This is a genomic window from Sphingobium sp. B2, from assembly GCF_007693735.1.
Classification (GTDB): domain Bacteria; phylum Pseudomonadota; class Alphaproteobacteria; order Sphingomonadales; family Sphingomonadaceae; genus Sphingobium; species Sphingobium xenophagum.
In genome coordinates, this window is the sequence record NZ_VDBZ01000002.1 from 250,067 (window position 1) to 307,737 (window position 57,671).

Below are 57,671 nucleotides of genomic sequence, written 5' to 3' on the forward strand. Positions count from 1 at the left end.
CTGAAGCTTTTCGCGCTTGCCCACGCTTCGATCAACGTGCCGTCCACCGAGAAATGATCGTCCGAAAGAAGAGCTTGCACGCGTGGCTGGTTGATGATGGCCGACAGGAGCTTGGCGGCAACGTCCCCGGACAGCAGCCTCTCGCGGTTCTTGGTGAAGACCGTGACATCCCAGATCGGCGCATCCATCGCCAGGCCGACGAACCAGCGAAAGAGCAGGTTGTAGTCCATCTGCTCCATCAACTGGCGTTCCGAGCGGATCGAATAGAAGGCCTGCAGGAGCAAGGCCCGAAGAAGTTTCTCGGGTGGGATCGACGGCCTCCCGATACGAGAATACAGGCCGTCGAAGTCCGCGGACAGCACTTCGAGCGCTTCATCGACAATCGCCCGGATCGCGCGAAGAGCATGGTTCGCCGGCACCCGAGCCTCGCAACTCACGTACGAGAACAGCCCCTCGCTCCGTTCATCACCGCCGCGCATCCCGATCCCTTCAACATCCCTCTACGGGATCCTGGAATCAGCAATGCCACATCAAGGCAAGCGCCTTTTTCCGCAGCCTGTTAGGCGCGGTTTTCGGCATGGCGGGAGCCGTGCCTCAAAACGCGGCGATCCAGCGCGTTGCGCCTAACGCCATGCGCGGTCAGGTGACGGCCATCTATTTGTTCATGTTTACCTTTTTCGGCGCGATGGGCAGCTTCCTGGTGGGGCTGGTCCAGGACAATCTGGTCGGTGACCCGACCCAATTGTGGAAGGCGCTGGTGATGACCGCCAGCGTGCTTTTGCCGATTGCTACGCTCTGCATGGTGCGCGCCATCCGGCCCTATCGCGAAGAGGTAGAAAGGATCGCCGCGCAGACAATCTGAAGCCTTGGTTTCTGTAAGTATCACATACAAAATGGAGAGTCGAATGTCTGATGTGGATCGTATCGCAAAACTCGAACAAAGTGTCGCCAGCCTCTCCAGCCGCCTGCAACGGCGGGAAGATGAACTGGACGTGCGCAAGCTCCAATATCTGTACGGCTATCTGATCGATAAATGTCTGTATAACGAGACGGTCGACCTGTTCACCGACGACGGAGAAGTGCGCTTCTTCGGGGGCATCTGGCGCGGCAAGGAAGGGATACGCCGCCTTTATGTAGAGCGGTTCCAGAAGCGTTTTACGCATGGCACGAACGGACCGATCGACGGCTTCCTGCTCGATCATCCGCAACTGCAGGATATTGTCGACATAGCCGAGGATGGCGTCACCGCCCATGCCCGTGCCCGGTCGATGATGCAGGCCGGACGGCACAAGGATCATTGTGACCCAAGTAATCCGATGCTGGGGCCGCGCCAATGGTGGGAAGGCGGCATATATGAAAATACGTATCGCAAGGTGGATGGCATCTGGCGGATTGCGGTCCTGAATTATCTGCCCCAATGGCACGCCGATTTTGAGACGGGCTGGGCCAATACAAAGCCGGAATATGTCCCTTTCCCCAAGGAAATCTATCCTGCCGACCCGACCGGTCCCGATGCGCTGATTGAGGACGCCTGGTTGTGGCCGACGCACAAGGTCGTCCCTTTCCACATGAAGCATCCCGTGACCGGGCGGGAGATTGTGGCGGAACGCTGGCAAGGCGATATCGATCGCGAACGCGCCGCCCGTAGCGCTGTGAACGTCTAATCTCCATGACCTATCCAGAGCTATATTTGATGATCGATGGCCAGCGCGTCAGTGGCGAGGGTCGGCGTACGCACAGCGTCGTCAATCCCGCCACAGGCGATGTGCTGGCCGATTTGCCGCTGGCCAACGCGGAAGATCTGGACGCTGCCTTGGCAGCGGCTCAACGCGGCTTCCTGCGCTGGCGTGACTCCACGCCACAGGAGCGCTCCGCGGTGTTGCAGGGTGCGGCAAGGCTGATGGTCGAGCGGCAGGAACAGCTCGCTCGGACTGCAACACTGGAACAAGGTAAGACGCTGGCGGAAGCGCGCATTGAAGTGATGATGAACGTCGGCCTGTTCAATTTCTATGCGGGCGAAACATTTCGCCTTTACGGCCGCGCACTCGTGCGTCCGGCAGGTCAGCGATCGACCGTGACGAAGGAGCCGGTCGGCCCGGTCGCCGCTTTTGCCCCATGGAATTTCCCGATCGGCAATCCCGGACGCAAGCTGGGCGCGCCCATCGCGGCCGGATGCTCGGTGATATTGAAGGCAGCGGAGGAAACCCCGGCGTCCGCGCTGGGCATATTGCAATGTTTGCTTGACGCTGGCCTTCCCGGCGATGTCGCACAGGCCGTGTTTGGCGTGCCGGACGAAGTGTCGCGCCACTTGCTATCATCGCCGATCATTCGCAAGATGAGCTTCACCGGATCGACCAGCGTAGGCAAGCATCTGGCCAGGCTGGCGGCGGACGATTGCAAGCGCACGACGATGGAACTGGGCGGCCATGGCCCGGTATTGATCTTCAACGATGCCGATCTTGACCGCGCGCTTGATACGGTGGTTGCAGGCAAATATCGCAATGCCGGGCAGGTCTGCGTGTCACCGACCCGTTTCATCGTGGAATCAGCGGTTTACGATCGCTTCCTTACAGGCTTTGTCGAGCGGGCGGAGAAGATCGTCGTTGGTGATGGTCTGGCCGATGGCAGCATCATGGGGCCTATGGCCAACGCCCGGCGGCTTGACGCAATGGACCGGCTGATCGGTGACGCGGTGGAGAAGGGCGCGTGCCTTGAAACCGGCGGCGCACGGATCGGCAATACGGGCTATTTCTACGCGCCCACTGTCCTGTCTGGCACACCGATGACTGCGGCGATCCTGAACGAGGAGCCGTTCGGGCCAGTGGCTCTTATCAATAGCTTCCCAGACGAAGTTGCGATGATTGCTGAAGCGAACCGCCTGCCCTACGGCCTTGCCGCCTATGCCTGGACCAGCGACGCCGCCCGCCAACGTCGGGTCGCGCGCGCGATCGAAGCGGGCATGGTGGGGATCAACACTGCGATGATCGGCGGGTCTGACGCGCCATTTGGCGGCGTCAAATGGTCTGGTCATGGCGCGGAGGACGGGCCGGAGGGCATTGAAGCCTGTCTGGTTACCAAAGCCATCCATGAAGGATAATCTATGACGCACGACTTAAAAACCAGGGGCGATCGCGGCTATCTGCGCATCGCGACCGAGGAGGCTTTCGCGACACGAGAGCAGATCGACGCCTATCTGCGCATGGTGCGCGATGGCAGTGCGGACCGGGGCATGACCTCGCTCTGGGGCTTTTACGGGCAGTCGCCTTCACCACGCGCTACCGAGATTATCGACCGCTTGCTGGATTTGGGCGATCGGCGGCTGGCCGATATGGATGCGACCGGTATCGACGTCGCCATCCTGTCGCTCACATCGCCCGGCGTGCAACCGTTGCTGGACATGAGCGAGGCCAAGGCGATGGTCAGCCGCGCCAATGATCATCTGGCTGACCGCTGTGCCGCGCACCCGACACGCTTTGTCGGCATGACATCCATCGCGCCGCAAGACCCGGATTGGTCGGCTGCCGAGATCCGGCGCGGTGCCCGCGACCTTGGCTTCAAGGGCGTTATGGTCAACAGCCATACGCAGGGTGAATATCTGGACGATCCCAAATTCGATCCGATCTTCCGCGCACTCACGGAAACCGGCCAGCCGCTCTATATCCACCCTTCCACCCCGCCCGACGCGATGATCGGGCCGATGCTGGATGCCGGGCTGGACGGCGCGATCTTCGGCTTTGGGGTGGAAACGGGTATGCACCTGCTGCGCCTTATCACCATCGGCATTTTCGACCGCTATCCTGATCTTCAGATCATCGTCGGTCATATGGGGGAGGCGCTGCCCTATTGGCTGTATCGGCTGGATTATATGCATCAGGCGGGCGTGCGTTCGCAACGGTACGAACGGATGATGCCGCTCAAGAAGACAATCCACGACTATATGCGCAGTAATGTAAGCGTCACAACCAGTGGCATGGCGTGGGAACCCGCCATACAGTTCGCCCAAAAGGTGCTGGGGGAAGATAGGGTTCTGTACGCGATGGACTATCCCTACCAATATGTGCCCGATGAGGTGCGCGTCCACGATCTGCTGGACATATCCGACACGGCCAAGCGCAAGCTGATGCAGACGAACGCCCAGCGTCTGTTCGGCCTGTGAGTTTGGGCGTCCCGCCTCGCAGCACGGCCTATTATGCGCTGGCACTGGTGGCCGCGACCAACATGGTCAGCCTGCTCGACCGCAACATCCTTGCCATACTGGCCCCCTCCATCAAGGCGGATCTGGGCATTGGCGACGCGGAGATGGGACTGCTCTACGGCACGGTGTTCGCGCTCTTCTATGCGCTCTTCTCCTTGCCTTTGGGTCGTCTGGCCGATGGCTGGATCCGTACGCGGCTACTGGCAACGAGCATCAGTTTCTGGTCGATCGCGACCGCCGGGGCGGCTTTCGCAGGGGGCTTCTTCACCCTGATGCTGTCCCGTCTGTGCGTGGGCATCGGCGAAGCGGCCGCCCAACCGGCTGGCACGAGCCTGGCCTATGACTATTTTCCCCAGCAGCGCCGCGGTCTGGTCATGGCTGTCATCGCCGCTGCCATAGCCCTCGGCCTTGGCGGGTCGCTGATCATCGGCGGCGTTGCCGCGCAATGGTGGGACGCGCGCTATGTCGGTGGCGGCGCCCCGCTGGGGCTGGCGGGCTGGCAATTTGCCTTCGCCATCGCCGCCGCGCCCGGCTTCATCATCGCCATCCTGATGGCCAGGCTGAAGGAACCACGGCGCGGTGCCATTGACGGCATCGCGAGCCCACCCGATCTCCACCCCTTCCTTGCCAGCTGGGCGGTGTTGGCGGCTGTAACGCCCGGTGTTCATTGGCTCAGCCTCCGGCGCGCGCGCGCCAGTTGCCGGGAATGGGCGCTCAATATCGGGCTGCTCGCCATGATCATCCTCGCTTCACTTGGCGCCATGCACGCTGCGGAATTGGTATCGCCACGTCCGCCTTTGCTGCTCGGCGGCATTTCGATCAGCCCGCATGTCGTGCAATGGAGCGTCATTGGCTTTGGCGCCTTCGTCATTGCCAATCTGCTACAAAATCTCAAACGGCGCGATCCCGTTGCTTTCACCGTCATTACTGGAAAGCCCTCGCTGCTGCTCTGCATCGCCGCGGGCGCGCTGCAATGTGTGATCAACTATGGCGTGATGGGCTTTACCCCGTCGTTCCTGATGAAGACCTATGACCTTTCGCCTGCGATGACCGGCATGCAATTTGGCCTGCTTTCGGCAGGTTTAGGGGTCGTCGGCCCGCTAATCGCCGGTCCCCTGTCCGATCGCATCGGCGCACATCGCCTTTCACGCCGCGTTTGGGTCGCATTATTTGCCATGGGGGTATCGCCGTTCGTTGCGCTGTGGGTCTATCGCGCGCCCGATGCAGGCGATTTCTACCTGCGCTTCACCCTCTACAGCCTCATCCTGACGATGTGGATGCCGCCAATCTATGCGTTGATGTTCGAGCAAGTATTGCCCCGTATGCGGGGGCTGACGGTCAGCCTTTATGTCGTGGTCTCGACCATCTTTGGCCTGGGGACTGGCCCCTATGTCGTGGGCATGATCAGCGACGCGCGGGGCGGCGATCTGGGCGGCGCGATCCTGGCGATCAACTGGGTCGCACCGCTGATCGTCATCCTGCTGCTGATCATCCTGTTCCGGGTCGAGCGCGACCATGCCAGCCTGCTCCCCCGCGCCCGTGCGGCGGGGGAGCCGGTATAGTCCCTAAGCCGCCAGTCCGATCTGATCGGCATTTGCCCAGTTGCCGTGCAGTCCAAATCGCAGGCGTATGGGTACGCGGATCTGCGCTATCGGTCCCTTGGCGATGTCGGTCGCATCGAACAGCAACAGGTCGGAGCGATGTTCGGCCAGACGATTGCACACCATGACGATCCAGCCGTCCCCCTCCGGTGCGTCGACCGATCGCGGGATGAAGCATGGCTCCTGGAGCGACGACACGGGTCCGCACCACCATTTTTGTTCCTTGCCCGTCTTGTGATCGACCATGCCCAGCGTGTTCATGATCATGCCCCCGGCGCTGCCGCCTTTCAATTCGACCGGCTGGGTGGGATCAATCACCAGCATCCAGCCATAGCGATAGGGCAGCCCGGTGAAGCGGTCGTCAATACGCGGAAATTCACCGATCATGCCCGTCAGTCGCTGCGTTCCGGCAAAGGCATCACCATTGGACGCCATGTCCACGGTCCAGCGAGTCAGGAAACTTGCGGCCTCCTGTGGATTGAACGGCGCACCGTGAATGTCGGGGAAGAAGGGAAACATATTGTTCTTCGCCTCTGGCGTGTCGAAATGGATTTTCGTCCCCTCCTGAAATGCGTTCATGACATGGCTGGCGAAGCAGTTGTCGCGCCTGAACCAGCGTATGTCGGCGGCGGTTGCATCGGCGCGGCGAGGTAATACGCCAAGATAGACCGGCAGCGTCGTATCAAACCCGAAATGGGGCAGGCCCTGTTCCAGCCTTTCCCAACTGGACGTGCTGGGAACGACATGGAACAGAGCATAATTTGGCGTAATCGCGAAGTCATGCATCATCGCATAATAGGGAAGCTCGAACCAAAGCTCCTGTTTCAGCGTCCCGTCCGGCGAAACGACATAATAGGTCATATCGCGAGTCAGCACCCCCTTAGCCGCATAGCCAAACGCGATCATGTCGCCGGTTGCCGGGTCAATCTTGGGATGGGCGGTAAAGGTCTGGCCGGTCATCGCGCCGCCAAAGCGGGTATAGCCGTCCGTCTCCAGCGTTGCGGGGTTCATCGCCAGCGCGGGGCTGTCCTCCTTCAGCGCATAGAGTTTGCCGCCATGGATGAAGGCGGTGGTGTTGGCCGTGCCGCGTATTTTTCCGCTGACGGACTCATCATCGGTCAGCGGGTTGCGATAGGCGCCGAACAACGCCCTCCCCGCTTCATGTTCCAGTCGCCATTTGTCGGTTTTGGCCCAGCGCTGGCGGAAATCGACCCGGCCATCCTGGAACCGGAACATGGTGATCATGCCATCGCCGTTGAAAGCAATATCATCGCCCAGCCGAGGCGGAAATTGCGGGTCGGGTTGGACCCGATAAAAGGCTCCGTCCAGTTCGGGCGGCACCGTCCCGATCATGTCCAGGTCCGCAATGTCTGCCTCGATCCGCGATGGCGTATTGAAGCCGGTGAAGGAAGGCGTTTCCGGGAAATGCGCCACAACTGATCCTCCGCTTATGATTCTTCACCTTATTGTATGTGACACACACATATATTCAAGTTCCAGGATTGACGTAAAAGCCTTTAGTCTGCACACTGTTACTATGAATACCATGAATAAGGATCTTGATCCGCTCGCGCTGTTCCCTGACCCCCGCCTCAGCGGCATCGACGGTCTGGTTGGATTCCATATCCGGTTGGCGAGCGCGGCGGTCTATCAGCATTTTACCGAAACATTCAGCGATCTGGGGCTGACCCAGAAGCAGGTCGCGGTGCTCTGGCTGATCCAGGATCAACCCGCCATAGCGCAGGCAGATATTGGTCGGCGGCTGAAAATGGACCGGGCCAGCGTGATGGCGATCGTCAACCGGATGCAGGATCGCGGCTTCCTAAAACGCGGAGAATCCAAGCAGGATCGCCGTCGCCAGACGCTCAGCCTCACTGATGCTGGGCGCGAGTCGCTGGCGGCGGCCCGCAATTGCATTGCCGAACATGAAAACTGGCTAAAAGCCCGGTTCAGTCCAGCGGAAACCGCGATGCTCGTGGAATTGCTTCGCCGCGTCTATGTCTGACGGGTCAAAACCAGAGGCCAAGTTTATCAAAGAGTTGCCAACAGGCCCAACTCCAGCCTGTTACTGCTAATAACACCAACATAGATACCAGCATTATTTGCGATCTCCCAATATTATCAAATATTGGGTCAATAGTCGTTGCGAGGCCAAAGAGGCTCTTGCAACGTCGAAATTTGTATGCCTTACTAACAATCGACGCACAGCAGCGTCACAGGCGGGTCACGTCCGGGCAGGACGGATCTCAAGCCAGTTTTGGAGAGGGGGTTCCCCATGCAGTACGTGCTTCGTACCACGATGACGCATGCCTTGTTGGCATCGGCATCAATCCTTGCAATCACGACGCCGGCATCCGCGCAGTCTTCGGCTCTTCCGCCATCGGCGCCGCAGGCCGCTGAACAGGATGCACTGTCGTCCGCCATGGTTGCCGACATTGTCGTTACCGCCCAGTTCCGCGAACAGCGGCTTCAGGATACGCCGATTTCCATCACCGCCGTCAGCGCGGCAGAATTGGAGGCGAAGAGTCAGGTTAATCTGGCCCAGGTCGCGGATGCGTCGCCGAACGTTTCGCTCAAGCCCCAAGGCGCGTCTTTTGGTCCGTCCATTTCCGCTTCGATCCGCGGTGTGGGGCAGAATGACTTTAACCCTGCCTATGAACCAGGCGTCGGCATCTACATTGATGATGTCTATTATCCTCAACTGACGGGTGCAGTGTTCGAGCTACTCGATCTCGATCGGGTTGAGATATTGCGCGGGCCGCAGGGTACCCTTGCCGGGCGCAATGCCGAAGGTGGCGCAATCAAGCTCTACTCAAAACGCCCGTCGGGAGACGGTGGAGGCTTTGTCGAGGTCAATTACGGTATCCGTAACCGCATCGGCATCCGCGCAGCGGCGGACTTTGGCATTACCAGCACCCTGTCGGCGCGAATTTCCGGTGTGGCGCGGCAGCAGGAGGGGTTTGTCGATCGTATAGACTATGGTTGCGCCAATCCGGGCAGCGGTATCGCATCGACCCAACCTGCGGGCGACTGCGTTATCAGCAAGCTGGGCGGCGTTGGCTATCAGGCGATCCGTGGCATCCTGTTCTGGGAACCGAGCGACAGGTTCGATGTGACGATCATCGGTGACTATACCCGCGACGAACATACGATTGCTGGCGAAGTGCTGCTGGAAACCAGCACGGTCAATTCACCCAACACCAATCCGGCGCCAGGCATCCCCTATGACAATCGGTTCATATGCGGCCGCTATTGCAATTACATCGGCACTGGTCAGCCCGCAGGCGTTTGGACGCCGCCGATCCCGGTCGATCCTTTCGGTGCGGCTGGCACGCCGCTGGCCGCGACGCAAGGGACAGACCGCAGCCTCTACCAAGGTTGGGGTGTGTCGGGCCAGATCAATTACAAGCTGAGTGACGCTTTCGCGCTGACGTCCATCACTGGCTATCGGGCGTTTGATACGCAATTCGATTCCGATGATGACATCTCCCCTGCCAATATCGGCTTTGGCCGCAATTATCTGGAAAACTGGAGTTTCAGTCAGGAAGTCCGACTGAATGCCGAGTTGGGCGATACGTTGAACGGAACTGTGGGCGGCTATTATTTCAAGCAGAAGTCGACCTATGATTCCCTTCAGGACATTCGCTATGTCCCGGTCTATCCGCTCCAGTTCCGCCAGCCCGATCCGACCAAGGCCGACGCCAAGGCCGTGTTTGCACATTTGTCGTGGAAACCGATGGAGCGGATGACGATCAGTGGCGGGGTAAGATATACCAGCGAGTCAAAAGATCAGACCTATTTCCGCCTGAACTATGACGGCACCGTCAATGCCTTTCTCGACCCGGTCGGCGCTGTATATGGGCTGAGTTATTCAGGCGCGGACACACTGGATTATAATCGCAACGGCAATGTCACTGAAATCGTGAGGGCATTGTCCGGATTGACCGCCCACTATAGCGCAAAGCGTTGGGACTATCGGATCGCTGCCGATTATCGCTTATCGGATCATGTCATGGTTTATGGGTCGGTTTCCACCGGCTTCAAGGGTGGTGGGAGCAACCCGCGTCCGTTCAATACCGATCAGGTTATTGCCTTCCAGCCAGAAAAGCTCATCGCTTATGAAATCGGCTTCAAGAGCGATATGTTCAACCGTCGTCTGCGCTTCAATGCCGCCGCGTTCATCAACGACTATACGGACATTCAAATCCCGGTGCTGACCTGCCCCGGCGCTCCTTGCGCTGCCCGCCTCAATGCCGGCGACGCGCAGGTCAAGGGGTTCGAGGCGGAGCTGACAGCCTATCCGGTCGATGGCCTCGCGATCGACGCATCGATCAGCTATCTCGACTTTAAATATAAGGCGGGCAGCCTTAGCCCGGCGGCGGCCTATCCGACCAATCCGGGCGGCGTTTCGGCTGACGATCCGCCAGTATCGCCACCCTGGAAATTCAGCCTGGGCGCGCAATATAAGATCGACCTCGATAGCGCAGGCAGCCTGACACCTCGTTTCGACGTCACTTATGAGGACAAGAAATATGCCGGTTCCTCGGTAATCGGCACCACCCGCAACCTCAATTTCGTGCCAGCCTACACGCTCGCCAATGCGCGCTTGACCTGGGCAAACGCCGACAATGACCTCGACATATCGCTCGAAGTCACCAACCTGTTCGATAAATATTATTTCCTGTCAGTGTTCGACCTGCGCGGCGCAGGCGCGGGCGTGCGCAAGGGGCGCCCTGGCAACCCACGCGAATGGGCGATTTCGGTCAAAAAGAAATTCTGATCCCCGCCTGACCGGGCGGTCTCGCGCCGCCCGGTCTTCTGGACCATGGAGACATTATCGGCATGACCGACGTTACCCTTTACCATTGGGAACCCAACGCCAATTCGGGCAAGCCGATGCTGGCGCTGTTTGAGAAAGGCGTGGCGTTCGACAGCCATTATCTCGACCTGTTGAATTTCGACCAGCACAAGCCGGATTATCTGGCGGTCAACCCGCTCGGCACCATTCCTGCGATGACCCATGGGCAGCATGTGCTGACCGAATCCACCGCGATCATGGAATATGTCGATGAGGCGTTCGACGGTCCCCGCCTGATGCCGGTCGACCCGGTCGATCAATGGCGCACGCGGTGGTGGATGAAATTTCTCGACCAATGGCTTGCCCCCAGCTTCTCGATGATCGGGTGGAGTGTGTTCGTTGGTCCTTCCGTGCGGCAGAAGGATCCCGCCGAACTGGAAGCGGCGATTGATCGCATTCCGATGCCGGAACGACGCATTGCCTGGCGCAAGGCGATCAACGGCGCCTTTTCGGCGGAAGAGATGGCCGAATCCCAGCGTCGCGTCGCTCTTGGCATCACCTATTTGGAAGAGGCATTGGGCCAGCGCGATTGGCTGGCCTCCAACAGCTATGGCCTGGCCGACATTAACGGCTTCAATCTCGCTTACGCCATGCCGCTGTCGCAGCCGCAATTATGCAATGACGATTCGACCCCCAATATCATGCGTTGGCTGCGCGCCATCTACGCGCGCCCCGCGACGCGAGCATGCTGGGCGCTGGGGCGCACAGACCTCGCCCGCCGTATCTCCCTGCTTGAAAGCGAACCAGCATGACGAGGATCCTCTACCACGGCCAGCCCAATGGCCCGTCCTTCACCGTTCTGGCAGCCGCATTCGAGAAGGATGTGACGCTGGACATGCGGGAGTTCGACCTGGTCGCGGGCGATCGTCACGCGCCCGCCCTGCCCCATCCAATCGAAGTCGACCAGTCCATCGAAGGCGAAGGGCCAGTCTTCATTGTCGATGGCGTCGCGATGACAGACAGCGTGTTCCTGGCTTGCTATCTCGACGAGATTGGCAGTGGTCCGGCGCTGCGCCCGGCCGATCCCTATGCCCGCTGGCAAATGATGGCATGGTGCCGCTATGTCATAGAGCGCGTTGCCCCTGCCGCAGCCTGCCTGGGTGTCGCCGCACACCCGCCTGCCGCTGTTCCCGCCGGGATCACCAGCGCGGATCTGGAGCAACGTTGGCGCGATGCGGTGGAAGGTCGCGCTGACGAAGCCCGACTGGCCGACAGCCGCGTAAAAATTGCCCAGGCGGTCGAGAAACTGGAAACGCAACTGGCCGATGGTCGCGACTGGCTGATGGGTGATTTTTCCATCGCCGATCTGGAAACCCATGCCTGGTTGGCTGGCATGCGAAGCATCGTTCCGGAAGCCTTTGCCGCGTCACCATTGACTAACGCCTGGGAAATCCGATTGCGTGCCCGCCCGGCGGTAGCGCGTGCGCTAGGCCTTGCCAATGTTGCGCATCCCGAAGCGATCTGGGCGCCTGGCCCGGAGATTAACCGCTGGGGCTGAAACAATGCGTGCGATCGACTATTTCGACCGGGGCCATGACATCGACCCCGATCATGCCTGCCTGATCGACGCGGCGAGCGGCGAAACTCTCAGCTTCGCGCAGGTCAGCAGGCTGACCCGGCAGATCGCGGTAGCCCTCTACGCTGGGGGTTTCCGCAATCAGGAACCGATCGCACTCTACGGTCCCAACAGCGCTGGGATGATGGTCGCCTTACTGGCGATTTGGCGCGCCAATGGGCAGTGGGTGCCGGTCAACACCCGCAACGCGATCGACGCAAACGCCGCTTATCTCGACTATGTCGGCTGTAGCTGGCTATTCTATCACAGCAACCAATCCGCCGACGTGAGGCAGCTCAAGGCGCGCGTGGCGGGACTTCGGCATTTCATCTGCCTGGATCGCGCGCAGGACGGCGACCTATCGCTCGACCAGTTCATCGCCAAAGCCGATGGTGACGCCCTGCCCGACCTGTCCGATCCGTTCGGGCGTCCCGACGATGTCGTCGGTCTGTTCCCTACCGGCGGCACGACTGGCCCGTCCAAGGGCGTGGTCGTCACCAACAGCGGCTGGGGCACGATGATCGAAACGGTCGCCCAAGCGGTCGATGGACGCACCCCCGCCCCTGTGTCGCTGGTGGTTGCCCCCATTTCGCACGCTGCTGGCCCGGTCGCGCTGGCGACCCTGTCGCTCGGCGCAACGCAGATCATACTTCCCGCTTTCGATCCCGCCGCCGTGCTGAACGCGATCGCTGCGTACCGTGTGACCCATGTCTATATGCCGCCAACCGCGCTATATGGTCTGCTCGACGCGCCCCAACTGGCGGACGCCGACACCTCGTCGCTCAAGATTTTCCTGCTGGTCGGCTCGCCCGTTTCCCCGGAAAAACTGCGCCGCGCGGTCGAGATTTTCGGACCATGCCTGTGTCAGGCCTATGGTCAGGTGGAAGCACCGATGATCGTCACCTGGCTCTCACCTGAAGTCGTGGCGGCGGCGGCCGCAGGGGATCGGCCGGAACGACTTTCCAGCTGTGGTTCGCCTACCCGTTCAGTCATGGTCGGCATCATGGACGATGACGGGCATTTGCTGCCCAATGGAGAGGCAGGCGAACTGGTGGTGCGCGGCGCGCTTGTGTCGCGCGAATATTATGCGATGGCACAGGAAACTGCCGACATTCGCACCTTTGGCTGGCATCATACGGGCGACATCGCGCGCCGCGATGACGACGGCTTTTATTATATTGTCGATCGCAAGAAAGACATGATCGTGTCCGGTGGCTTTAATGTTTTCACCGCGGAAGTGGAGGCCGCGATCACCGAACTGTCCTTAGTGCGCGAATGCGCCGTCATCGGCATCCCCGACGCAAAATGGGGAGAAGCCGTTCATGCCGTTGTTGTTGCCGATGATATTGAGGAAGCTGTCATCATTGCCCACGCCAAGGCCCGGTTGGGCGGCGTAAAGGCACCTAAAAGCGTGGCCTTTGTCGCCGCCATTCCACGGACGGCGGCGGGGAAAATGGACAAGAAAGCTTTGCGCGCAGCCCATTGGTCGGGCGAGCGCATGGTGAACTGAACGACGGGTGAAAACATCCGCGAGAATGAAGGACGGGATGAGCATGCGGGTTGCAGTCTGGGCAATGACGATCGGCAGTCTGGCGCTGGCCGCCTGTAGCCAGGGTAATGGCGCGACCGGCGTCGGTGGCGTTGACGCGGCGCGGATCATTGCCGCTGCGCCCGCGCAATGGCTCTCGACCGGGCGCACCTATGACGAGCAGCGTTTCAGCCCGCTGACTACGATCAATCAGGATACGATCGGCAGGCTGGGCCTGGACTGGTTCGCTGATCTCGATACCAATCGCGGGCAGGAGGCGACGCCTTTGTTCATCGACGGCGTGCTCTATGTCTCGACCGCATGGAGCATGGTGAAGGCCTATGATGCGCGTACTGGCAAGCTGCTCTGGTCGTTCGATCCGGCTGTGCCGCGCGAAACATTGGTGAAGGCCTGTTGCGACGCGGTCAATCGCGGCGTGGCGGCTTGGGGCAACAAGATTTTCGTCGGCACGCTCGACGGGCGCCTGATCGCCATCGACCGCGCAACCGGCAAAGCGGTCTGGAGCGTCGTCACGCTAGACCAGAGCAAGAATTACACCATCACCGGCGCGCCGCGTGTCGTGAACGGCATGGTCATCATCGGCAATGGCGGCGCGGAATTCGGGGCGCGTGGTTATGTCGCGGCCTATGATGCGGACACAGGCAAGGAGCGCTGGCGATTTTACACTGTCCCCGCACAGCCCGGCACTGAAAAGGAACCGGATTATCTGAAGAAGGCAGCCGCCACATGGCATGGCGAATGGTGGAAGCAGGGCGGCGGCGGCACGGTATGGGACGCAATGGCCTATGATCCGGAGCTGGACCTTCTCTATATCGGTGTCGGCAACGGATCGCCCTGGAACCAGGCCTATCGGTCGGATGGGAAGGGCGACAACCTCTATCTTTCGTCCATCGTCGCAGTCCATGCCAGGACAGGGCAATATGCCTGGCATTATCAGACGACGCCGGGCGATAGCTGGGACTTTACCGCCACCCAGCATATCATGCTCGCCGATCTCGACATCGGTGGTGCGAAGCGCAAAGTGTTGATGCAGGCGCCCAAGAACGGATTTTTCTACATGCTTGACCGTACCAACGGGAAGCTGCTGTCGGCGAAGAATTTCGTGCCGGTCAACTGGGCAAGCGGCATCGACATGACGACCGGGCGGCCGATCGAAAATCCGCAAGCGCGCTATTACAGGACTGGGCAGCCCTTCATCGGCTCCCCCGGCCCAACCGGCGCGCATAGCTGGCACCCGATGGCGTTCGATCCGAAATCCTCGCTGGTGTTCATCCCGGCCAACCTGGCCGCTTTCCCCTATATTCCCGAAAAAGGCTGGAAGGCGAACAAGTTGGGGTTCAATGTCGGCATCGATTTCGCTGCCGCCGCCATGCCCGCGGACAAGGCAACACGCGAGGCTGCGATGAAGGCGACAACTGGCGCGCTGATCGCTTGGGACCCCGTTGCGCAGAAGGAACGCTGGCGCGTGTCCTATAAAGGGCCGTGGAATGGCGGCCTGCTCGCGACTGGCGGCGATTTGGTGTTTCAGGGCACGGCTACCGGAGAGTTCAACGCCTATGCCACCAGGGACGGACGCAAGCTCTGGTCCTTTCCGGCGCAAACCGGCATCGTAGCAGCTCCGATCAGCTATGAACTGGACGGGCAGCAATATGTCGCAGTGATGGCCGGCTGGGGCGGTGTCTGGGCTTTGGCGCCGGGCATTCTGTCGGACAAGAGCGGACCGAGCCGCAATATCTCGCGCCTGCTGGTGTTCAAACTGGATGGCAAGGCGGCTCTGCCCCCTGCCCCGCCACTGGCCAAAATGCCGCTTGATCCGCCGCCATCGACAGCAAACGCTGCGAAGATCGCGGCAGGCGGCGCGCTATTTGGCCGCTATTGCAGTGTTTGCCATGGCGACGCGGCGATTGGCGGCAGCATCGTCCCTGACCTGCGCCATAGCGGCATGCTGAACGACGCTGACATATGGGGGCAAGTCGTGCATGACGGCGCGCTCAAGGATAATGGCATGGTCAGCTTTGCATCGATCCTGTCAGCAGCGGAAATTGAAGACATCCGCGCCTATGTCATCCACCGCGCCAACGAAGACAAGATATTGGAATCCGCCCATGCCGATTGATCCATCCAAAATCCTGGCCATCGACGTGCATGTCCATGCCGAGGTGTCCTGCCATGACCCGGAGGACCCGGTGATGGCCAAATTTTTCGATGCGGCGTCGACCTATTTCAAGGCGGATCGCAAGCGTCCGACCATTCCCGAAACCATCGCTTATTATCGCGCGCAGAATATCGCCTTCTGCCTGTTCACGGTCGATTGCGAGAGTGGCATCGGCGCCAAGCGGATCAGCAATTATGAGATTGCCGACATTGCCGCGGAACATGACGATATCGTCATTCCCTTTGCATCGATCGACCCGCGCAAGGGCAAACTCGGCGCGCGGGAGGCGCGCGATCTGGTCGAACATCATGGCGTCAGGGGATTCAAATTTCATGGCATCATGCAGGATTGCCACCCCGCAGACCGGGTGGCCTATCCCATCTATGAAGTGATCGCGGAACATGGATTGCCCGCCATCTTCCATACCGGCCATTCGGGCATGGGCACGGGAATGAAGGGCGGCGGCGGTGTGCGCCTGAAATATGGTCAGCCGATTCTGGTCGACGATGTCGCGGTCGATTTTCCCGACATGAAGATCATACTTGCCCATCCCAGCTGGCCATGGACCGACGAAAGCCTGTCGATGGCATTGCACAAGGACAATGTGTTCATGGACCTGTCGGGATGGTCGCCAAAATATTTCCCCAAGCAGGTGATCCAATACGCGAATACGCAACTAAAGCATAAGATGCTGTTCGGGTCGGACTGGCCGCTTATCCGTCCGGAGAAATGGATCGATGCCGCGCGGGCGGCGGGCTTTCGCGAAGACGTGCTGCCGCTGATCATGAAGGACAATGCGGCCAAGCTATTGGGACTGGGCTGAAGCGTAGATCTCGATCGCTATATTGTTACAGAATTAAGTCAATCAGTGTCATATAGCTGTCATTCAATCGACATAAACGCCCCCCGGACAGACGAGGGGCGAGCGAATGATCGGATCGAAACATTTCCAGATGGGCTTGGCGGTCAGCCTGCTGGCGTTGATGCCGCAAGCCGCGCAAGCCCAGACGGTAGAGCAGTTGCAAGCGCAGATCGACGAGCTCAAAGCCCAGGTTCAATCGCTGATGACGGCCCTTGCTGCGAACAAGAACCAAGCAACGCCGGTCGTCGCGCCGGTACCTCCGCAGTCTGCCGCGCCCACCACAACACCGGCCCCGGCTGCCACGGTGCTGGCATCGGCCCCCGCACCGACCCCTGCTGCCAAAGCGGGCAAGTCCAAGGCCTGGTATGACCGGTTGACCCTGCGCGGCTATACCCAGATGCGCTACAATGCCTTTCTGTCCGGCGATGACAGTGCGCCTGCCGGCCTGTCCCGGCTGCGTTCCGTGCATGATAGCGGGATTTCGGATCGGGGCGGTTTCTCGCTGCGTCGTGTCCGTCTGGTCATCCAGGGGGACGTTTCGGATCGCGTCTCGCTCTATCTCCAGCCCGACTTCGCTACCGCCGTCAATAATCAGGCGGGCAGCGAAAGGCGCGAGGGCTTTGCCCAGTTGCGCGACGCCTATGCCGACATTTTCCTCGACAAGGCCAAGACATTCCGCCTGCGCTTTGGCCAGTCGAAAGTGCCCTATGGCTGGGAAAATATGCAGTCATCGTCCAACCGGCTGACACTGGACCGCAGCGACGCGATCAACAGCGCGGTTCCGGGTGAACGGGATCTGGGTGTGATCGCCTATTACACCCCGCCTTCGGTTCAGAAAATCTGGGATGATCTGGCTGATGACGGGCAAAAACTGTTCGGCAATTACGGCGCGTTCGGCATCGGTGTGTTCAACGGTCAAGGCATCAACAAGACGGAACAGAATCGCGGCCTGATGAAGGTAGCGCTGGCGACATGGCCGTTCGAGATTGGCGACCAGGTCGTCGAATTTGGTGGATCGGCCATGATGAACGACGTCCAGCCCGAACTGCGCAGCGGCGGCGTCAGTCCTGTCACCTACAAGGACAACCGCGTTGGCCTGCACGCCATGCTCTATCCCAAGCCTTTTGGCATCCAGGCCGAATGGAATTGGGGCAAGGGGCCGCAATATGATGTCGCCACCCAATCGATCCAGACGAAAAACCTGCAAGGCGGCTATGTTCAGGCGATGATGCGTCTGCCCACGGAAGGTCTGGGATCGTTGATGCCCTATGGCCGCTGGCAGCATTATCGTGGCGGATGGAAGGCCGGGACCAATGCCCCGCGTCTGGAAACCGACGAATTTGAACTGGGGCTGGAATGGCAACCATGGAAGGCGCTGGAAATCACCATGGCTTATGCCCGGATGAAGCGCGCTGAAGCTGACGAACGCCGCACCGGCCGCGCCGAAGGCAATCTGATCCGCACCCAGGTTCAGTGGAATTACTGATCAGTCGCTGATCCAAAAAGCTGACCGGGCTAGCCCCTTCTCGCCCGGCCAGAGGCACATGATGTTCAATTGGCGACAGTTTCCCTCGCTGTGCGCCGCGCGAGTTGTGCGTTGAATGCAGGATTGGACAGCAGGAAACCAATTTCCCTGGCGCGTGCCTGATTGATCGTTTCCTGTGGCATCGATGCCATGATCGCATCGAAGCGCGACTGCATACCCGGCGCAAATTCCGGGTGGGTCAGTATATAGAGGTCATTTGCGCGGATGCCCGCCAGCACCCGCTCACCCACTTCGTCCGCGCTCATCCAGAGCGGTGAGACGGGGCGCTTTTCCAGTTCTTCCTCGCGCTCCCGATAGCCGCTATCTTCACGATATTCCGCGGGCCGCAATTCGCCGCTATGGGCGATATTGCTCTGCACCGGCCCCGGCATGAATGCCGATACGCCTATATTCTCTGCCGCGAGTTCCCCACATATGGCTTCGGATATGCCCAGCACAGCTGCCTTGGCCGCGGTGTAAATGGCCGAATAATTGATGGGAAGAAGGGCCGACTGGGACGATGTCGTGACGATCTGACCACCCTCGCCATGCGCCATGATCCGGGGAAGGATGGTGACGAGACCGTTGATTACTCCGCCTAGATTGACGCCCATGCCCCAATCCCAATCGTCAAAGCGTGCTTCCAGTACCGGCCCCATCACGCCGACTCCGGCATTGCCGACCAATATATGGATTTTCCCGAATCGCGCCTCCGCAGCATCGGCCGCCCGCGCGAAAGCAGCCCGATCCGTAACGTCCAACTCCACGGTTTCGACCTGCTGGTCTGCCGCCAGATCGGCTTTGGCTGCGGCCAAGGCACTCTGCCTAATATCGGCGATCACCACATTGGCCCCGGCGCGCACCAGCGCCCGCGCTATGCCAAGGCCGATGCCGTTCGCGCCGCCGGTAATGAAAGCCGTCCGCCCCCGCACTTCGGCCATCGGTGCTGTGATTGCCTGCGTCATTTCCCTCTCCTCATTGTTTCAGGCCAAGCATTGCGCGAGTCTCTCCGGCGCTGGCGATATCGCCGCCCATGCGCTCGACCATTTCCACACCCCAGCGCACCAGATCGGCATTGTCAGCCGCCAAACGTCCACGCCGCAGATAGATGGTGTCTTCAAAGCCGACCCTGACATTGCCGCCCAGCAGCACCGATTGCGCCGCCATCGGGAAGCTGTGGCGGCTGACCCCGAAGCCCGTGAACGGCGTCTCGCGCGGTATCTGGTTCCTGGCGTAGAGCATCGCTTCAGTCGTGGCGGGCAGACCATATTTGGTCCCCAGCACGAAGGTGAAGGGCGCGTTTTTCGGAATCGCGCCCTTGGCCATCAGATCGTCGGCAAAGACGAAGTCCCCAGCCTCGAAACATTCAATTTCCGGCAAGACGCCGGCATCCTGGATCATATGACCCATGGTCGTGATCATCGGGTCGAGGTTGATCGCGACGCCGCCCCAAAGCTGCATGGTGCAAATGTCGAGCGTGCACATGTCCGGTTTCAGGTCCAGAATATGCTCCAACCGTCGTTGCGCCGTGAACATCAGGGTGCCGGGACCACAGACCGCGGGATCATCATCGCTCTGCATCCAGGTGCAGCCAGGACCGGTCGTGACGTTCAGGATCACCTCGTCATTCTTCGCGCGAATGAGGCCTACCACCTCGCGATAATCGTCCAGCGCCTGTGATGGATCGCCGGTTTCGCGGTCTCGCACATGCAAATGGATGATCGCCGCGCCAGCCTGCGCCGCGGCCAGCGCTTCGGCCGCGACATGATCGGGCCGGAACGGGAAATTGGGATGATCGGGCATGGGTGAGCTTCCCGTCACCGCGCAGGTCAGAAATAGCTTGCCAGCCAACCGCACTCTCCTGTCTTGTGTCGGGCATGTCGCCGACCCTTGAACAGGGGTCTTGCAGAGGAAACGGCACGCAAGAAGGCCGTTGAGTGTCCCATTATAGAGAGTAACTGGATAAGGCATGGCACAGCGGGAAGAATTGTCGCGTTTCCTGAAAGCCGCCCGCGCCAAGCTGGCACCGGCCGACGTTGGCCTGCCTGCGGGCGAACGCCGCCGGACGCGCGGCCTGCGGCGCGAGGAGGTGGCGACGCTCGCCGGGATGAGCGTGACTTGGTACACATGGTTCGAACAGGGTCGCGAGGTGCAATTATCCGCGCCGATGCTGGAACGACTTAGCCGCACTCTGCGCCTTAGTCCCAATGAGCGCGAATTTCTCTTCGCCCTGGCTCAGCACCGCCCGCCCCCACTGGCAACCCGCCGCGACGAGACGATCCATGCAGGCACGCAGCATCTCATGGAATCGCTGTCTATTCCGGCGCTTGTGATCGTGGAGGATTGGACGGTCATTGGCTGGAACCGACTGGTCTCCCGCGCCTTCCGCGATTACAGCCAGATGCCGCGTGATCAGCGCAACCTGTTCCGTATCCTGATGCTCAATCCGCGCTATCGGGCCGATCCCGACAAGTTTCGCGACATGTGCCGCCGCCTGATTGCCCGCTTCAAATGGGATTATAGCCGCACCAGCCAGCCCGACGTCTTTGAAGGCATCATTGCCGACATGATGGAACAGTCCGAATTTTTCCGTCAATATTGGCAGGAATCGGAAATCATGGCGCATTTCGAAGATACGAACATAGCCGATATGCCCGGTGTCGGCGAAATCATGTTCCGCCATACCAGCTATGCGATCGAGGAAGCGCCGGGGCAAAGGCTATTGCTGTTCGCGCCACTGGATGATGTCAGCGCAGCGCGTCTGGCGCAGCTGGTCGCAGAGGCTGATGCGGTCTGCGCCTGATTGGATCGGCCACCAACAAGCCTCTTCTCCCGCCGTGCAATTATGCTATAGTGCTCGGCATAAGATAATTGAGAGGAAACCATGCTTCTATTGGCACGGTGTCTGGACTGGCTTTGCCTGGCGTTTGCTTCGGGCGTTCAGGATGAAATGCGCCTGAACGAGTTGATTTTGCGTGCGAAGCAGCGATCGACCGCTGCGCATGACGCGAGCGCACAATCTTTGCCACGCCGCTGAAACCAGTCTTACCGACCCGCATCCTTTGCGTCGCTGATCGCCAGACGCTTTGCCGTGACCAGCGTCTGGATGACGAACAGCAGGATCAGGACGACGGAAACGATGCCGACGAACAGGTCGAACCCTGAAATCGCGCCGAACCAACCCGGCGTATAGCCCAGCGCCATCATCGCCAGCGTCATGCCGATCAGCATCAGTCGCAATTCCGTCGGTCCGGCGGACAGGTAGGACAGTTTGAACTCCCCCACCACGCGCGCGGCCAGATAGGCATGGATCGACAACAGCAAATACCCCGCCAGCGCCACCAGCGCCACGTCCATGCGGATATAGGGGCTGGCCCCCATCCCGGCCAAAATCAGCAAGGTTGCCAGCCCGTCGCAACTATGGTCGATAAAATAGCCATAGGAGGGCCGCTCGATCTTACGAAACCGGGCCAGGCTGCCATCCATCGAATCGCCGAACCACTGCAGGACATAGCCCCCAATGGCGAGCCACAGCCAATGGACTTCCAGGCTGCTGGCGGCATAGCCGGCGAAAATGGCGAAGGCTCCGATCATGCCGAGCACGGTCAAAAGATCTGGCGTCACCCATAACGGCATCCGGGCGCAAAGCCAGTTGAGGAGGCGGCGTTCGGATGCTGCCAGCACATTTTGCTGGATACGATCGATCGGTGGAGAAGATGGGCCGGAGGGCAATGTCATGGTGCCTTATGACGAACGCATGACGGTGTGACAATCACTCCGCCATCTCCAGTCGTCGAAAATGACGATTATATTACGCATTGCCGCCCGGCTCATGCCCAATCGAGCGCTGAAATGCACAAAAAAAGGGCCGATCCGAAGACCAGCCCGTAAAAGTTTAGGAGAGGATGCCTGAAAGGCACCCCCTATGTCCGGCAAATCACGCTTTGCTGCAAGTGCGAAAACCTTGTTCGCGGTTGCAAAATATGCATCTGCCGTATCGGCACAGCTTTCCGTAGCGGAAGCTTCGCGCACCTTCGTTCACTGTGGATGGCAGACGAAGGCGAATCGGTCGCCGGTGCGGATTCGCCCGATACACGACTCGCGCCAAGCGGGGCTTCACCTGTCATATCCCGTGTGTAGATTGGCGTGGTTGCGGCGGTGCCGATTTGCCGCCCGTCCTGATCGGAGCGAAACAATAATGCCCAATTCCGCCGATAATGCTGACCAACCATGGTGGAAGGGTGCGGTCCTCTACCAGATCTATCCGCGCAGCTTTCAGGATAGCAATGATGATGGCATTGGCGATCTGAACGGGATTACGCAGCGGCTTGATCATATCGCCCGGCTGGGGGCGGACGCGATCTGGATTTCCCCCTTCTTCCCTTCGCCGATGCGTGATTTTGGTTATGACATTGCCGATTATTGCGATGTCGATCCGATATTTGGAACCCTCGCGGATTTCGATGCGCTGGTTGCCCGCGCCCACGCTTTGGGGCTCAAGGTCACGATCGATCAGGTTTTCGCTCATAGCTCCGACCTGCATCACTGGTTCACGCAAAGCCGTGCCAGTCGCAGCGGCGACAAGGCTGACTGGTATGTCTGGGCCGATCCTAAGGCAGACGGCACCCCGCCCAACAACTGGCAGTCGGTGTTCGGTGGCCCGGCCTGGACATGGGATGCGCGGCGCGGACAATATTATATGCACCAGTTCCTGACGAGCCAGCCGCAACTCAACGTCCACAATCCGCAAGTGCAGGATGCGCTGCTGGATGTCATGCGTTTCTGGCTGGATCGCGGCGTGGACGGCTTTCGTCTCGACGCCCTCAATCATGCGATGCACGACCCCGAATTCCGTGACAATCCTCCCGCCCCGGACGATGGTAGCCCGCGCACACGGCCATTCGACTTTCAAATCAAGCGCTATAGCCAGTCGCACCCCGCCATCATTCCCTTTGTCGAGCGCATCCGGACATTGTGCAACGAATATGGCGCGATCTTCACGGTGGCCGAGGTGGGCGGGGCGCTCGCCGAGGAGGAGATGAAAGCCTATACCGCCGGGGAGAAGCGCCTCAACAGCGCCTATGGCTTTACCTTCCTTTACGCGCCCGTTCTCACGCCGGCGCTGGTCGCGGAAACGGTCGATAGCTGGCCCGACGAACCGGATATGGGCTGGCCAAGCTGGGCCTTCGAAAATCATGACGCGCCCCGCGCCCTGTCGCGATGGTGCGCCCCTGAAGATCGCCCGGCCTTTGCACGGATGAAGATGACGCTGCTGATGGCGCTGCGCGGCAATGCCATCCTCTATCAGGGGGAGGAGTTGGGCATCACGCAGGTCGATATTCCGTTCGAGCGATTGCAGGATCCAGAAGCCATCGCGAACTGGCCGTTGACCCTGTCGCGTGACGGCGCGCGCACGCCCCTGCCATGGGCGGCCGACGCCGCGCAGGCTGGTTTTTCGGGCGTCGAACCCTGGCTGCCCCATGGCGAGGATCATCTGGCGCTTGCCGTGGATCAGCAGGAAGCCGACCCTGGATCGCTACTGAACTTCACCCGCGCCATGCTGGCGCTGCGCAAAGCAAATCCAGCTCTGCGCTATGGCGCGCTTGACATACTCGTGGCCGACGACGCCTGCCTGGCGTTTCGGCGGACGTGCGCCGATCAGTCTTTGCTCTGCTTGTTCAATCTGTCGCGCGAAGCGATAGCGTGGCCGGTCGATCTTGACGGGTCGGGGCGCATCCTGATGGCCGTCAACGGGGCAGCGCCGGGCGATTTGCCACCCTATGCCGCCCTGCTGATCGAACAATGAGGCTCAGGCCGCGACCAACTGTGTGCGCAGCATGCCGTTCAACCGGCCACGTATGATCGCTTCGGCATCACTCACGATCCGTTTGATCAGCGCGTCGCACGTCGGAATGTCGTGGATCAGCCCCTGGACCTGCCCGGCCCAGATCAGCCCTGCGTCCAGATCGCCCGTTTCCAGCGCGATCCGCCCCTTTGCCCCGGATACCAGGGGTTGGATGTCCTGAAACACTGCGTCCTCGCGCAGTGAAATCTCGACGACCTGATCGGACACGCTGTTCTTGGCTACGCGCCCTGTGTTGTGGAACTTGCGGAAGATGAGGTTCGTCCCCCGCTCGTCATTATCGACCAGAAACTGCTTCACATTGTCATGGATCGGCGCTTCGACGGTGGCGCAGAAGCGTGTTCCCATATTGATGCCGTCCGCGCCCAGCGCCAGCGCCGCGGCAAGCCCGCGCCCGTCGCCAAAACCACCGCTGGCGATCATGGGAATCGTCAGCTTGTCGGCAGCGGCGGGGATCAGGATCAGGCCTGGAATATCATCCTCGCCCGGATGCCCGGCACACTCAAATCCGTCGATCGAAATCGCGTCCACACCCATCCGCTGCGCCGACAAGGCGTGACGCACCGCCGTGCATTTATGGACGACGATGACGCCATGCGCCTTGAAATGGTCGACATGCTCCTGCGGCTTGTCCCCCGCGGTCTCCACGATCTTCACGCCGCTATCGATGATCGCCTTGCGATATTCGGCATAGGGCGGCGGGTTGACCGACGGCAGGATGGTGAGGTTCACGCCGAACGGCTTGTCGGTCATCGTGCGGCAACGGTCGATTTCGCGGCGCAGATCGTCGGGCGTTGGCTGGGTCAGCGCGGTCAATATACCAAGGCCGCCCGCATTGGAGACCGCGGCGGCCAGTTCTGCCCGGCCAACCCACATCATCCCGCCCTGAACGATCGGATGCTCGATCCCGCACAGATCGGTAAAGCGCGTCCTGATCCCCATTACAGCGCCTCTACGATCGTCACATTGGCGACGCCGCCGCCTTCGCACATCGTCTGCAGGCCATAGCGCTTGCCACGGGCCTTGAGCGCGTGGATCAGCGTGCTCATCAGCTTGGTGCCGCTGGCGCCCAGCGGATGCCCCAGCGCAATCGCGCCGCCATTGACGTTGAGCTTGGCCGGGTCCGCGCCGATCGCCTTCAGCCATGCCATCGGGATCGCCGCGAACGCCTCGTTCACCTCGAACAGGTCTATGTCGTTCAGGCTGAGGCCCGACCGCTCGAACGCGCGCCGCGTCGCCGGGATCGGTTCTTCCAGCATGATGACCGGATCGCCTGCCGTCACGGTCAGATTGACGATGCGCGCAAGGGGTTTCAGGTTGAACCGCTTGATCGCCGCTTCGCTGGCGACCAGCACGCCCGACGCGCCATCGGTCATCTGGCTGGCATTGGCAGCGGTAATCGTCCCGCCTTCCTCCAGCGTCTTGACGCTGGCCATCGCCTCCATCGTGCCACCGCGCCGGACGCCATCATCGATGTCGAAAAGGCCTTCGGGAGTCTCGACCCCGACGATTTCGGCCTTGAACGCGCCATTGTCGATCGCCGCTGCCGCCTTGGCATGGCTGGCGAGCGCATAGGCGTCCATTTCCTCTCGGGTGAAGCCATATTTGTTGGCGACCGCCTGTGCGCCGTGAAACTGGCTGAATTCAGCAACGCCATAACGGTTCTGGATGCTCTTTGGCCAGGGGCCGATACCCATGCCAGCGGCGGCGTGGAGCTTGTAATTGGACCCCATCGGCACCCGCGTCATGCTTTCCGCACCCGCCGCGATCACCAGATCCTGCGTGCCGGACATGATCGCCTGCGCGGCGAAATGCAGCGCCTGCTGCGAAGACCCGCATTGCCGGTCGATGGTCACGGCGGGGACGCTGTCGGGCAGCTTCGATGCGAGCACGAGATTGCGGCCTAAGGCAAAGGCTTGTTCGCCCGCCTGGCTGACGCAGCCGACGATCACATCGTCAATGGCCGCCGGATCGACGCCGGTGCGATCGATCAGCGCGTTGAGAATGGTCGCGCCCATATCGGCGGGATGTATGTCGATCAACCCGCCCTTGCGCGCCCTGCCCCCGGCAGTACGGACGGCTTCAACAATATAGGCTTCTGCCATGCTATCAAACTCCCCTGAAATTGGCGTTGCGCTTTGCGAGTAATGCGCTCAGCCCCTCTTCGCTTTCCGGCCCCGCCCCTGCCCTCGCCATGCTGCGCAGTTCGCGGTCCAGTTGCGTCTCCAGCCCGGTCTCGAAACTGTCGGCCAGCAACGCGCGACTGGCGGCCAGCGCTGCCATCGGAGCGTCGGCAAGCGCAGCCGCTACCTTCAATCCCTCGACGGCCAGCGCCTCGTCGTCCACAATGCGCGTCACCAGCCCGATCGCCTCGGCCTCGTCAGCCTTGATCCGGCGGTTGGTCAGGATGATGTCCTGCGCCTTGCGCAGTCCCACCAGACGGGGCAACAGCCAACTGAGGCCGCCGTCCGGCGTCAGTCCGATCGCGCCATAAGCAGCGGTGAAATGGGCCGACCGCGCGCCGATCACGACATCGCCCAGCATGGCCAGGCTGAACCCCGCGCCCGCCGCCGGGCCGTTGACCAATGTGACCAGCGGCTTGGGCGCGCGCGCCAGTCGGGCAACGGCGGCGTGGAAAGTGGCGATCAGCTCGCTCAGCACGTCCGATCGTCTGTCGCCGGCGCCGGCCAGCAACTGCACGTCGCCACCCGCACAGAATAACCGCCCATTTCCGGTCAGCACGATACAACGGATCATATCGTCGGTCTGGCACCGGATCGCCGCCGCCAGCAGCGCGCGCGCCAGTGGCAGGTCGATGGCATTGCCTGCCGCTGGCCGGTCGAGCGTGATCCGCCCGATCCCGTCCTCGACCGTAAAGGCGATCCCGTCCATTAACGCGGCGTCATGCGAATGGCGCCATCCAGCCGGATAACCTCACCATTCAGCATTGGATTGCGGACGATCGATTCGACCAGTTGAGCATATTCCGCCGGTTTGCCAAGGCGACTGGGATGGGGCACCTGCGCGCCCAGCGCATCTCGCACATGCTGTGGGAAGGTCTCCAGCATGGGGGTCAGGAAAATGCCGGGCGCGATGGTCATCACGCGGATCTTGTGCTGCGCCAGATCGCGCGCGATCGGCAGGGTCATGCCGACCACACCGCCCTTGGACGCGCTATAGGCCGCCTGCCCGATCTGCCCGTCATAGGCCGCGACGGAGGCTGTGTTGACGATCACGCCGCGCTCGCCGTCAATCTCCTCCGCCGCGGCGAGCCGGGCGGAAAATTTGGAAATGACGTTGAACGTGCCGATCAGGTTGACGGTCACGGTCTTGGCGAACGTGTCGAGCGGATGGGGCGCATTCTCTTTCCCCACCGTCTTGACCGCAGGCGCGATCCCCGCACAATTGACCAGGATGCGGGCGACGCCATGCGCTGCTTCTGCGGTATCCAGTCCTGCCGCGACGCTGGCGTCATCGGCGACATTGACCCCGACATAGATGCCGCCCAATTCAGCGGCGACTGCCTTGCCCGCTTCTTCATTCAGGTCGAAGATCGCAACCTTGGCCCCCTGCGCTGCCAGCATCGTCGCCGTCGCCTTGCCCAGGCCCGAAGCGCCGCCCGTAACGATGGCTGGCAAACCATTGATATTCATAACTATACCCCTGCTATCAGGCCAGTTCGATCGCCATCGCGGTTGCTTCGCCGCCGCCGATGCACAGGCTGGCAACGCCGCGCTTCAGCCCGCGCGTTTCCAGCGCGCCGATCAGCGTCGCGACGATGCGCGCGCCCGACGCGCCAATCGGATGACCGAGCGCCGTCGCGCCGCCATTGACGTTAAGCTTATCCGCCGGGATGCCCAGTTCCTTGGCGGCGATCATCGCGACGACGGCAAAGGCTTCGTTGACCTCGAACAGGTCGACATCGTCGACCGACCAGCCCGCCTTTTCCAGCAGCTTGCGCATAGCCGGGACCGGGGCGGTGGTGAATTTGGATGGTTCATGAGCGTGTGCGGCAGTGGCCACGACGCGGGCAACGATCTTCATCCCCTGCCTGGTCGCGACGCTCTGCCGCGTCATTACCAGCGCGGCCGCACCGTCCGAAATGGACGACGCATTGGCGGCGGTGATCGTGCCATCCTTGACGAAGGCTGGCTTGAGGCCCGGTATCTTGTCCGGCCGCGCCTTGCCCGGCTGTTCGTCGGTATCGACGATCGTGTCGCCACCCCGGCCCTTGACTGTCACCGGCGTAATTTCGCGGACGAACGCCCCGCTGCCGATCGCCGCATTGGCGCGCTCGAGCGAACGGATGGCATAGTCATCCTGATCGGCGCGGGTGAACTGATAGTCGCGCACCGCTTCTTCGGCGAACACGCCCATCGCCTTGCCGGGTTCATAGGCATCTTCCAGCCCGTCCATCATCATCGTGTCGATGATCCGGTCATGGCCGATCCGCGCGCCGCCGCGATGCTTGGGCAGGGCATAGGGGGCGTTGGTCATGCTCTCCATCCCGCCGGCGATCACGACATCGACCGCGCCCGACGCTAGCGCCTCATGCGCCATGATCGCGGCCTGCATGCCCGAACCGCACATCTTGTTGACGGTCGTGGCCTCCGTGTTCAGGCCAAGGCCCGCGCCCAGCGCCGCCTGGCGCGCAGGGGCCTGCCCCAGACCCGCAGGCAGGACGCAGCCCATATAGATGCGATCGACCGCGTCGACCGACACGCCCGCGCGCTCGACCGCTGCCTTGACCGCCGCTGCGCCCAGTTCCGTGGCCTTGAGGGGCGACAAGACGCCCTGAAAACCGCCCATTGGCGTGCGGGCATAGCTGGCGATGACGACCGGATCGTCCTGCATATCCATTCCTTTCAAAGACTGCGCGCAATGACCATGCGCTGTATGTCCGACGTGCCTTCGTAAATCTGGCATACCCGCACATCGCGATAGATTTTGGCGACGCCATATTCTTCCAGATAGCCATAGCCACCCAGCGTCTGGAGCGCGCCCGACACGATCTGTTCGGCCGCTTCCGATGCAAACAGCTTGGCCATGGAGGCTTCGGTCAGGCAGGGCTGGCCCGCATCCTTGACCCGCGCAGCGTTCAGCACCAGTTGCCGCGCGGCTTCCAGTCGGGTGGCCAGGTCTGCGAGGCGGAAGCCGACCGCCTGATGTTCCATGATCGGCTTGCCAAAGCTTTTGCGATCCTTGGCATAGGCGACCGCGATGTCGAGCGCGGCCTGCGCCATGCCGACGCATTGCGCGGCGATGCCGATGCGGCCGGTCTCTAGATTCGCGAGCGCTATGCGGTAACCTTGCCCTGGCTGGCCGATTAGCAACTCATCCTCGACGAACATATCGTCGAAGCGCAGCGCGCAGGTGTCCGACGCGCCCTGCCCCATCTTATGTTCGACCTTGTCGACGCTATAGCCGGGCCGGTCGGTCGGCACGATGAATACCGACAGGCCCTTCTTGCCTGCGTCCGGGTCCGTCACCGCGACCAGCATGACCACGCCTGCTATCTTGCCCGACGTGATGAACTGCTTGGCGCCGGAGATGCGCCAACCGCCATCCACCTTGATAGCGCGGGTGCGGACGGCCGAAGCGTCCGATCCGGCGTCTGCCTCGGTCAGGGCGAAGGCGCCGATTGTCCGGCCGCCGATCAGATCGGGCAGGAAGCGGGCTTTCTGCGTCTCGCTGCCATCCTTGAGCAGGCCGGAAACCAGGATGCTGTTCTGGATCGACACGATGGTGGACAATGCCCCATCCGCCGCCGCCAGTTCGATCAGCGCCAGCGCGTAGGATACGGCGTCCGCTTCCGCACCGCCAAAACATTCCGGTGCGGTCATGCCCCACAGGCCCAGTCCTGCCATCTCTTCGAACAGAGCAGACGGATAGCCGCCCTCCGCCTCAAAACGCGCGCTATGCGGGCGGATCGCGTCCTGCGCGAAGCTGCGCACCGTGTCGCGGATGGCTGTCTGGATTTCCGTCAGCATAAAACCCGATCGTCTCTTATATACTCACGGGTATATTGATTATCGACCGGTTTCTTGTCAAGAGAAACGGGTAAGGAGACCAGCTTGCCCCGACCGAACGCCGCACCATCCCCCTTCCGATCGCGCGAGGAACGTGAACGCGATCGTGAGGAGAAGCGCGAAGCCGTGCTGCGGGCCGCGGTACGCATGTTCAACGCGCGCGGTTTTCACGCCACCTCGCTCGACGACGTGGCCGCGAGCCTGGGGATCAGCAAGCCGACCATCTACCATTATCTGGGCAATAAGGAGCAGGTGCTGATCGAGTGCGTGACGCGCGGTCTGCAATTGCTGAGCGCTGCCGCGGATACGGCGCGCGCGCAGCCCGGCGACGGCCTTGCCAGGTTGCGCAGCGTCCTGCGCCGCTATGCACTGGTGATGATGGACGATTTTGGTCGCTGCGTCGTGCGCACTGGCGACGAATTTCTTTCCGCTGAGGGGGCGGCGCTGTTCCGCGCGCGCAAGCGGGCGATCGATCTGTCGATGCGCGCGCTGATCGAAGATGGCATCGCCGATGGTTCGATTGCGCCGCTCGACGTGCGCATGACCGCCTTCACCCTGGCGGGGGCGCTCAATTGGCCGGGGCGCTGGCATGATCCGGATGGGCCGCTCAGCGCCGAGCAGGTCGCCGATTCGCTGGTCGATATATTAATCAGCGGCCTCGCCCCGCGCGCCTGATCAGTCAGGGGCGAACAGGGCGCGCACCGCATCTGGCACCCGCTGCGCGCGCAAACCGCCGGGGCGGGTCGTATCCGATATGGTCCACACGCGCTTTTCGGTGCATTCCACGCACAGCCTGCCATCGAGTGACAGGCGGTGCGCGACGGTGAAGCTGCTATTGCCGAATATGGGCGCGTCCGCTTCCACCAGCACATCGTCGCCATAGGCGGTCGGCACGAAAAAGCGTGCCGACACGTCCACCATCGGGAAGCCCGCAAAGGGCATGGTCGCCAGCATCTCACGCTTTTTGGGCAACCCGGCCTGTTCGAACAGCAGCATGGTGCTTTGGCCGAAAATGTCGAAATAGCGCGGGGCGTGAACGATGCCGGCGGGGTCGCAATGGCCCCATTCGATGCGGACGGTCCGCTGGAGAAATGCTGTCACGCGATGATGGTCTTTCCTTGCAAAATGGTCTTTTCCGCCATGTCCTGCGCCGATGGCGGTTCTGGCACCAGCAGTCCGCGCTGCACCGCAGGACGTTCGGCGATCCGGTCATACCAGCGCAAAAGATGGGGAAATCCGTCTATCTCCACCCCGGCCCAATCATGGCCGCGTACCCAGGGGAAACAGGCAATGTCGGCAATGGAATAATCGCCGACCAGAAAATCGCGGGTCGCCAGTCGCGCGTCGAGAACGCCCAGCAATCGTTGGCTTTCGCGGGTGTAGCGATCGATCACGGACGGCAGCTTTTCTTCGAAATAGCGGTTGAATACCGTTGCCTGACCCATCATCGGGCCAAGCCCCGACATCTGCCACATCACCCACTGGATCACCTGACTGCGCGCCTGTGCATCGGCGGGAATGAAGCGGTCATATTTTTCCGCCAGATACAACAGGATCGCACCCGACTCAAAAACCGCGAAATCGCCCGCCTCATGATCGATCAGCGTCGGGATGCGACCATTGGGGTTGAGCGCGATATACCAGTCCTGCTTCTGCACCCGGTCGGTGAGCGCAATCGGCGTTACCGTATAGGGAACGCCCAGTTCCTCCAGCAGGATCGAGACCTTCCAGCCATTGGGTGTTTCTGACGTCAGCAATTCGAGCATCCGCTTCTCTCCCCGGCGGGATCTTTGCCCGCTCGTGCATCACCCAAGCAAAGCGCGGCCGTCCCGGCAAGGCGAGTGGCGGCGCTATCATTGGCAGTGACAGGTTGCGGCCACCGCCAGCCCGCCGGGTAGCGCCACTGATAGTATAGACAGACGACTTGCGGGCGCTGGCCCGCCCCTGCACCACGGGCAGCGAAAGCGCACAGACGCTGCACATCACAAGGTGAGGAAGTCTGCCATGTTGACGCTCTACAGCTTCGGTCCGGCTGCCAATTCGATGAAACCGCTGCTAACGCTTTATGAAAAGGGGCTGGAGTTCACGCCCCGCTTCGTCGATCCGACGCGGTTCGAGCATCATGAGGATTGGTTCAAGGCCATCAATCCGCGCGGTCAGGTGCCCGCGCTCGACCATGACGGGTATATCATCACCGAATCGACAGTGATCTGCGAATATCTGGAGGACGCATTCCCCGATGCCCCCCGACTGCGCCCGGTCGACCCGGTCGGGATCGCGGAGATGCGCGTCTGGACCAAATGGGTGGACGAATATTTCTGCTGGTGCGTGTCCACCATTGGCTGGGAACGGATGATCGGCCCGATGGCGCGTAAGTTGAGCGATGAGGAATTTGAGGAGAAGCTGAAGCATATCCCGATACCGGAGCAGCAGGCCAAATGGCGCAATGCCCGCGCAGGATTCCCGCAAGCGGTGCTGGACGAGGAGATGCGCAAGATTCGCGTCTCGATCGACCGGCTGGAGAAACGCCTGGCGCAAAGCCCCTGGCTGGCGGGCGACGAATATACGCTGGCCGATATCTGCAATTTCGCGATCGCGAACGGGATGCAATTTGGTCATGCCGATATCGTTAACGGGCAAGCCACGCCGCATCTGCTTGCCTGGATCGAGCGGATCAACGCCCGCCCGGCCACGCAGGCGATGTTTGCCAAATCGCAAACGGAAATGCCGCCGCGCCCGGCCATGTCGGCGGCGTGACGGCCATGGCATGGTGTGACGAACCGCCCGGCGGCCAACTACGCATGTATCATATCCCCGGCTGCCCCTTTTCCGAGCGGATCGAGTTGTTGCTCGACCTGAAAGGGCTGCACGACATCATGGCCGACCATGAGATCGACATATCGCTGGCCCGCCCCGACTGGCTGCTCGCCAAGACGCGCGGCACGACGTCGCTGCCCGCGCTGGAACTGGAAAATGGCGAAACGCTGAAGGAAAGCATGGTCATCATGCGCTATTTCGAAGATCGCTTTCCCGATCCTGCGGTGGCGCGGCGCGACCCGTATGAACATGCCGTCGAGGCGATGCTGTGCGCGACTGACGGGCAGTTTACGGGGGCAGGATACCGCATGATCCTGAACCGCGATCGGGAAAAGCGCGACGCACATCAGGCCGAAGTCGATGCGCAATATGCGCGGCTGGACGATTTTCTGCGCCATTATGCGCCCGACCGCGACTATCTGTTCGACAGGTTCGGCTGGGCGGAGGTCGCCTTCACGCCCATGTTCAAACGGTTATGGTTTCTCGACTATTATGAAGCCTATGAGATCCCGCAGCACCTGACCCGATTGCTGCGCTGGCGCGAAGCCTGCCTGTCGCACCCCGTTGCGCAACGCCATCATGGCCATGCTGAGTTGATGACGCTCTATTACGACTATGCACAGGGTGGCGGCAACGGGCGCCTGCCGGAAGGCCGCCGCATCTCCAGCTTCACGCTCGACCCGCCCTGGACCAACCGCCCCATGCCGCCGCGCGACAAATGGGGAAAGCCCGCCACTGATGCCGACCTTGGCCTTCTTCACGCATAAGGACCTGCCCCATGCCCAATACATGCAAACATTATATCGATGGCCAATGGGTCGACAGCCAGGGGGGGCGCACGATTGCGGTGATGAACCCCGCAACCGATGCCAGCGCGACAGACATGATCCTTGGCACCGCGGCCGATGTTGATGCCGCCGTGATCGCCGCGCGCCGCGCATTTGAAACCTTCTCGCTCACCAGCAAGGAGGAAAGGATCGCGCTGCTGGAGCGGATCATGGCGGAATATCAAAAGCGCATCCCCGACATAGCTCGCGCCATTGCGACCGAAATGGGCTGCCCCATCTCGATCGCGCAGACGGCGCAGGCTGGGTCGGGTCTTGGTCATCTGGCGCAGTCGCTCGCGGCGCTGAAAGACTATGAATTCAGCGAGAAAATCGGCGATAACAGGGTGGTGCGCGAAGCGATCGGCGTGGTTGCGCTGATCACGCCGTGGAATTGGCCGATGAACCAGATCGTCGCCAAAGTTGGCCCCGCCCTGGCGGCAGGCTGCACGATGATCCTCAAACCCTCCGAGGAAGCGCCCAGTTGCGCCGCGATCTTTGCCGAGATCATGCACGCCGCGGCTGTCCCGGCCGGTGTGTTCAATCTGGTGCAAGGCGATGGCGACGGGGTCGGTACGGCACTGGCGAGGCATCCTGACATCGATATGGTGAGCTTCACCGGGTCGACGCGCGCGGGAATCATGGTCGCCAAGAACGCAGCCGACACCGTCAAGCGCGTCGCGCAGGAACTGGGCGGCAAGTCACCCAACATCATTTTGCAAGGTACGCCGCTGGACATCGCTCTGCCCGGTGGGGTGGGCGGCGTGCTGCTTAACAGCGGCCAGAGTTGCGTCGCACCGACGCGTATGCTGGTGCATCGTTCCCAACATGACGAAGCGGCACAAAAGGTCGGCGCCATGTTCGCGGCCAAGAAGGTCGGCGATCCGCAAAGCGAGGGCGACCATATCGGCCCAGTCGTCAGCCAGCGCCAGTGGGACCGCATCCAGTCACTGATCCAGACCGGGATTGACGAGGGCGCAACGCTGGTAACAGGTGGCCTTGGTCGTCCTGACGGGATGGATCATGGCAGCTATGTACGCCCGACGGTGTTCGCCAATGTGACGCCGGACATGACGATCGCGCGTGAGGAGATTTTCGGCCCTGTGCTGGTGCTGATGCCCTATGACGATGATGAGGCAGCGATCCGCATCGCCAATGATACGCCCTATGGCCTTGGCGCCTATGTTGCGGGTGATCCGGCCCATGCGCGCAAGTTCGTCAGCCGCCTGCGGGCAGGCGCGGTGTTCGTCAACGCGGGCGGCCTGGCCTTCGACATGCCCTTTGGCGGCTACAAGCAATCGGGCAATGGCCGCGAATTCGGCCGCTTCGGGCTGGAGGAGTTTCTGGAAGTCAAGTCCGTCATCGGCGCTCTGCCGGAGGCGGTGGATTGATGGTGGCCGGGGCGTCCTGCCGCTGTCCACGCACTGCATGAAGATTGAGGACTGACGGCCGCTTCCTGCGAGCGGCCGTCAGTCCTGTGGCATCAACACTACCGGCTTGATCACCGCCCCGCTTTCCGACGCGGCAAAGCCAGCTTCCAGATCGGCAAAGGCATAGCGCTTGATCAGCTTTTCCAGCGGCAGCCGGCCTTCGCGATAATAAGTGATCAGGCGCGGGATGAATAGCTGCGGGTCGATGCCCCCTTCCACCACGCCGACAATCCGTCGTCCCATGCTCATGATGGATGAAGGGTCGATCGTGAAGCCGTCCGGCGGATAAGCACCGACCAGCGCCAGCGTGCCGCGCTGTGCCAGCCGATCGACCGCAAGGCCGAGCAGCGCCGGGACGCCGGTGGTATCGGCGATATGATCGAACTGTCCGTCAAGCGCGGCCAGATCATCGCCTGTCTCGCTTGCGCCCAGTTCGCGCGCGAGCGCAAGGCGGCTGGCATGGCGATCGATCACCGCAATCCGTCCCGCGCCCGCAATGACCGCCGCCATCAGGGCCGACAGGCCGACCGCGCCGGCACCCAGTATCGCAATCGACTGGCCGGGTTGCACCTGCAATGTTTCCAGCACCGTCCCTGCGCCGGTCTGCACTCCGCACCCCAGAGGCGCCAGAATGTCGAGCGGCAGGTCGCGATCGATCCGCACGACATTGTTGCTATGGGCAAGAGCATGGGTGGCAAAGGATGACTGGCCGAATATATTGCCGCCGATCCGCTCGTCCCCACGCCAGATGCCGCCCTGCCCCGGCTGCGTTACCCCCAGAAAGTTGCGCGGCACAAATTCCGCGCAATAGCCGGGCTGATGATCGTGGCAGGCGCTGCACGCGCCGCAACTATGAAAGCTGAGCAACACATGATCGCCCGGTGCGACACCATCCACGCCTGGCCCCACGGCATCGACGACGCCAGCACCTTCATGGCCCAATATGACGGGGAACGGGATAGGCAGCGCGCCGTCGCGCATCACCATGTCGGTATGGCAGATGCCGCAGGCATGGAGCCTTACCCTGATCTGGCCGGGCCCAGGCGCATCCATGGCCAGTTTTTCGAAACGGAAGGGGTTGCCAGCCCCCTCCACCACCGCCGCGTCGATCGCGATGCTGCCCATGATCAGAATTCGAACCCGAAGCGAACATACCATTCGCGGGGGCGGTTATAGCTGCCAAAGATAGCCCCCGCCGCGATGTTCGACCCGCCGGATGTCAGGAAGCGCTTGTCCGTGAGGTTGGTGCCGCCCGCCGTCAGCGACCAGTGGCCGTCGGGTTCGCGATAGCTGATCGAGGCGTTTACGATGTCGGTCGATACACGCTTGAGCAGCAAGGTCCGCTGCGTATCGTTCCACGCGCTGGACGTATAGGTCCAGTCCGCCAGCAGCACGACCGATCCGCCATTGCCCAGCGTCGCTTCATAACGCGGGCTGAGATTGACCTTCCATTTGGGCGTTTTGGGGAGAGCCTCGCCCACCAAAGTGCCCGCCTGGAAGGGGTTGGCCCCGCCGACCGCGGCAGCCCCTGCCGACACCGACGTATATTGGGCGTCGATATAGCCGATCGCGCCGTTGATCGTCAGGCCATCGACAGGCGCCGCAACCATTTCCAGTTCGAACCCGCGAATACGCGCGTCGCCCGCATTGGCAATGGTTGGCGACGTGCCGATCTGAATATTGAGCTGAATGTCGCGATATTTGGTGGAGAACAACGCCGCATTGAGTTGCAGATGGCGGTCGAGCAGCGTCGACTTGATGCCCGCTTCCCAGGTCGTCGCCTTTTCCTCGTTAAAGTCGGGTGCGACATTGCCCTGCGGGTTGGTGAGGCGCGTGGTCCAGCCACCCGTCTTATACCCCTTCGACCAGCTGCCATAGAGCATGACATCTTCCGACGGGTGAAGCTGCACCCCAACCTTGGGCGAAAAATCGCTGAATTTCTTGCGATTGACGCCCGGCGTATAGACGCGCACCGGGTTGGTCGGATCAGGATAGCTCAATCCCACCTGGCATGGGATCGGCGCCAGCGGAAACGGGCCGCCGGGGAAGATATTGCCATTGGCGTCGGCGCAGCCAAACAGCTTGTAGTTAAACCCGTTCAGTTCCTGCTGCCCGCCTTCGAACCGCTTGCGTTCATTGGTGTAGCGCCCGCCGATGGTGATGCCGATCAGGTCGATGGGCCGATAGTCGATCTGGCCGAAGAAGGCGTAATTTTTGGTGCTTAACTGGTTGGGGCCATCGACCTGCACCAGACCTTCGCCAAAGGTCACATAGTCATGCAGGTCGCCCGCTTCCTTGAAATAATAGGCCCCCAACACATAGCGCAGCTTTTCATCGAACGCATTGCCGAGCAGCTGGAATTCCTGGCTGAATTGCCACTGATTCATGGTGAAGCTGAGTTGCAGGAAGTTGAGCGGCGATCCGTCGGCATCCAGCCCTGCGTTCCAGTGCAATTCACGATAGGCCGTGATCGATTTGAGCGCGATATTGTCGGCCAGATCGAAGTCGACAATGCCGCTCAACCCCCAGCTTTCCAGATTGGAATAGCTGTTGCCGCTGGCGTAGCTGCGGTCCTTGTTGGCAATCAGGTAGCGGCTATCCCAGGGTAGCCGGTCATTCGCCGGGTTGCCATCGACATTCGCGCTGGCAACGCTGGCCAGCTGGAATTGCGGATTGAACTGGGTGCCTGATACGCCGCACAGCGCCTGGGCGTTGCGCGCCGCAATTTCCGCGCCCGTGCTGCCGATGCAGAAATTATACAGGCCGGCAAACAGGAAGCCGGTAGTCCCGGTCGGGTCGAAGGCCGTACCGGGCAGGTTGGTCGTGCCAGCGAAATTGCCGGGTACGAATTCAGCCGTGCCGATCAGCTTGTTGGCGGACGTCCCCTTGTCCTTGCTATAGTCGCCGGAGAAGGTCGCCCGCACAGCGCCGCCATTGTCCCAGCGCAGCTTTCCGCGCAGGTTCCAATTGTCGTTGGCCCCTTCCTTGTTGGCGCTGTCATAGCCAGCGGCGGAAAAAGCGGTGAAGGGGGGCGCATTATTGGCGCGCTGGTCCGGATAGCGCAGGCGCTTAAGGAACCCGTCGCGCGACTTGATGCCAAAGGTCAAGGCAGAGCTGAGGCCATCGGTGACGGGGACGGTTACCGATCCGCGCGCCTGGAACAGATTGTAGCTGCCCACCGTCACATCGCCCTTCGCCTTGAACGCGTTGCCCGGATCGGCAGTCACGATGGAGATCGCGCCGCCGATCGTGTTGCGACCAAACAGCGTCCCTTGCGGCCCCTTGAGGATTTCAACCCGCTCGACGTCCAGCAAATCCTGGTTCGCGCCGACGGTACGGGCGAGATAGACGCCGTCCAGATAGATGCCGACGCCGGGATCGATGTTGAAGGCGAAATCGTCCGAGCCGATGCCGCGAATATAGGCGGACAGCACGGCGGTGGAGCCGGAGAAGGGCGTGCCTGCGTCCAGATTGACGTTGGGGGTGATAGCCGAGAGCTGCGCCACGCTGCCGACGGCCCGTTCCTGCAAGGATTCAGAGGTGAAGGCCGAAATGGCGATCGGCACGTCCTGCACATTTTCCGCGCGTTTCTGCGCGGTTACGACGATTTCGGCGATGCCGCCGCTTTGTTCGGCATCCTGCGCCATTGCTGGTGTTACGACCAGTGCGCTGGACGCCATCAGCATCGCAATCATGGACTTGCCCATCTTCATCTCCCCTGGAACATCGCGCCTGTATCGGCGGCTTGATGTCCTGATAGGCGCTATGGAGGCAAAGGTCTTGGATTCAGACGAACCTGGGATCAGGACGCAAGCGAACGCCCGTTGCTGCTGCGCCATTGGCTCGGCGCGACGCCGAAATGCTTGCGAAAACAGCGGGTGAAGAAGGCGGAATCGTTAAAACCGACTTCGAACGCTACGTCGGTAATCGTGCGCCCGTCGTCGCAAGCCAGCAACGCGGCCGCGCGTTCGAGGCGTCGCACGGTGATGAAGGCGGTCGGCGTCAGCCCGACCTGACGGACGAAATTTTTCTGCACGGCGCGCGGCGACAGGTTCAGCGCCTGGCCGATCAGTGCCGTGCCGAGATCGGGATTGCCCAGATGCTCCAGCGCATATTCAATCGGCGAGCGCAGCTGATGGATGGATGGCCTTTCCAATGTGCTGCGACGGCACATCATCTGCGCCGCATCGGCCAGCAATATCCCGGCATCGTCATCCAGATGATCAAACTGGTCGCGCTGCGACCACAGGCCGTGGAGCATATGGGCCATGAACAGGACATGGGGGTTGGTGGACGGCAACAGGCAACCATGCCAGTCGCGCCCCGCAATATCATCGCCCATCATCGCAACCGGTATTTGCAGGATCAGGCAGTCGTTATACTGCGAAATGTCGATGGAATAGGGGTGGCGGTCATCGGCGATCACGATGTCGCCCACGCGGGCAATACTGCTGCGATCGCCGTGCAGCATGGTCACCGACCCGCGATGGAGCAGATGGAGCAGCAGATGCCGTTCCTCTCCATCGGTCGCGATCCGGCTGACCTGCGCCCGTTCGCTGCGTGCCCGCGCCAGCCCCACGCCGCCCAGCGACCAGCGCGCCAGATCCGCCTTGATGCCTTCGGGCGCGTGCGCGGTCATGCCAGGGAAGGCTTCGGCAACGACCTCTCGCCAGAAACGCTGGCGACGCGGTGGCGGCACCAGCCGGGTGGAAAAACGCTCGACCGCGCTCAGCGGACGCACTCCACACGATCTAGAACATCATGAGCCATGCCCTGCATCCCTCTCTTTGCCCACCGCGACGCTATTGCTGGTCGTCAGCGAGTCATCCCACAGGGTGAAAAGTATCCCAAGCATACGAAACTGGCAATATGGCCGATATATCACAGGCTACCAACGCAGCAGGCCGATCAATTCCCTGCGCCATGGCCAGAGCAGGAAGGCGTTGAGCAATAGCGTGACAATGCCGAACGCATATTCGACTACGCCCGGATCCAGCACGAAATTCCAGTAACCGATCACGACATTGAGCGGCACGCTGGCCAGCGCGGCAGGCAATACCGCGCGGTTCGCCAGCACCAGCAGCGCCACGATTACCTCCATGATCTTGATCCAGGCGAACAAGCCGCTGTGGATCAGCGCCAGGGTGAATTCCTGCGCCAGCGGCGTGTTGCCCAGCGGCTGAAGATCGAAGGGGGTGAAATATTCTATCCCCGAAAACAGGAACCACCCCCCATAAATGATACGTGCGGCGGTATAGGCGGCCCCCTGCCCCCGCCCCTGCGCATCCAGCACGATTATGCTCAAAAGCCGCTGGGCGTGGCGTCGAGCAACATGGTCTTGGTTTCCAGATAGGCGTGCAGGCCTTCCACCCCGCCCTCGCGCCCTATCCCCGATTGCTTGAAGCCGCCAAAAGGCAGGCCGAACTCCATCTTCATACCATTCTGCCCGAATCCGCCTGCGCGGATGCGACGGCCGATGCGATAGGCGGCATCGGCGTCATTGGTCAGCACCGATCCGTTCAGGCCAAAGGCGCTGTCATTGGCGATGCGGATTGCATCCTCCTCATCATCGGCGGGAATGAGGCACAGCACGGGACCGAAAATTTCCTCCTGCGCGATGCGACTCTTGTTATCCACATTCGCGAACAGGGTGGGTTCAATGAAATAGCCGCTGTTCATATGGGCAGGCCGGTTGCCGCCGGTCACGAGATCGGCACTTGCGCGACCCAGCGCGACATATTCCTCCACCCGTTCCAACTGGCGCTTCATCGCCACCGGCCCAAGCTGTGTATCGGGCGCATCGCTATGGCCGATGCGGATGCCCTGCATCACCTTTGCAATGGCGTCGGCCAGTTCGTCATGACGATGGCGCGGCACGATCGCACGCGACAGCATGGCGCAAACCTGTCCGCTCATGATCGTGATGGTGTTGCCCAGAATTGCAGCGGCGACCTCTAAGGGAAAATCGTCGCGCACGATCGCTGCCGATTTGCCGCCCAGTTCCAGCGTGCAGCGCGCGACCCGCCCGGCGCAGACCTCGCCGATCCGCTTGCCCGCCAGCGTCGATCCGGTGAAAGTCACCTTGTCGATGCCGGGGTTGCGGACCAGATGGTCGGATGCGTCTCGTCCCGCCGCGACCAGATTGACCACGCCTGCGGGCACCCCTGCCGCTTCCGCCGCTTCGGCTATGATATAGGCTTCCAGCGGGGTCTCCGGCGAAGGCTTCATGATGACGGTGCAGCCTGCAACCATGGCATAGGCGACCTTGGACGACATGATGCCATAGGGTGCGTTCCAGGGCGCGATCGCGGCGACAACGCCAGCGGGTTCCTGCGCCACGATCGCCGTATGGACCTGGCTCGCCGGACGCTTTTCGACAAAGGGAAAGCTGTCGGCATAGCCTGCGATCGCCATGAATGTCGCGGTCGCACCACCAGTCATGATTGGCGCAAAGCTGGCGAGGCCACCGACCTGCGCCGTCCAGGCGGCCGACAGTTCAGGCGCGCGCTTGCCCAATTCTTCGCCCATCCGCCGCACGATCGCGCCACGCTCGGCAGGCGCCATGGTGGACCATGGGCCATCATCGAACGCCGTGCGCGCGGCAGCGACGGCGCGATCCATGTCCGCTTCGGTCCCATCGACGACGCGGGCAATAACCGCCTCGCTATTGGGCGAAACGATTTCGATCATCCGGTCAGCCGTCGATCCGACCCACGCGCCACCAATGAACAGCTTGTCGGGATGGGCGATATGGATGTTGTCGGGAACCATGGTCTATCCTCTTCCTGGCTGGCGCAGTACGCCCTTTTCAGCGGCACACTATAACGGTCGTTATTATTATCGCAACCCGTTCGCTCGTTTTTTAGCGCTTGACAGGCTGGGGTGGCGCCAACCAATTATATCATTCGTTACGATAAGCGCTGCGCAATGCCCACAGAGAGGAACGCCGATCCATGACCAGTCCGCAGGACATGGGCATAACGCCATCTTTTACCCCGCGGCTGATCCTGTCGCTGTTCCTGTGCGGGCTGGTTCTGTTCGTCGATGGCTATGATCTGGCAGCGATGCCGCTGGCGTTGCCCCATATCGCAAAGGCACTGGACATTCCGCCCGCCCGCTTCGGCTTTGCCCTTTCGGCGGTATTGCTGGGCCTGGGCGTCGGCGCGGTTTTGCTGGCGCCGCTGGGGGATCGCTTCGGCCGGCGCCGGATGATCACCCTCTCGGTCATATGTATCGGCCTGTTGACCATGGCGACGGCCAGCGGAACGAACATCGCCAGCTTCATCATATGGCGCTTGCTGACTGGCTTGGCACTGGGTGCATGCCTGCCCAACGTCACCGCGCTGGCTGCGATCTGGGCGCCGCCGGGGCGACGCGCAAGCACGTTGACGATCGTATCGCTCGGCATCTCCTTTGGCGCGATCGTCGCGGGCCTGATTGCGCCACCGCTGATCGCGCTGGGCGGTTGGCGCGCCCTGTTCCTGTTGCCGGGCGCAGCGACATTGCTGCTTGCGCTCGCCCTGTTCCTGCTATTTCCGCCCGAAAAGAAAGCAGAGCCCGGAACTGACGCCCGCGCTGTCCGCCCGCTTGCCCGCATATTGCGCAGGCCGCTGCGGTTCCCGACGATCGTTTTTGCATTACTCTATGGTATCAATGCTTTCGGCCTCTATCTTATCATCAGTTGGACGCCGACCCTGCTGCCGCAGGCGGGCTTCACGCTGGATCAGGCCGCACGATCGATCACCATCATCCAGTCGGGTGGACTGGTCATCGCTCTGGCGCTCGCCTGGCTGATTGATCGCAACCATGCCGTGCTGGCGCTTGCGGGCGCCTATGTCACGATCATCGCGGCTTTCGCCCTGCTGGCGATCCTGTCTGCCGGGACTTTGTCGACCAACTTGCTGCTGCTGGTGGCGGGCGGCGGCATTGTCGGGGTCCATCTGTGCATCATGGCGGTCGTCACCGGCGTCTTTCCGCCCGATTGCCTGGCCACTGCCATTGGCTTTGGCGTGGCAGTCGCCCGTATCGGCGCGATCGGCGGGCCGCTGGCCGGTGGCTGGCTGATCGGCAACGGCGCGGGTCCGGGGCCCTTCTTCCTGTTCGCGATCCTGCCGATGGCGCTTTGCCTGCTGATCACATTCGCCCTGCCCGCCGCACGTCGCGCTGGCCAGTCCGGATGCGATCACCCCTAGTCGATCAGGCGCGAACCAATGGCAAAGCGCAGCCCGACGACCCAGGCGTCGCGGATGGTCGGGTCAGCGCCGGGATTGTGGACATATTGCAGGTTGGGCTGCACCGTGAGCCATGGCGACAGCGGCGCACGATAGGTGATTTCGGCGACCGATTCAGTGCGCTGCGCGGCACTGCTTCGGCGATAATCGGGGGATGTGGAGGCGGTCACCACCGCCAAACCAAGTTCGTCCTCCGGCCGCCCGTTCACCGCGCCTGTCCATTTTACGCCCAGACTGGCGAACCGGTCGAACATATTGAACCGCCCGCTTGACGTCCCAAGCCGGAAGAAGCCGTCCACCTTCTCATCGCCATCGGTCATCAGCGGCATTTCCCCACGCAGATAGACCCCGGCATTGCCCCGCCCCATGCTGCCGTCCCAGGCTTCGAACGTCGCTGTGTAGCGCCAATGCCCCAGCAACAGTCGCGCGCCGGCAATCGGCACGTCGAGTTCACCGATCAGCAGCGCGCCATCGCCGTTACCCAGTTTGATCGCGGTGCGGGCCGGATGATCGGGATCGCCCGGTACCCCGTCCAATATCGCCGCGCGCACAGCCCAGCCCTCGGCCGGCTGCCATTCGACACGCGCGGCCAGCGATGTCCATGGGAAGATCGACGGACCATTGCGACCCGTCAGCGAAATATCGCTGCCGATCCCATGCGCGCTGCCGACGAAAACGCCAGCGGCGTCGAGCGCGTCAAATTCCGAGTTGAGATCATATAATCCTGCCTTCAGCGACAGGCCGGGCGCGATCGTCTGGTTGATCCAGGCTTCATATAGTCTGATCGCCCGCGTCCCCGTTTCGATATTGCTGACTGCGTGCACGTCCCCCACCGCGTTGGAAATCGACGCGCCATTATTGTAGAGGCCATAAACATGCGCCTCGGCCCCGCGCCAACCCAGCGTCGCCTCCAGATCGGCCTCCAGCACTATGTCGAGATTATCGAGATAGCGCGCGCGCCGCTTCAATCCGCCCGCTACATTGGCCATCACTTCGCCGGTATAGGTGACCTCCAGCAGCACTGGCCCCTGCGTCTCGTCAATCTCTCCCGCCGCATGGATGTGCGAATGGGGTCGCCGCGGCAACGCATCATCCGCCGCAGCGGCCAGCAATAGAAAGGGGGCGATCATCATGATGGTAAAAGGGCCGGTACGCAGGTCATAGCAACAGGAAGAATAAAGGTCGGGCTGCGGCGTCGATAACGGATGATCCTCGCCAGACGCCATAGTCGACTGAAAACCGACCCCATTTCAGCATGAATATGCGCCAGACCCTCAGCCATCGATTGACGCCCGGTGCAGGACGCCATAGGCGCACCGACAGTTTCAACCCACGGGGTGTCCTGGCGCTGTCAGGGCTGAGAGGCGGATCGGGCGCAGGGGGCGTCCAGTCTGCAAACCCGCGAACCTGATCCGGCTCACACCGGCGGAGGAATAGGGATATGCGTCTTTACGCCATTATGTCGCCTGCAATATCGATCGCACTGCTACTGGGTTCAGGCTACGCCCATGCGGACGACAGCATCGTCGTCACCGCGCGCGGCCGCGCAGAAGCCGAAATCCAGGTGCCCGACACGATCGCCGTCTATGGTCCCGCCGCCATCGCCGCGCAGCGCCTGACCACGATCGACGATTTCATCGCGGCAACGCCCGGCATCTTCATCATCAACGATCAGGATCCTGGCACCAACCTCATATCCGTGCGGGGCGTATCCACCAACCGCAGCCAATCGCCCTCCATCGCCTATATTGTCGACGGATTGGCGTTGCCCGATTCCGAACTCTTCACGCTACGCCCCTATGATCTGGCGCGGGTCGAGATTTTGAAGGGGCCGCAGGGCGCCTTGTTCGGCCGGTCGGCATCGGGCGGGGCCATCGCCATGACGACCAACGATCCCGGCCCGGACTGGGGCGGCGAAGCAGCCGTCGGGATCGGCAACGGCCTGACCTGGACCGCCGATGGTGTGCTCAACGCCCCGGTGTCGGAACAGGTGCAATTGCGCCTGGCCGGTTCCTATCGCAACAGCGACGGCTTCATCCGCAACAGCTTTCTGGACAAGAAGGTCGATGGCAGCATCAGCCGCAATCTGCGCCTGAAGGCAAAGGTTGCGCTGAACGAAACGGCGACGTTCCGCTTTCGCCTGGGCTGGGCCAATGAAGAAGGCGGGGCGGCCTATATTTCATCGGGCAATGTTACTGGCCTTTATGGCGGGCGACTGTCGGGCGCGGCACTGACCGACCCGTTCGGGGATTTTGAAGGGCGGGCATCGCGTACATGGTGGGGCGCGCAGGCCAGCTATGAACAGGAAGCGGGTGACGGGCTGCTCTTCACATGGACCGGCGGCTATGACGATTATCATAAGGATTTCGTTGAAGAACTGGATTTTCGCAACGACAAGCCATTGACGCTGTTCGGCGCACCATTGTTCCCGGATGGTATTCAACCCATCTCCCAACCTGTTGATATAAAAGCCTGGACCAGCGAAACCCGGCTGACGTCACGCGGGGATGGGCCACTGCGCTGGCATGTCGGCCTCTTCTACCAGCGGCTGGAGCGCAACCGGACCGATGATTTCGGGCCGCTGCTGTTCGGCAGCGAAGCGCTGCGCGCGGAAACCCGCTCCAGCCAGATCGGTGTTTTCGGGCAGGCGAGCTACGATATTGCGCCAAAGGTCGAAGCCACGCTGGCGCTGCGCTATGACCGCGACCGGCGCAAGGAAGATACGGTCGGTACTGTGAGTGGAACGACGGTCGCGCAACGTGCCCGGACGTTCGAGAAATGGCAGCCCAAACTGTCCCTCGCCTGGCGCCCGACCGATCATCTGACCGCCTATGTCACCGGCGCGATCGGTTTCAAGGCGGGCGGTTTCAACCCCCTGCCCGGCCCGACCGATGTATGGCAGGCCGTGTTCCCGGCCGAAACCACCCGCTCGGTCGAGGCGGGCGTCAAGGGTGAGAGCGCGGATGGGCGTATCCGCCTGTCGCTTGCGGGCTTCATCACTGACTATGACAATTTCCAGAACACCGTGTTTCTTGGCAATTCGGTCGTCCTGTCGGTGCCACAGGTCGATGTCCACGGGATCGAAGCTTCGGCGCAGGCGGCGCTGGGCGCGGGCTTCAGCCTGGATAGCGGGCTGGCCTGGACCCACAGCCGCACCGGCACCTATTTCACGCCCAACCCCACGCCAGAACCGGGTGAACCCGCTATCCTGGACATGAGCGGCAAGCGCACCCCCAACGCGCCGGACTGGACCATCAACAGCGGTATTGGCTGGCAGGGCGCGGCCGGACCTGCGACTGTCAATGTTCGGCTTAGTGTCGCCTATGTCTCTCGCGTCGATTTCGAGATCGACAATATCCTCCATTCACCTGGCTACACCTCGGTTGATGGGCGTATAGGCGTCAGCCACGGGGCATGGACGTTCGACCTTTGGGCCAAGAACCTGCTCGACAAGCGCTGGGCGATCTCGGCTTTTGGCCAGCAGCAATTGCCGCTACTGCTGGGCCTTGGCCCTGATGGACCGTTCGACAGTTTCACCATCAACACCGGCCGCCAATTTGGCGCCAGCGCATCCGTGCGCTTTTGACGAAGGACATGGCGATGGGCTTTTGCGATCAGATCTGGGCAGACGTCGCCCCGTTGCGGCAGGCTATCCTGGCCCATCCATTCCTGACCGCGCTGGCAGACGGAACATTGCCACGCGATAGCTTCCAACATTATATCGTGCAGGACAGCCTCTATCTGGCTGAATATGCCCGCACATTGGCGATCGCCGCGGCCCGCGCGCCCAGTGCCGCAGGGCGGCTGGAATTTTCCGACGGCGCGAAAGTTGCGGTGCAGGTTGAAGAAGCGCTGCATCAGGCCTTCTTCGCTCAGTTCGGCATCAGTGCAACCACAGCGCAGGGTGCCGAGCCGACCCCCTCCTGCCTTGGCTATACCAGCTATCTCGCCAGCCTGGCCGCGACCCGCAGCTATGAGGAATTGGTTGCTGGCATCCTGCCCTGTTTCTGGGTCTATTGGGAAGTCGGCTGCGCCGTCAAGCCGCGCGCCGTCAGCCCCAACCCCTATGCGCCATGGATCGAGACCTATGCCGATCCCGGTTTTGGCGCGGCGACCGACCGGGTTCGCGCGCTGGTGGACGAAGCGGCCGCCGCCACGACTCCGGCGGTGCGCGACACCATGGCCCGCGCCTTCCGCAACGCGACCCGTTATGAGTGGATGTTCTGGGATTCGGCCTGGCGGCTGGAAAGCTGGCCGGTCTGATCCGCCAATAGTCCGTTGGCCCAAGCGGGGGTGCATGGCCCATTCGGGCGTCCGGCATATCGCGGCGGATGGAATGGGCGTTCGCCTCGATCAAGCGAGTGGATGCGGGCAGACAGGGCATATTGCCCTGTGTAAAGAAGCGTCATGACACAGACGAACCCCCTGCTCGATTCCGGCCTGCACCCGCGTTTTGGCGACATTCGGCCCGACCACATCCTGCCCGCTGTCGAAACGGCGATTGCCGATCATCGCGCGGCGATGCGGCGCTGTGCCAGCGCGCAAGGCTATGACGCGATCTTTCTGGCCAAGGATCGCGCCGATGCCGCCCTGTCGCGGGTATGGCAGACCGTGTCCCATCTGGTCGGGGTCGCGAACACCCCCGAACTGCGCGCGGCGCATGGCGACGCGCAACCGATGATCGACAGCTATTTTGCCGAAGTCGGGCAGGATCGCGCGCTCTATGACGCGCTGGCCGCCATCCCGCGCGACGGGCTGGACGAAGCGCAGGCACGCGCGCTAGCGCTGACATTGCAAGGGTTTGAGCTGTCTGGCGTGGGCCTGGACGGCGCGGAGCGGGAGGCCTTTGCCGCCAACAGCGTGGCACAGGGACGTTTGGCGACCGAATTTGCCAATGCGGTCATGGACGCGACCGAAGCCTGGACGCTGCACATCACCGACCCCGCCCGACTGGCAGGCGTGCCGGAAAGTGACCGCAACGCCATGGCCCGTACGGCGGAGGCGAAGGGCCTGGATGGCTGGTTGGTCGATCTTCACGCGCCGTCGGTGCGCGCGATTACCGGCTTTGCCGACGATCGCGATCTACGGCACACCGTTTATGAGGCCTATGGCACCCGCGCCTCCGATCAGGGGCCTCATGCCGGGCAGTTCGACAATAGCGACCGGATTACACAGTTGCTGGCGTTGCGGCAGGCGGCGGCGGGGCTGTTGGGCTATGCCGACCCTGTCGCCTTGTCGCTCTCCACCAAAATGGCGCGCGATGGTGAAGAAGTCGATGCATTTCTGGTCGATCTTGCCCGGCGCGCCCGCCCCCATGCGGAGCGGGAACTGGCCGAACTGGCGAAATTTGCGCAGGCGCAGCTGGGTATCGACCGGTTGGAGCCTTGGGATATCGCCTATGCGACCGAGCGAATGCGGCGCGCGGTCCACGCCCTGGACGAGGCGGAGATTCGCGCACATCTGCCACTCGCGCGTATATTGGATGGCCTCTTTGCGCTGGTCACCGAACTGTACGGGGTGGACATCCGACCAGCCGACGGCGCGCCGGTCTGGCATGAGGATGTGCGCTATTTCACCGTGCATGATGCCGATGGCGTACCGATAGCCGCGCTCTATTGCGATCTGTTCGCTCGCGCTGGCAAGCGTGGCGGAGCATGGATGGACGTGTGTCGCCCACGCTTGCGCGAAGCCGAGACGGTGCACATTCCCATCGCCTATCTGGTGTGCAATTTCGCCAGCGGCAGCGCGGATCGCCCGGCGCATCTGACCCATCAGGAAATGGTGACCCTGTTCCACGAAATGGGCCATTGCCTCCATCATCTGCTGACGCAGGTGGATGTGCCATCGGTCGGTGGCATATCCGGCGTCGAATGGGACGCGGTGGAACTGCCCAGCCAGTTCATGGAGAATTTCGCCTGGGAACCCGCAATGTTGCGGCGCGTGTCCGCGCATGAGGAAAGCGGCCTGCCACTGGACGAAGCCATGATCGCAAGGATGCTGGCGGCGCGGCGTTTCATGGGCGCGGTGGCGCTGCTGCGGCAGGTCGAATTTGCCCTGTTCGATCTGCGCCTGCACCAGTCGGCGGCGCAAGAGGATGGCCCGACAGTACAAGAGATTGTCGCTGCCGTGCGCCAGGATGTGGCAGTGATCCACCCTCCGGCATGGCATCGCTTCTCGCACAGTTTCAGCCATATTTTTGCAGGCGGTTATGCCGCTGGCTATTACAGCTATTTGTGGGCCGAACGCCTGTCCGCTGACGCCTTTGAAGCCTTTGCCGAAGATAAGGCGGATCGCGCCGCGCTGGGCGGCCTGTTTCGCGACCATGTTCTGGCGCGCGGCGGATCGCGCCCGGCAATCGACAATTTCGTTGCCTTCCGGGGACGTCAACCCGATTCCGCCGCCCTGCTGCGCGCGCTGGGACTAGCGGCGTAAGGCTTGGGGCAGGCTTCTGGCTTTGACGATGCCAGTGTCCGGTTAGCGGCAAATAGTCGATGCCGTCGGAACTCTGGATCGCCTTGTTGCTCTAATGCCTGCCCAGCCATTTCGCCGTGCGAGACCAGGGGCCGCTGGACACCAGCGTCTTCAATTCCGATGTCAGCATCTCTACCCAGCTTTGCACCAGAATGCTGTCGCGCAGATCCCGCAACGTCGCCAGACCGACTTGCGATCGCAATATTGGCCGCTCTATGCGGTGCGCCGTCACCAGACCTTCGGCCATGGCTGTTTGCAAAGAGAGTTCCGCAGTGATCGAGTAGCCCAGGCCTTCGCGCACCAACTGCCTGGTCAAGGCCACGCTATCGACTTCGAGCACCACGCGCAGCTTTGTGCTGTGCTGGATTGCAGTCTGCTCTATCAGCCTGCGATTGCTGTGCGGCATGGCGGGCAGGATCAGGGGAAGTTCCGCCAGTTCGCTAAAGCGCAGGGTGCGCGGGGTCTCATGCGGCGGAGCGACCAGCGCCATGGGTTCGCTGAACAACGGAATGATGTCGAAGGCTTCGAGCAACGGTTGGTTGTAGACGACTGCGGCCTGCACGCTGCCGTCCAGCAACCATGTCTGCAATGACGTGCTCAAACCCTCCCTTACATAAAGGGTCGCCTTCGGCCATCGCTCGCGAAACCGTCGGATCAACGCCGGTCCGATTGCATGTCCGATCGCGGGCGTGAGCCCGACCGCCAAGCGCCCGCGTTCCTGCGCATCGTCATCGCGCACGACGTCGGCGGTTTCGTGCAGGTAATGGAGCATGATTTCGGCGCGATCGAGCAATCGGGCGCCAGCCGGCGTCAAAGCGACGCCGCGGCCGTGCCGAACGAACAGCGCGACCTTCAATTCCTCCTCAAGCCGCGCGACCTGGCGACTGAGAGCCGGTTGAGCAACTCTCAACTCCTCGGCCGCCCGGCTGAAGCTCCCCGTGTGGGCGACCATTCTGAAGGTACGAAGTTCGCGAAAATCCATTCAATCCATACAGCAGAATGTATGAGCTATGTCGATATGGCATATCAAAGTATAAAAAAAAGGTTTTTGATCTAGCTGGCCGGTCTGCGTTACATCGTTGGATGCAATAAGGGCTGTGCCGTACTCCGGCGCGGCACAAGAAAACCGAGGGGCCAGCACTTTGCCGAAACTGCATGTTCAGGTTCTGATTGCGCTAGCCTGCGCCGTGGTCCTGGGACTCGTTGCCCCGGATCTTGCGGTCGCCATGAAGCCCTTGGGTCAAGCGTTCATCGCCCTGCTCAAGATGATGCTCGCGCCGATCATCTTTCTGACGCTGGTACATGGACTGACCCATGTGTCCGACATGCGCAAGCTTGGTCGGATGGGTTTGAAATCACTGGTATATTTCGAAGTTGTCAGCACGGTTGCGATGATCGTCGGCATGATGATGGTCAACATATTTGCGCCGGGCGTGGGCCTTCATGCCGCCGATCTCGCCGAACCTGAAGCCGCCGTCGCGGCCGGCGGGGTAGATACTGTCGGCTTTCTGCTGAATATCATTCCCCACACCCTCGTCGATGCCTTTGCCAAGGGGGACATCCTGCAGGTGCTGTTGGTATCGCTCCTCGCAGGAATGGCCATCAACCGCGTGTGCGGGCCAGATTCACTCACTGTACGCGGGATTGAAGAAGCCCAGGCGATCCTCTTCAAGATGCTGTCATTTCTGATGAAGTTGGCTCCGCTGGGCGCCTTCGGAGCGATGGCTGCCGCCGTGGGCGGCAACGGCGGTATCACGCTATATTATCTGCTGAAGCTGATTGCCGTCTATTATGCGGCATCCTTTCTGTTCGTCTTCATTGTCCTTGCCGCAATCAGCCGGGCCATCGGACTTCCCTTCTTCGCCATCCTTCGGCTGATCCGCGACGAGATACTCCTGGTCTTCGGCACCGCGTCCGGAGAGGTCGTCTTTCCGCGATTGCTCGAAAAACTGAAGCGCGCCGGATGTGATGACGTGGTCGTCGGTTTCGTCCTGCCAGCAGGCTACAGCTTCAACCTCGACGGCACATCAATCTATATGGCCGTGGCCATAGGCTTCATCGCGCAGGCAACCGATACGCCGTTCGGCCTGTGGCAGCAGATAGGCCTTCTGGCGATCCTAAGCCTGACCTCCAAAGGTGGCACGACCGTGGCCGGTGGGGCGTTCATCAAACTGGCCGCGACGCTTCAATCGGTCCGCTCCCTGCCACTCGGCGGACTTGGCCTGCTGTTCGGCATCGACCGGATCATGGCAACGGCCACAGCGCTCACCAACATCGTCGGCAATACAGTCGCAGTCTTCGCGATCGCGCGCTGGGAAGGTGCATTCGATTCCGAAGCCTTCGTTCGCGCAACAGGGCAGAGGGCCGGGCGCAGTTTGTTACCGGCACCCCCTGCACCGATCATATCGGATAAGTCTGCCGCATCGGAAGGACCGGTCGCATGAACCGCCTGGCCCCCATCGTTCCTGCACACCTGTCCGACGACCAGCGCAAGGTCTACGACGCCATCGCCAGTGGCCCGCGTGGCGGCGTTCGCGGCCCGCTGGCGATCTGGCTGCATCGGCCTGAACTGGCGCAGGCCGCCCAGGCGCTTGGCCGCTATTGTCGTTATGACAGCAGCGTGCCGGCGCGCCTGTCCGAACTCGCGATCCTGCTCCTGGGGCGCCACTGGCTGGCGGAATATGAGTGGGCGGCACATCGGCCCTTTGCCGTCAAGGCGGGTCTTTCCGATGCTGTGATAGATGCGATCCGCGATGGCGAGGAGCCGCCTTTCGCGCGTGAGGATGAGCGGCTCGTCTATGATTTTGTCCGCCAACTGCATGCCGAACGCCAGGTCGACGACGAGCTCTACAAGGCTCTGGTCGCAGCCATAGGTGAGTTGGCCGTCGTCGATCTGGTTGGAATAGCTGGATATTACACGCTCATTTCCATGACCATCAAGGTGTTCGAAGTGCCGCCGCCTGCCGGTGTCGCGCCCGAATTGCCATCATCCATTTCGTGAACGGAGTCCTTGTGCCCGAAGATCTGATTTCCAATGACCGTTTGCGCGACAAGGTGGCCATCGTCACCGGCGCGGGCTGCGTCGGTCCCGGCTGGGGCAACGGTCGCGCCGTCGCCGTGTTGTTCGCGCTTGCCGGCGCCAAAGTGTTTGCCGTCGACCGGAACGAAGCGGCGATGGAAGAAACGCTCCGCCGCATTCGCGACGCTGGTGGCGAAGTGTGCGCATATGCCTGCGACATTACCGACAGTGCTTCTGTCGCGGAAATGGTGGCTGCATGCGTGGATGCATATGGTCGTGTCGATATACTTGTTAACAATGTTGGCGGCTCCGCTGCTGGCGGGGCGGCTGCATTGTCCGAAGAAAGCTGGGACGCGCAGATCGATCTCAATCTCAAGAGCGTGTTCCTGACCTGCAAGCATGTCCTGCCAGAGCTTGAAAAAGCTGGCGGCGGCGCAATCGTGAACACGGCCTCCACGTCGGGCATTCGGTTCACCGGCTCGCCGCAGGTTGCCTATGCCGCGACAAAGGCCGGCGTCATTCAGTTCGGCCGGGTTACAGCAGTGGAATATGCCCCCAAAGGCATTCGCGTGAATACGGTCGTGCCCGGCCAGCTTCACACGCCCATGGTCGAAGCACGTCTGGCAGGTCAGCGTAGCGGCGGCAATGTGGACGCGCTGCTCGCCTCCCGTCTCAAGCGCATACCTTTGGGCTTCATGGGCGACGGACGCGATACGGCCTATGCCGCCCTTTACCTTGCAAGCGATGAGGCGCGTTTCGTTACAGGCACCGAAATCGTCGTCGATGGCGGCATGACAGCGCGGTGCGACTGATGATGATCGAAGCTGCCACCAGCACGACCTGCAAGACGCCGGCACCCGCGCTTCCAGTCGGCGCCTGGGATTGCCATGCGCATGTCTACGGCCCGTTTGATCGTTACCCGCTTGCGGCGGATGCAGCCTATCAACCCACCGAAGCGACATTTTCCTCTCTCCGCGCGCTTCATGCGAAGCTTGGGATCGAGCGTGGCGTGCTGGTGCAGGCCGTCCCCTATGGCCGCGATCACTCGGTGATCCTCGATGCCATTGCCGCGAGCGAAGGTCATTATTGCGGCGTGGCGCTGATCGATGACGAGATCAGCGAGGATGAATTGCTGGCGCTGCATGCCGGTGGCATTCGCGGCGTGCGCTTCAACCTGATGAGCCATTTGCGCGCGCCAAGCGATCCGGTGCGATATGTCGATCTGGCAAGCCGTGTTGCGCCGCTGGGGTGGCATGTGCTGGTACATGGTCAGGGCACGCAGGCCCTGTCGCTGGTGGACAACCTCGCAAAGATCGACGTCGCGGTCGTGATCGATCATATGGCCCGGCCGGACTTGACTGAAGCTATGGGCGACGCGAGCGATGCTGCGCTGCTGGCTGCGCTCGCGTCGCCCAATGTCTGGATCAAGCTATCGGGCGTTGACCGCGCCATGGGAGGCAAGGCTGGTCCCTGGAACCGTGCCGTCGAATATACCCTGCGGCTATTGGAGGCAGCACCTGACCGCGCGATCTGGGGCAGCGACTGGCCCCATCCAAATGTTTCGGGGCCAGTGCCTGACGATGCGCAGTTGCTGGCCTTCGCGCTGGCGGTTTGCAACTCCACCGAAACGGCCCAAGCCCTTTTCGTCGACAATCCCGCGCGGTTGTACGCGTGATGCGCGGTCTGGCTTCCTCATCGCGCAAGAGCGGTACGGTGCGAAAGGCGCTGGCGATGTGCCTGGTCGCCGGGGTTTCCCTCTTCAACGTGACAGTCGCGGGTGCCGAAGACATCCATGTCATCGCGACAGGCGCGCTTCAGGGCGCCATGAAGGCGATCAAGCCTGCCTATGAGAGAAAGACCGGCAACAGGCTCTTGATCGTTTATGGGCCTTCGTTCGGCGCATCGCCAGAATCCATCCCGGAACGCTTGAAGGCGGGCGAACCGATGGACGTGACGGTGGTGTCCGAAGACGCGCTGAAATCGTTGATGACGGATGGCCGTTTCGATCCAGCATCAAAGCGCGTTGTGGCCATTTCACGCATTGGCGTAGCTGTCCCCGCAGGAAAGGCTCGGCCGGATATTTCAACCGTGGATGCCTTTCGGGCGGCACTGTTGGCCGCACCGCGTGTCGCATATTCGCAGGGCGCAAGCGGCGTCTACATCAGCGGCACTCTTCTGGATCGGCTGGGCATTGCCGCGCAAGTCAAGCCGAAGGCTGTGGTCGCGGCGGGCAAGGAACTGGTCGGTGACCTGCTGGCCCGTGGCGAGGCCGACATCGGCATGCAGCAGGTCAGCGAACTCAAGGTTACCCCTGGCATCGAATTTCTCGGCCCTCTGCCAGAAGAAATCCAGAAATTGACATCCTTCGCCGGGGCGGTTGCCAACCGGTCGCGCCATCGCGCCAAAGCCCGCGCCTTCCTGACCTTCCTCGCCAGCCCCGAGGCGCGGCCGCTGCTTGAGGCGAGCGGCCTAGAGAATGCCAAGCCTTCAGGAGAAAGACGATGACCACTCTGCTGCGCCAGCTTTGCGCGCCGATCGCAGTCGTATCGACATTGGCCGCACCGGCGGCGGTCGCTGCCCCTAGCGTACGAACGGATATCGTCCGCTACGACAATGTCCAGATCGAGGTTCGAAGCCAGGGACGGGGTCCGATTATCGTCATGCTGCCGTCGCTGGGACGGTCGGGACGCGACTATGACAACGTTGCCGCGCGCCTGCAGAAACTGGGCTTCCGGGTGGTCAGGCCCGAACCGCGCGGCATCGGCCAGAGCAAGGGGCCGATGGAAAAGCTCTCGATCCATGATTTCGCGCGGGATGTGGCTGCCGTCGTGGAGCATGAAAAGGCCGGTCCCGTCGTCGTGGTCGGTCATGCCTGGGGGAATTTCCCGGCGCGACAGCTTGCGGCCGATCGGCCCGATCTGGTGCGCGGCGTAGTGCTGGCCGCTGCATCCGCAGGGAAGGTGCCTGCCGGTTCCACCGAAAAGCCGATCAATGCCGAGATGCGCGAGGCGATCGATGGTCCCAGCCACACCGAACTGCCAGAGGAACAGCGGCTTGCATATTTGCGCAAGGCGTTTTTCGCGCCCGGCAACGATCCGCGCGTGTGGTTGGGCGGCTGGCACAAGGAGACGCACGACGCCCAAGGCTATGCGCGCAACAATACGCCGGTTGACGATTATTTCGCCGCTGGCACCGCTCCCATTCTCGACCTGCAAGCAGAAAAGGACACGGTTGCGCCGCGCCGCTTCTCCGGGGTTTTGAAAAGCATGCTGGGCGACCGGGTGACGGTCGTCGTCATCAAGAATGCCGGTCACGCAATGGCGCCCGAACAGCCCAAAGCGATGGCGGATGCGATCGCGGCCTTTGCCAAAAGGGTCTACAGCAAATGAGCGGCAAACTCTTTCCAACCCCGGCAGCGGCACTCGATGGCCTTCTGTTCGACGGGATGACCGTCATGTCGGGCGGCTTTGGCCTGTCTGGCAATCCGGAAAGCCTGATCCCGGAAATTCGCGCAAGCGGCGTGACCGGACTGACTGTCATTTCCAACAATGCCGGGGCAGACGGCTTCGGCCTCTGGATGCTGCTGGAGAGCCGCCAGGTCGGCAAGATGATCTCCAGCTATGTCGGCGAGAACAGGTTGTTCGAGCAACTCTATCTCTCCGGCGAGTTGGAACTGGAACTCAACCCGCAAGGAACGCTGGCCGAACGCATCCGCGCAGGTGGTGCAGGCATCCCGGCTTTCTACACCCGGACTGGGGTGGGCACGATCGTGGCCGAAGGCAAGCCGGTCGAGACATTTGAAGGCCAGGATTATGTTCGGGAGACATGGCTGCGCGCGGACCTTGCGATCATCAAGGCTTGGCGAGCAGATCCTGAGGGCAACCTCATGTTCCGCAAGACGGCACGCAACTTCAACCCGAACATGGCGACCGCAGCCCGGACAACCGTGGTCGAAGTCGAGGAATTCGTGCCCGCCGGCACTTTCGATCCCGACGCGATCCACACGCCCGGAATCTATGTCGATCGCATTGTCCTTAGCACTATCAACGAGAAGCGTATCGAGAAGCTGACCACACGCTCAAGGGACATCGCAGCATGAGCTGGTCCAGAGAGCAGATGGCGGCCCGCGCGGCTCAGGAGTTGCGCGACGGATATTATGTCAACCTGGGCATCGGGATACCGACGCTCGTCGCCAACCACATCCCCTACGGCATGGCCGTCACACTCCAGTCTGAAAACGGAATGCTGGGCATGGGCCCCTTCCCTTACGAAGGCGAGGCAGACCCAGACCTTATCAACGCAGGCAAACAGACTATCACGGCTCTGCCCACGTCCAGCTTCTTCTCCTCTGCGGACAGTTTCGCGATGATCCGCGGCGGGCATATCGACATGGCCGTGCTGGGCGCCATGGAAGTAAGCGCAGCCGGCGACATCGCGAACTGGACCATCCCCGGCAAGATGGTCAAGGGCATCGGCGGCGCGATGGACCCTGTCTCTTATACACATCTCCAGTTCGATCAGCCGCAGGCCGGGCTTGTCGCTGTCTCTTATACACATCTAGATGTGTATAAGAGACAGAGATGGTCAAGGGCATGGGCGGCGCGATGGACCTTGTGGCCGGGGTGCGCCGGGTCGTCGTCGTGATGGACCATGTCAACAAGGCTGGCGACCCGAAAATTCTGCCGGA

General features: G+C 61.6%; 51 protein-coding genes, 1 pseudogene and 1 riboswitch (1 of these 53 cut by a window edge). Of the genes and pseudogenes, 32 read left to right on the plus strand and 20 right to left on the minus strand.

Features of this window, described 5'->3' with window-relative positions:
* The coding region (locus tag FE851_RS26895; protein ID WP_261371027.1) for a transposase at positions 1 to 479 on the minus strand (479 nt) is incomplete at its 3' end.
* Positions 480 to 577: 98 nt separating this feature from the next.
* Between FE851_RS26895 and FE851_RS16880 the strand changes: the two genes are divergently transcribed.
* Genes FE851_RS16880 through FE851_RS16900 form a run of 5 tightly spaced genes read left to right on the plus strand, consistent with a single transcriptional unit; the run spans position 578 to position 5,757 of the window.
* Entirely contained in the window at positions 578 to 862 is a 285-nt protein-coding gene (locus FE851_RS16880) for a hypothetical protein (RefSeq protein WP_261371028.1), read from the plus strand.
* Between the two features lie 43 nt (positions 863 to 905).
* Positions 906 to 1,664 (plus strand): nuclear transport factor 2 family protein, encoded by a 759-nt coding sequence (locus FE851_RS16885; RefSeq protein ID WP_145204952.1) that lies wholly within the window; start codon positions 906 to 908, stop codon positions 1,662 to 1,664.
* 5 nt (positions 1,665 to 1,669) lie between these two features.
* Entirely contained in the window at positions 1,670 to 3,097 is a 1,428-nt protein-coding gene (locus FE851_RS16890) for an NAD-dependent succinate-semialdehyde dehydrogenase (protein ID WP_145204956.1), read from the plus strand.
* A gap of 3 nt (positions 3,098 to 3,100) precedes the next feature.
* The gene (locus tag FE851_RS16895; protein ID WP_145204959.1) at positions 3,101 to 4,156 is read left to right on the plus strand and encodes an amidohydrolase family protein; all 1,056 of its coding nucleotides are present in this window, start codon (positions 3,101 to 3,103) and stop codon (positions 4,154 to 4,156) included.
* Positions 4,153 to 5,757, plus strand: coding sequence for an MFS transporter (locus FE851_RS16900; protein ID WP_145204962.1), 1,605 nt, complete (start codon positions 4,153 to 4,155; stop codon positions 5,755 to 5,757). Before FE851_RS16895 ends, FE851_RS16900 begins: the two co-directional genes overlap by 4 nt.
* 3 nt (positions 5,758 to 5,760) lie before the next feature.
* Here the strand turns inward: FE851_RS16900 and FE851_RS16905 are convergent, their stop codons facing one another.
* On the minus strand, positions 5,761 to 7,230 hold the full coding sequence (locus tag FE851_RS16905; RefSeq protein ID WP_145204966.1) for a carotenoid oxygenase family protein: 1,470 nt from the start codon (positions 7,228 to 7,230) through the stop codon (positions 5,761 to 5,763).
* Positions 7,231 to 7,342: 112 nt separating this feature from the next.
* Here FE851_RS16905 and FE851_RS16910 point away from each other — a divergent pair, with 112 nt between their 5' ends.
* From FE851_RS16910 to FE851_RS16945, 8 genes are all read left to right on the plus strand, one after another.
* Positions 7,343 to 7,801, plus strand: a complete 459-nt coding sequence (locus tag FE851_RS16910; RefSeq protein WP_229380626.1) for a MarR family winged helix-turn-helix transcriptional regulator — start codon at positions 7,343 to 7,345, stop codon at positions 7,799 to 7,801.
* Positions 7,802 to 8,071: 270 nt separating this feature from the next.
* Complete coding sequence (locus FE851_RS16915) at positions 8,072 to 10,576, plus strand: TonB-dependent receptor (protein ID WP_261371029.1); 2,505 nt, start codon at positions 8,072 to 8,074, stop codon at positions 10,574 to 10,576.
* A gap of 62 nt (positions 10,577 to 10,638) precedes the next feature.
* The gene (locus tag FE851_RS16920) at positions 10,639 to 11,406 is read left to right on the plus strand and encodes a glutathione S-transferase family protein (RefSeq protein ID WP_145204969.1); all 768 of its coding nucleotides are present in this window, start codon (positions 10,639 to 10,641) and stop codon (positions 11,404 to 11,406) included.
* On the plus strand, positions 11,403 to 12,152 hold the full coding sequence (locus FE851_RS16925; protein ID WP_145204972.1) for a glutathione S-transferase family protein: 750 nt from the start codon (positions 11,403 to 11,405) through the stop codon (positions 12,150 to 12,152). Before FE851_RS16920 ends, FE851_RS16925 begins: the two co-directional genes overlap by 4 nt.
* Before the next feature lie 4 nt (positions 12,153 to 12,156).
* Positions 12,157 to 13,719: an AMP-binding protein gene (locus tag FE851_RS16930; RefSeq protein ID WP_145204975.1), complete on the plus strand. Its 1,563-nt coding sequence runs from the start codon at positions 12,157 to 12,159 to the stop codon at positions 13,717 to 13,719.
* 37 nt (positions 13,720 to 13,756) lie between these two features.
* Entirely contained in the window at positions 13,757 to 15,874 is a 2,118-nt protein-coding gene (locus tag FE851_RS16935; protein WP_222422962.1) for a PQQ-dependent dehydrogenase, methanol/ethanol family, read from the plus strand.
* The gene (locus tag FE851_RS16940) at positions 15,864 to 16,736 is read left to right on the plus strand and encodes a 4-hydroxyphenyl-beta-ketoacyl-CoA hydrolase (protein ID WP_019052348.1); all 873 of its coding nucleotides are present in this window, start codon (positions 15,864 to 15,866) and stop codon (positions 16,734 to 16,736) included. Before FE851_RS16935 ends, FE851_RS16940 begins: the two co-directional genes overlap by 11 nt.
* Positions 16,737 to 16,842: 106 nt before the next feature.
* Positions 16,843 to 18,261, plus strand: a complete 1,419-nt coding sequence (locus FE851_RS16945) for a porin (protein WP_186378877.1) — start codon at positions 16,843 to 16,845, stop codon at positions 18,259 to 18,261.
* A gap of 65 nt (positions 18,262 to 18,326) precedes the next feature.
* Here the strand turns inward: FE851_RS16945 and FE851_RS16950 are convergent, their stop codons facing one another.
* Entirely contained in the window at positions 18,327 to 19,265 is a 939-nt protein-coding gene (locus FE851_RS16950; RefSeq protein ID WP_145204980.1) for an SDR family NAD(P)-dependent oxidoreductase, read from the minus strand.
* Positions 19,266 to 19,275: 10 nt separating this feature from the next.
* Complete coding sequence (locus tag FE851_RS16955; protein WP_145204982.1) at positions 19,276 to 20,151, minus strand: 3-keto-5-aminohexanoate cleavage protein; 876 nt, start codon at positions 20,149 to 20,151, stop codon at positions 19,276 to 19,278.
* Between the two features lie 118 nt (positions 20,152 to 20,269).
* Here FE851_RS16955 and FE851_RS16960 point away from each other — a divergent pair, with 118 nt between their 5' ends.
* On the plus strand, positions 20,270 to 21,103 hold the full coding sequence (locus FE851_RS16960) for a helix-turn-helix transcriptional regulator (protein ID WP_145204985.1): 834 nt from the start codon (positions 20,270 to 20,272) through the stop codon (positions 21,101 to 21,103).
* A 242-nt stretch (positions 21,104 to 21,345) separates the two neighbouring features.
* On the opposite strand, the gene FE851_RS16965 is transcribed toward FE851_RS16960, so the two are convergent.
* The gene (locus FE851_RS16965) at positions 21,346 to 22,038 is read right to left on the minus strand and encodes a CDP-alcohol phosphatidyltransferase family protein (RefSeq protein ID WP_026149547.1); all 693 of its coding nucleotides are present in this window, start codon (positions 22,036 to 22,038) and stop codon (positions 21,346 to 21,348) included.
* A gap of 460 nt (positions 22,039 to 22,498) precedes the next feature.
* Here FE851_RS16965 and FE851_RS16970 point away from each other — a divergent pair, with 460 nt between their 5' ends.
* The gene (locus tag FE851_RS16970) at positions 22,499 to 24,106 is read left to right on the plus strand and encodes an alpha-amylase family glycosyl hydrolase (protein ID WP_145204988.1); all 1,608 of its coding nucleotides are present in this window, start codon (positions 22,499 to 22,501) and stop codon (positions 24,104 to 24,106) included.
* A 3-nt stretch (positions 24,107 to 24,109) separates the two neighbouring features.
* On the opposite strand, the gene FE851_RS16975 is transcribed toward FE851_RS16970, so the two are convergent.
* Genes FE851_RS16975 through FE851_RS17000 form a run of 6 tightly spaced genes read right to left on the minus strand, consistent with a single transcriptional unit; the run spans position 24,110 to position 30,153 of the window.
* A complete protein-coding gene (locus FE851_RS16975; RefSeq protein ID WP_145204991.1) occupies positions 24,110 to 25,105 on the minus strand; it encodes an NAD(P)H-dependent flavin oxidoreductase in 996 nt (331 codons plus the stop codon).
* Positions 25,105 to 26,268 carry an acetyl-CoA C-acetyltransferase gene (locus tag FE851_RS16980; RefSeq protein WP_145204994.1) on the minus strand — a complete coding sequence of 388 codons (1,164 nt, stop codon included), beginning with the start codon at positions 26,266 to 26,268 and terminating at the stop codon, positions 25,105 to 25,107. Before FE851_RS16980 ends, FE851_RS16975 begins: the two co-directional genes overlap by 1 nt.
* Before the next feature lie 4 nt (positions 26,269 to 26,272).
* Entirely contained in the window at positions 26,273 to 27,055 is a 783-nt protein-coding gene (locus tag FE851_RS16985) for an enoyl-CoA hydratase/isomerase family protein (protein WP_145204997.1), read from the minus strand.
* A complete protein-coding gene (locus FE851_RS16990; protein ID WP_145205000.1) occupies positions 27,055 to 27,816 on the minus strand; it encodes a 3-hydroxyacyl-CoA dehydrogenase in 762 nt (253 codons plus the stop codon). Before FE851_RS16990 ends, FE851_RS16985 begins: the two co-directional genes overlap by 1 nt.
* A 16-nt stretch (positions 27,817 to 27,832) precedes the next feature.
* Positions 27,833 to 29,017, minus strand: a complete 1,185-nt coding sequence (locus FE851_RS16995) for an acetyl-CoA C-acyltransferase (protein WP_145205003.1) — start codon at positions 29,015 to 29,017, stop codon at positions 27,833 to 27,835.
* An 11-nt stretch (positions 29,018 to 29,028) separates the two neighbouring features.
* Complete coding sequence (locus FE851_RS17000; protein WP_145205006.1) at positions 29,029 to 30,153, minus strand: acyl-CoA dehydrogenase family protein; 1,125 nt, start codon at positions 30,151 to 30,153, stop codon at positions 29,029 to 29,031.
* Positions 30,154 to 30,237: 84 nt separating this feature from the next.
* On the opposite strand from FE851_RS17000, the gene FE851_RS17005 reads away from it, so the two are divergent.
* Positions 30,238 to 30,867: a TetR/AcrR family transcriptional regulator gene (locus FE851_RS17005; protein ID WP_017182422.1), complete on the plus strand. Its 630-nt coding sequence runs from the start codon at positions 30,238 to 30,240 to the stop codon at positions 30,865 to 30,867.
* Here FE851_RS17005 and FE851_RS17010 read toward each other — a convergent pair whose 3' ends face one another.
* Both FE851_RS17010 and FE851_RS17015 read right to left on the minus strand, forming a co-directional pair.
* The gene (locus FE851_RS17010; protein WP_145205009.1) at positions 30,868 to 31,293 is read right to left on the minus strand and encodes an acyl-CoA thioesterase; all 426 of its coding nucleotides are present in this window, start codon (positions 31,291 to 31,293) and stop codon (positions 30,868 to 30,870) included.
* Positions 31,290 to 31,958, minus strand: a complete 669-nt coding sequence (locus FE851_RS17015; RefSeq protein WP_145205012.1) for a glutathione S-transferase family protein — start codon at positions 31,956 to 31,958, stop codon at positions 31,290 to 31,292. Before FE851_RS17015 ends, FE851_RS17010 begins: the two co-directional genes overlap by 4 nt.
* Positions 31,959 to 32,196: 238 nt before the next feature.
* Between FE851_RS17015 and FE851_RS17020 the strand changes: the two genes are divergently transcribed.
* Genes FE851_RS17020 through FE851_RS17030 form a run of 3 tightly spaced genes read left to right on the plus strand, consistent with a single transcriptional unit; the run spans position 32,197 to position 35,224 of the window.
* Complete coding sequence (locus FE851_RS17020) at positions 32,197 to 32,949, plus strand: glutathione S-transferase family protein (RefSeq protein ID WP_145205015.1); 753 nt, start codon at positions 32,197 to 32,199, stop codon at positions 32,947 to 32,949.
* A 5-nt stretch (positions 32,950 to 32,954) separates the two neighbouring features.
* Positions 32,955 to 33,776 (plus strand): glutathione S-transferase family protein, encoded by an 822-nt coding sequence (locus FE851_RS17025; RefSeq protein ID WP_261371030.1) that lies wholly within the window; start codon positions 32,955 to 32,957, stop codon positions 33,774 to 33,776.
* An 11-nt stretch (positions 33,777 to 33,787) separates the two neighbouring features.
* Positions 33,788 to 35,224, plus strand: a complete 1,437-nt coding sequence (locus tag FE851_RS17030; protein WP_145205018.1) for an aldehyde dehydrogenase family protein — start codon at positions 33,788 to 33,790, stop codon at positions 35,222 to 35,224.
* A 78-nt stretch (positions 35,225 to 35,302) separates the two neighbouring features.
* On the opposite strand, the gene FE851_RS17035 is transcribed toward FE851_RS17030, so the two are convergent.
* From FE851_RS17035 to FE851_RS17055, 5 genes are all read right to left on the minus strand, one after another.
* Complete coding sequence (locus FE851_RS17035; RefSeq protein WP_145205021.1) at positions 35,303 to 36,388, minus strand: NAD(P)-dependent alcohol dehydrogenase; 1,086 nt, start codon at positions 36,386 to 36,388, stop codon at positions 35,303 to 35,305.
* 2 nt (positions 36,389 to 36,390) lie between these two features.
* Positions 36,391 to 38,976 carry a TonB-dependent receptor gene (locus FE851_RS17040; protein ID WP_145205024.1) on the minus strand — a complete coding sequence of 862 codons (2,586 nt, stop codon included), beginning with the start codon at positions 38,974 to 38,976 and terminating at the stop codon, positions 36,391 to 36,393.
* Between the two features lie 89 nt (positions 38,977 to 39,065).
* Complete coding sequence (locus FE851_RS17045; RefSeq protein WP_107124575.1) at positions 39,066 to 40,004, minus strand: AraC family transcriptional regulator; 939 nt, start codon at positions 40,002 to 40,004, stop codon at positions 39,066 to 39,068.
* Positions 40,005 to 40,151: 147 nt separating this feature from the next.
* On the minus strand, positions 40,152 to 40,568 hold the full coding sequence (locus tag FE851_RS17050) for a hypothetical protein (protein WP_145205027.1): 417 nt from the start codon (positions 40,566 to 40,568) through the stop codon (positions 40,152 to 40,154).
* On the minus strand, positions 40,565 to 42,034 hold the full coding sequence (locus FE851_RS17055; RefSeq protein WP_145205031.1) for an aldehyde dehydrogenase: 1,470 nt from the start codon (positions 42,032 to 42,034) through the stop codon (positions 40,565 to 40,567). Before FE851_RS17055 ends, FE851_RS17050 begins: the two co-directional genes overlap by 4 nt.
* Positions 42,035 to 42,216: 182 nt before the next feature.
* Between FE851_RS17055 and FE851_RS17060 the strand changes: the two genes are divergently transcribed.
* Complete coding sequence (locus tag FE851_RS17060; protein WP_145205034.1) at positions 42,217 to 43,455, plus strand: MFS transporter; 1,239 nt, start codon at positions 42,217 to 42,219, stop codon at positions 43,453 to 43,455.
* Here FE851_RS17060 and FE851_RS17065 read toward each other — a convergent pair.
* On the minus strand, positions 43,452 to 44,627 hold the full coding sequence (locus tag FE851_RS17065) for a carbohydrate porin (protein ID WP_261371031.1): 1,176 nt from the start codon (positions 44,625 to 44,627) through the stop codon (positions 43,452 to 43,454). The genes FE851_RS17060 and FE851_RS17065 overlap by 4 nt on opposite strands.
* Before the next feature lie 190 nt (positions 44,628 to 44,817).
* Positions 44,818 to 44,945: riboswitch (TPP riboswitch) on the plus strand.
* Between FE851_RS17065 and FE851_RS17070 the strand changes: the two genes are divergently transcribed.
* From FE851_RS17070 to FE851_RS17080, 3 genes are all read left to right on the plus strand, one after another.
* Entirely contained in the window at positions 44,936 to 47,080 is a 2,145-nt protein-coding gene (locus tag FE851_RS17070; RefSeq protein ID WP_261371032.1) for a TonB-dependent receptor, read from the plus strand. It overlaps the preceding riboswitch by 10 nt.
* Before the next feature lie 14 nt (positions 47,081 to 47,094).
* Entirely contained in the window at positions 47,095 to 47,757 is a 663-nt protein-coding gene (tenA, locus tag FE851_RS17075; RefSeq protein WP_261371033.1) for a thiaminase II, read from the plus strand.
* A gap of 144 nt (positions 47,758 to 47,901) precedes the next feature.
* Positions 47,902 to 49,926 (plus strand): M3 family metallopeptidase, encoded by a 2,025-nt coding sequence (locus FE851_RS17080; RefSeq protein ID WP_145205042.1) that lies wholly within the window; start codon positions 47,902 to 47,904, stop codon positions 49,924 to 49,926.
* Between the two features lie 91 nt (positions 49,927 to 50,017).
* Here the strand turns inward: FE851_RS17080 and FE851_RS17085 are convergent, their stop codons facing one another.
* Positions 50,018 to 50,947 (minus strand): LysR family transcriptional regulator, encoded by a 930-nt coding sequence (locus FE851_RS17085; protein WP_107124567.1) that lies wholly within the window; start codon positions 50,945 to 50,947, stop codon positions 50,018 to 50,020.
* A gap of 160 nt (positions 50,948 to 51,107) precedes the next feature.
* Here FE851_RS17085 and FE851_RS17090 point away from each other — a divergent pair, with 160 nt between their 5' ends.
* The 9 genes and pseudogenes from FE851_RS17090 to FE851_RS17130 all read left to right on the plus strand — a co-directional run.
* The gene (locus FE851_RS17090; protein WP_181316711.1) at positions 51,108 to 52,409 is read left to right on the plus strand and encodes a cation:dicarboxylate symporter family transporter; all 1,302 of its coding nucleotides are present in this window, start codon (positions 51,108 to 51,110) and stop codon (positions 52,407 to 52,409) included.
* Complete coding sequence (locus tag FE851_RS17095; protein ID WP_145205045.1) at positions 52,406 to 52,966, plus strand: carboxymuconolactone decarboxylase family protein; 561 nt, start codon at positions 52,406 to 52,408, stop codon at positions 52,964 to 52,966. The genes FE851_RS17090 and FE851_RS17095 overlap by 4 nt, the downstream gene beginning before the upstream one ends.
* A gap of 11 nt (positions 52,967 to 52,977) precedes the next feature.
* On the plus strand, positions 52,978 to 53,796 hold the full coding sequence (locus tag FE851_RS17100; protein ID WP_107124564.1) for an SDR family NAD(P)-dependent oxidoreductase: 819 nt from the start codon (positions 52,978 to 52,980) through the stop codon (positions 53,794 to 53,796).
* Positions 53,796 to 54,659, plus strand: a complete 864-nt coding sequence (locus tag FE851_RS17105; RefSeq protein WP_222422963.1) for an amidohydrolase family protein — start codon at positions 53,796 to 53,798, stop codon at positions 54,657 to 54,659. The genes FE851_RS17100 and FE851_RS17105 overlap by 1 nt, the downstream gene beginning before the upstream one ends.
* A gap of 56 nt (positions 54,660 to 54,715) precedes the next feature.
* Positions 54,716 to 55,489, plus strand: coding sequence for a substrate-binding domain-containing protein (locus FE851_RS17110; RefSeq protein ID WP_145205655.1), 774 nt, complete (start codon positions 54,716 to 54,718; stop codon positions 55,487 to 55,489).
* Positions 55,486 to 56,373, plus strand: a complete 888-nt coding sequence (locus FE851_RS17115) for an alpha/beta fold hydrolase (RefSeq protein WP_107124563.1) — start codon at positions 55,486 to 55,488, stop codon at positions 56,371 to 56,373. Before FE851_RS17110 ends, FE851_RS17115 begins: the two co-directional genes overlap by 4 nt.
* Positions 56,370 to 57,083, plus strand: coding sequence for a CoA transferase subunit A (locus FE851_RS17120; RefSeq protein ID WP_145205048.1), 714 nt, complete (start codon positions 56,370 to 56,372; stop codon positions 57,081 to 57,083). Before FE851_RS17115 ends, FE851_RS17120 begins: the two co-directional genes overlap by 4 nt.
* Complete coding sequence (locus FE851_RS17125; RefSeq protein WP_261371034.1) at positions 57,080 to 57,628, plus strand: CoA-transferase; 549 nt, start codon at positions 57,080 to 57,082, stop codon at positions 57,626 to 57,628. Before FE851_RS17120 ends, FE851_RS17125 begins: the two co-directional genes overlap by 4 nt.
* Positions 57,565 to 57,671 (plus strand): annotated as a pseudogene (locus FE851_RS17130) (CoA-transferase); its annotated part runs 172 nt beyond the window's last position; the annotation flags it as partial. The gene FE851_RS17125 and the pseudogene FE851_RS17130, both read left to right, overlap by 64 nt.

What these genes read in the sequence shown, in the direction of transcription:
- FE851_RS16880 (WP_261371028.1), top strand. Translation starts at nt 578, where the DNA reads ATGGCGGGAGCCGTGCCTCAAAACGCGGCGATCCAGCGCGTTGCGCCT.
- FE851_RS16885 (WP_145204952.1), top strand. Translation starts at nt 906, where the DNA reads ATGTCTGATGTGGATCGTATCGCAAAACTCGAACAAAGTGTCGCCAGC.
- FE851_RS16890 (WP_145204956.1), top strand. Translation starts at nt 1,670, where the DNA reads ATGACCTATCCAGAGCTATATTTGATGATCGATGGCCAGCGCGTCAGT.
- FE851_RS16895 (WP_145204959.1), top strand. Translation starts at nt 3,101, where the DNA reads ATGACGCACGACTTAAAAACCAGGGGCGATCGCGGCTATCTGCGCATC.
- FE851_RS16910 (WP_229380626.1), top strand. Translation starts at nt 7,343, where the DNA reads ATGAATAAGGATCTTGATCCGCTCGCGCTGTTCCCTGACCCCCGCCTC.
- FE851_RS16915 (WP_261371029.1), top strand. Translation starts at nt 8,072, where the DNA reads ATGCAGTACGTGCTTCGTACCACGATGACGCATGCCTTGTTGGCATCG.
- FE851_RS16920 (WP_145204969.1), top strand. Translation starts at nt 10,639, where the DNA reads ATGACCGACGTTACCCTTTACCATTGGGAACCCAACGCCAATTCGGGC.
- FE851_RS16925 (WP_145204972.1), top strand. Translation starts at nt 11,403, where the DNA reads ATGACGAGGATCCTCTACCACGGCCAGCCCAATGGCCCGTCCTTCACC.
- FE851_RS16930 (WP_145204975.1), top strand. Translation starts at nt 12,157, where the DNA reads ATGCGTGCGATCGACTATTTCGACCGGGGCCATGACATCGACCCCGAT.
- FE851_RS16935 (WP_222422962.1), top strand. Translation starts at nt 13,757, where the DNA reads ATGAGCATGCGGGTTGCAGTCTGGGCAATGACGATCGGCAGTCTGGCG.
- FE851_RS16940 (WP_019052348.1), top strand. Translation starts at nt 15,864, where the DNA reads ATGCCGATTGATCCATCCAAAATCCTGGCCATCGACGTGCATGTCCAT.
- FE851_RS16945 (WP_186378877.1), top strand. Translation starts at nt 16,843, where the DNA reads ATGATCGGATCGAAACATTTCCAGATGGGCTTGGCGGTCAGCCTGCTG.
- FE851_RS16950 (WP_145204980.1), bottom strand. Translation starts at nt 19,265, where the DNA reads ATGACGCAGGCAATCACAGCACCGATGGCCGAAGTGCGGGGGCGGACG.
- FE851_RS16960 (WP_145204985.1), top strand. Translation starts at nt 20,270, where the DNA reads ATGGCACAGCGGGAAGAATTGTCGCGTTTCCTGAAAGCCGCCCGCGCC.
- FE851_RS16965 (WP_026149547.1), bottom strand. Translation starts at nt 22,038, where the DNA reads ATGACATTGCCCTCCGGCCCATCTTCTCCACCGATCGATCGTATCCAG.
- FE851_RS16970 (WP_145204988.1), top strand. Translation starts at nt 22,499, where the DNA reads ATGCCCAATTCCGCCGATAATGCTGACCAACCATGGTGGAAGGGTGCG.
- FE851_RS16975 (WP_145204991.1), bottom strand. Translation starts at nt 25,105, where the DNA reads ATGGGGATCAGGACGCGCTTTACCGATCTGTGCGGGATCGAGCATCCG.
- FE851_RS16980 (WP_145204994.1), bottom strand. Translation starts at nt 26,268, where the DNA reads ATGGCAGAAGCCTATATTGTTGAAGCCGTCCGTACTGCCGGGGGCAGG.
- FE851_RS16985 (WP_145204997.1), bottom strand. Translation starts at nt 27,055, where the DNA reads ATGGACGGGATCGCCTTTACGGTCGAGGACGGGATCGGGCGGATCACG.
- FE851_RS16990 (WP_145205000.1), bottom strand. Translation starts at nt 27,816, where the DNA reads ATGAATATCAATGGTTTGCCAGCCATCGTTACGGGCGGCGCTTCGGGC.
- FE851_RS16995 (WP_145205003.1), bottom strand. Translation starts at nt 29,017, where the DNA reads ATGCAGGACGATCCGGTCGTCATCGCCAGCTATGCCCGCACGCCAATG.
- FE851_RS17000 (WP_145205006.1), bottom strand. Translation starts at nt 30,153, where the DNA reads ATGCTGACGGAAATCCAGACAGCCATCCGCGACACGGTGCGCAGCTTC.
- FE851_RS17015 (WP_145205012.1), bottom strand. Translation starts at nt 31,958, where the DNA reads ATGCTCGAATTGCTGACGTCAGAAACACCCAATGGCTGGAAGGTCTCG.
- FE851_RS17020 (WP_145205015.1), top strand. Translation starts at nt 32,197, where the DNA reads ATGTTGACGCTCTACAGCTTCGGTCCGGCTGCCAATTCGATGAAACCG.
- FE851_RS17025 (WP_261371030.1), top strand. Translation starts at nt 32,955, where the DNA reads ATGGCATGGTGTGACGAACCGCCCGGCGGCCAACTACGCATGTATCAT.
- FE851_RS17030 (WP_145205018.1), top strand. Translation starts at nt 33,788, where the DNA reads ATGCCCAATACATGCAAACATTATATCGATGGCCAATGGGTCGACAGC.
- FE851_RS17035 (WP_145205021.1), bottom strand. Translation starts at nt 36,388, where the DNA reads ATGGGCAGCATCGCGATCGACGCGGCGGTGGTGGAGGGGGCTGGCAAC.
- FE851_RS17040 (WP_145205024.1), bottom strand. Translation starts at nt 38,976, where the DNA reads ATGAAGATGGGCAAGTCCATGATTGCGATGCTGATGGCGTCCAGCGCA.
- FE851_RS17055 (WP_145205031.1), bottom strand. Translation starts at nt 42,034, where the DNA reads ATGGTTCCCGACAACATCCATATCGCCCATCCCGACAAGCTGTTCATT.
- FE851_RS17060 (WP_145205034.1), top strand. Translation starts at nt 42,217, where the DNA reads ATGACCAGTCCGCAGGACATGGGCATAACGCCATCTTTTACCCCGCGG.
- FE851_RS17065 (WP_261371031.1), bottom strand. Translation starts at nt 44,627, where the DNA reads ATGATGATCGCCCCCTTTCTATTGCTGGCCGCTGCGGCGGATGATGCG.
- FE851_RS17070 (WP_261371032.1), top strand. Translation starts at nt 44,936, where the DNA reads ATGCGTCTTTACGCCATTATGTCGCCTGCAATATCGATCGCACTGCTA.
- tenA (WP_261371033.1), top strand. Translation starts at nt 47,095, where the DNA reads ATGGGCTTTTGCGATCAGATCTGGGCAGACGTCGCCCCGTTGCGGCAG.
- FE851_RS17080 (WP_145205042.1), top strand. Translation starts at nt 47,902, where the DNA reads ATGACACAGACGAACCCCCTGCTCGATTCCGGCCTGCACCCGCGTTTT.
- FE851_RS17085 (WP_107124567.1), bottom strand. Translation starts at nt 50,947, where the DNA reads ATGGATTTTCGCGAACTTCGTACCTTCAGAATGGTCGCCCACACGGGG.
- FE851_RS17095 (WP_145205045.1), top strand. Translation starts at nt 52,406, where the DNA reads ATGAACCGCCTGGCCCCCATCGTTCCTGCACACCTGTCCGACGACCAG.
- FE851_RS17105 (WP_222422963.1), top strand. Translation starts at nt 53,796, where the DNA reads ATGATGATCGAAGCTGCCACCAGCACGACCTGCAAGACGCCGGCACCC.
- FE851_RS17110 (WP_145205655.1), top strand. Translation starts at nt 54,716, where the DNA reads ATGTGCCTGGTCGCCGGGGTTTCCCTCTTCAACGTGACAGTCGCGGGT.
- FE851_RS17115 (WP_107124563.1), top strand. Translation starts at nt 55,486, where the DNA reads ATGACCACTCTGCTGCGCCAGCTTTGCGCGCCGATCGCAGTCGTATCG.
- FE851_RS17120 (WP_145205048.1), top strand. Translation starts at nt 56,370, where the DNA reads ATGAGCGGCAAACTCTTTCCAACCCCGGCAGCGGCACTCGATGGCCTT.
- FE851_RS17125 (WP_261371034.1), top strand. Translation starts at nt 57,080, where the DNA reads ATGAGCTGGTCCAGAGAGCAGATGGCGGCCCGCGCGGCTCAGGAGTTG.